The organism is Mesorhizobium sp. LNHC252B00 (assembly GCF_000502955.1).
Classification (GTDB): domain Bacteria; phylum Pseudomonadota; class Alphaproteobacteria; order Rhizobiales; family Rhizobiaceae; genus Mesorhizobium.
In genome coordinates this window covers 1-56,311 of sequence record NZ_AYWO01000027.1, presented here as the reverse complement: position 1 = coordinate 56,311, position 56,311 = coordinate 1, and the positions used below count along the sequence as shown (strand labels likewise).

Below are 56,311 nucleotides of genomic sequence, written 5' to 3'. Positions count from 1 at the left end.
CCGGGTGAATGTCACGCGCCAGCGCGACACCGCGCGCGCGGTATCGCGGTTTCAGATCCCCGAGACGCGCCAAGGCAAACAGCCACATCGCCAGGTAGTGGAAGTACTGACCGTCACGATCAGCCGCTTCCCCGATCCTCAATCCACGCCGACGGCCGAGCACACGCTCTACATCGGCCACCAGCCGCTCAGCCTCATCCAGCCAGCGCGTCTCGCCGGTTTCCGTGTAGAGTGAGACGTAGAGCACGACCCCGAACGCATCGGTCCAGAGATAACGCAAGCCGTTAGGCCAGATGCCTTCGGCGCGCATCCAATCGAGTTTTCGCAGCACGTAGTCGACGTCACGCAACATTGGCACCAAACCCGAACGGATAGGCCATGCGGTTGCGGCATACCGGGCGATATCCGCCTCTGTTTGGGCTGGCTATCGCAATCTGGTCGGCAGCCCGCAGCCAACGCCGCCCTTGTTCGCTGACCTCAATGCAACTGCGAATGCTGTCCGCCATGCCGCGAGATGCCGCTCAATGCCTCACCCGCTTCTGCCGATTCGCCATTCATGGCGAGGTCGCCCAGCGAAACAATGCCGATCAGCCGCTTGTCGCGGTTCAACACCGGCAGGCGCCTTACTTGAAGCTCACCCATTCTGTGAAGGACGTCGTCTGCGTCTTCGTCACCGAAACAATATTCGACGTCAGGGGTCATCACCTCGCGAATTTTGGCGTCGGGTCCTTTGCCTTGGGCGATGCCGCGGATCGCGATATCCCGGTCCGTTATCATGCCGACGAGCCGGTCGTTCTCACCCACCGGCATGACGCCGGCGTCGAGACGGCCCATGGTTCGAGCGGCCTCGCGTATGGTTTGCTCCGGATTGGCGATCTGGACGTCTTTCGTCATACAATCGGCAATTCTCATCGTAACCTCCTCTAGTTCCGCGGCCCCGCGCCAGCTGATGCTTGAATGAGCGCCCTTGGAAAACGTTCCATGGTTTCGGTCTGCACGAGCAAATAGCCTGCCGGCCCCCTTTGGTCCCCTTTTTCATGTGCGAACCACCGTCGGCGACGGTCGAAGGAGAATGCGCCATGCGCGGCAAAATCGCCGAACCCTGAAGAGCGTTATGTAGGCGCAGCACAAGCACCGGCTGCCGACATTGCGGCATGATCCATTCACGACCGAGGCAGCCGCGGCGTCACGCCAGCGCCGTGGAGGTCGCTTGCTGGCTGGAGTATCCAGCCGAGTTCATGCAGCCTGTGCTCGGTTTTCTACGCTGAGCCTCGGCATGGTCGAGTGAAGTCCGCAGGGAGCGAACTTCATGGCCCTTTGCAAATCGGCACCGGTTGTGGCGGCGGTGCCGGGTGATCCTTGCTGTACTGAGCGATGATCGGCTCGAGGGTCTTTCTCGGCCAGAATTTCGGAGTGCCTATTTCCTTCAGGCAGGACGCGTTCCAGTAAGCGCCCGACTGCGAACGGCTGGACGCTACCGCGGCGATGTCACGTGATTCAGGGTAGATGTAGAGCGTCGTCGGGTTGTCCTTGACCATTGGGATGATCTGCTGGGCATCCGCCGGCGACCAGCTGGTGCAGCCATTGCTGCGGCCGCTTGCGTAGTCCACCAGCTTGCCGAACGGCACGTAGCCATCATGGTCGGCGTGCGAGCTTTTGGGATTTTTGCGCAGGCACATGCCGTGCAGCACCTGGGCAGCGTGGCCGCCGATCACCCGTTGCCTGGCGTTCGCGGCTTCGCCCTCGCCGTCGAACTGTATGAAGGTGCGCTGGAAAACCGCGTCCTGTTTCGCGCCGATGCGGTAGTAGCCCTTGAACGAGGTTTTCGCCTCGCTGGTCATATAGGCGCCTCCGGCGGTCAATGATGAATCCATCGCATTGCCGAAGTTCTTCGCGCAGCGTCTGCCGTTGGCGAAGTCGACGACGCCTTTCAAATTCCGGCCGCTGCCATGGCCCGACGAAATCGCGCGAAACGACTGGCTGGCTTCGCAAATGACATAGTAGCGGTGTCCGGGCTTGCCATCGCCCAGATCGCTGGGGCGCGTCGCGTCCATGGCAAAGTAGCAGGGGTTTTTGACCGCACCTTGCGCCACCTTCTTGAGGTAGAGCGCGCGCGCCCGTTCCAGCACCACCTGTGAGATCTGCCCGTCGCTGTCGCCGACATGGGCCTGTAGCCAGGCCGGAACGTCAGATGGTGCGGCAAAGGATCGGGCCGAGACCGCCACTGCGATGACCATGAGAAGAAGGCTGGCGACGACACCCAGATAGACAGATCTCAACCGCACCGGATCAATTCTCCTATCGAAGGGCCTTGCGATTCCTTGCGCCGCCGAGAATCGATCATAAATGGTCCTGCACCAATCGGCGAAACACATCTTGTTTAGCAGGACCCTTTGTTTTTTGCGTGCCCTCCTGCAAGCCCATTCGAAGAGCCGCGAGGGAGTTCGCGCGTTGAAACGGCCTACGCCCACGCGGCGGTTCCAGGTTTACGGTCAACGACTCAGCATCTTTGACTTATCCGCGATTTTCGATCCACAGGGATTGAGCTATCATCTGATTCTGGCGCGCCCACGCCTCCTCCCTCCGCCGGGAAAGCATCGCTCATGCGGGGCTATTCGATCACCGAACCAACTGTTCGAGCCCAGGCATAAGGAGGGATTGCGGAAACTGCTCGCACCAGGAGGTTTGCAATGAAGTTGTCCGCGCCGGTCTATCATCTGAAACGTCAAGCCAGGCTGTTGTCCCGGCAGCGCAAGGTTCCGCTCCATGAAGCGCTCGATCGTGTTGCAGCACGGGAAGGTTTCAGCAGCTGGAGCCTGCTTGCAGCAAAGGCGGCCGAGGCGGCGCCTGCGGGCGTACTGTTTGCGCAACTTTCGCCCGGCGACCTGGTCCTGGTCGGCGCACGACCAGGCCACGGCAAGACGCTGATGTGCCTCGAACTCGCAATAGAAGCCATGAAGTCCGGCCATCGCGGCGTGTTCTTCACGCTGGAATATACGCAAAGGGATGTGCTCGACCGGTTTCGCGCCATCGGGGCGGATCCGGCGCGGTTCAACGACCAATTCGTGTTCGACAATTCCGATGTCATCAGCGCCGACTACATCGTCAGAACGCTGGCGGCGGCGGCGCGAGGTACGCTGGTGGTCATAGACTATCTGCAACTGCTCGATCAGAAGCGGGAAAACCCGAACCTGATGGCGCAAGTCCGCACGCTGAAGGCCTTTGCCCGCGACAGCGGATTGATCCTCGTCTTCATCTCGCAGATCGACCGGTCATACGATCCGTCGAAGAAGCTGGTCCCCGATATCAGCGACGTACGCTTGCCGAACCCGCTGGATCTGTCGCTGTTCAATAAAACCTGCTTTCTGAACGAGGGCGAGATCCGGTTCCAGGCGGCAAGCTGACGATCCGGTCAGGCAACCTTGACTGGGTGATACTGCGCGCGCAGCGCATCGGACGACTGGCGAACCACTTCGGAGATCAGCAGCAGCTGTTTGGCGATCGGGCTTGTCTTGCGCCAGATCATGCCGATGGTCCGCGACGGCTGAGGACTGGCGAAGTGGGCGATGGAAACCGACGCCGAGCGTGTCTCCACCGGCACGGCCATTTCCGGGATCAAAGTGACGCCGACGCCGGCGCCGACCATTTGCACCAAGGTCGACAGCGAGCTGCCGTCCAGCAACTCCCTTGGCCGTGCCGAATGCATATTGCAGAACGACAGCGCCTGATCGCGGAAACAATGGCCCTCCTCCAGCAAAAGCAGCCGCATCTCGCGCAGCATTTCGCGATTGGGCACCGGCTTTCCCTCGTCCTCGCCGGGCCGGACCAGCACGAAGTTCTCGGCAAACAGCACGATTTCGGTCAGCGACGCTTCCGATACCGGCAGCGCGACGATGGCCGCGTCGAGCCGGCCGTCGGCCAGTTCCTGGATCAGCTTCTGCGTCTGCGTCTCGCGCACGTGGATTTCGAGGCCGTCATGCATGCGGGAAAGGTTGCCGATGATGGCAGGCAGAAGGTAGGGCGCGATCGTCGGGATCACGCCGATGCGCAGCCGGCCCACGAGCCGGTCGCGCGAGGCGCGGGCCAGATCCGTCAGTTCATCTACCGAGCGCAGGATGTCGCGGACGCGCAAGGCAAACTCCTCGCCGAAATTGGTCAGCCGGACCTGTCGCGGACCTCGTTCAAAAAGCTCCGTGCCCAGCGTTTCCTCCAATTCCTTGATCTGCACCGAGATGGCGGGCTGGGAGATGGCGCAGGCATCTGCCGCGCGTCCGAAATGGTTGTGTCTGGCCAGCGCTTCGAAATAACGCAGCTGCTTCAGCGTCAGGTTTGTCATAGCGTAATCTTATCGCTGCAATCAGGAAATCCAACTTAAATTAATCACGCGACTTTGCTATAGGAACTGCGAGGAAGATCAGGAGCAGCCGGGACCATCTGGTCCAGGCGCTCGCAGCGATGGACATCCAAGATATTCGGTCGCGTATCGGGGACAGGTCATCGCGCCTGCCATGAAACGGACCACCTCCAGGGGCATCCAGTGTCCTTGCTCACGCAGCCGTTGAAACAGCTCAACACAGCCACGATCGGAGAAAAACATGGACGCCAACACAGACGACAACAGCAAGGGCAAATGCCCGGTTGCGCATGGGTCCTCCCGCAGGAGCAACCGTGACTGGTGGCCAAACCAACTTGACCTCGGCGTTCTGCACCAGCAATCGAACCTTTCGGATCCGATGGGCGAGGAGTTCGACTATGCCGAGGAATTCAAGTCGCTCGATCTCGATGCGGTGATCAAGGATCTGCACCATGTGATGACGGATTCGCAGGATTGGTGGCCCGCCGATTTCGGCCACTACGGACCGCTGTTCATCCGCATGGCCTGGCACAGTGCCGGCACGTATCGCATCGGCGACGGCCGTGGCGGCGCCGGCGCCGGCCAGCAGCGTTTCGCGCCGCTCAACAGCTGGCCGGACAATGCCAATCTCGACAAGGCGCGCCGGCTGCTGTGGCCGGTCAAGCAGAAATATGGCCGGAAAATCTCCTGGGCCGACCTGTTGATCCTCGCTGGCAATGTCGCGCTCGAATCGATGGGCTTCAAGACCTTCGGCTTCGCCGGCGGCCGCGCCGACGTCTGGGAGCCCGAGCAGGACGTGGATTGGGGTTCGGAAACCAAGTGGCTCGACGACGAGCGCTACTCCGGAGACCGCGAACTCCAAGGCAATCTCGGCGCCGTCCAGATGGGCCTGATCTACGTCAATCCGGAAGGGCCGAACGGCAAACCTGATCCGCTGGCCTCGGCACGTGACATCCGCGAAACCTTCAGCCGCATGGCGATGAACGACGAAGAGACCGTGGCGCTGATTGCCGGCGGTCACACCTTCGGCAAGACGCACGGCGCCGGCGATGCCTCGTTGGTGGGGGCCGAACCGGAAGGCGCCGGCATCGAAGCGCAGGGCCTCGGCTGGTCGAGCAAGTACGCCACCGGCATTGCCGGGGACGCGATCACCTCGGGTCTCGAGGTGACCTGGACCACGACGCCGACAAAGTGGAGCAACAACTTCTTCGACAATCTGTTCAACTACGAATGGGAGCTGACGAAAAGCCCGGCGGGCGCTCACCAGTGGACGCCGAAGGGCGGCGCTGGTGCCGGCACCGTGCCGGATGCGCATGATCCGTCAAAGCGCCGCGCGCCTTCCATGCTGACCACCGATCTCGCGCTGAGGGTGGATCCTGCCTATGAAAAGATCTCGCGGCGTTTCCACGAGCATCCAGACCAGTTTGCCGACGCGTTTGCCCGCGCCTGGTACAAGCTGACCCACCGCGACATGGGCCCGGTCGCTCGCTATCTCGGCCCGCTCGTGCCGAAGGAAGTGCTGATCTGGCAGGATCCGATCCCAGCGGTCGATCACGAAATGGTCAGCGAGCAGGATATCGCATCCCTGAAGTCGAATATCCTGGCATCGGGCCTGTCGGTTTCCGAATTGGTCTCGACCGCTTGGGCGTCGGCCTCGACGTTCCGCAATTCCGACAAGCGTGGCGGCGCCAACGGTGCCCGCATCCGGCTCGCGCCGCAGAAGGACTGGGAGGTCAACCAGCCGGCCGAACTGTCGAAGGTGCTTGCCAGGCTTGAAGGCATCCAGAGCGAGTTCAACGCGGTACAGACCGGCGGCAAGAAGGTCTCACTTGCCGACCTCATCGTGCTCGGCGGCGTCGCCGCGATCGAGAAAGCCGCGAAGGATGGGGGCCATGAGGTGAAGGTGCCGTTCACGCCGGGCCGCATGGACGCCTCTCAGGAACAGACGGATGTTCATTCCTTTGCGCCGCTCGAGCCGAAAATCGATGGCTTCCGCAACTATGCCAGGGGCAAGCAGCCGATGTCGACCGAAGCCATGCTGGTCGATCGGGCGCAATTGCTGTCGCTGACGGCGCCGGAGATGACGGTGTTGGTCGGCGGCTTGCGGGTGCTTGGCGCCAACACGGCCAAGTCGAAGCATGGCGTGTTCACCGACCGGCCGGGGACGCTGACCAATGACTTCTTCGTCAACCTGCTCAGCATGAACACGATCTGGGATCCGGCCGCCGGCTCCGACGAAGTCTACGAAGCGCGCGACCGTAAGACCAAGGCGGTCAAGTGGACCGGCACGCGCGCAGACCTGATCTTCGGTTCGCACGCACAATTGCGTGCACTTGCCGAGGTCTATGGCTCCTCGGACGCCGGGCAGAAATTCGCCAGGGATTTCGTGGCGGCATGGACCAAGGTGATGAACGCCGACCGCTTCGACATCGCCTGAGATCGCGAGAGCGGGATGCATTTGAATTGAACCTGGCATCCCGTTCTAACTGTTTGTTTTAGCCGCATTTCTGCGACGCCAAGCGACTCCGCTTGGCTGCAAAATGCTCTAGTGGCGATCCGGTGCGGCCTTGCCGGAGCGCCATCTTCCCACGACTTGGATCAGGGCCGCGTTTTCAGCGATGGGAACGCGGCCCTGTCGCAAGAGGCTGCCCCTTGGTGGATCGTGCCTTGCCGGGCAATGCTGTTATCTTGTCTGCATAGCGTCTCCGCTGGTGCACCATGATCGAAATCGTCAAACCCGCGCTTGAACATTTGCCGTCCTACAAGGCGGCGCTCGAGCGTGGCTGGTCGCCGGACAATGTGCGGCTGATGGAAGCGACGCGCGAGCAGCTTGCGGCAATCGAAAAAGATCCGGTGGCCTTTCTCGCCGACCTCGACGATCCACAGGCCAGGGGCGGTCCGATCACCTTGCCCGATGGCAAGCAAGTGCCGCGCCTGCCGGGCTTCCGCCGCTGGATCTGGGACGGCGAGGCATCGGGCTCGATCGGCTTCCGCTGGCAGCAGGGCACGGCAGAACTGCCGCCACATGTGCTTGGCCATATCGGCTATGCGGTGGTGCCGTGGAAGCGGCGGCGCGGCTACGCCACCGAGGCGCTGCGGCTGATGCTGGACGAGGCGAGGGCGGTCGGCTTACCCTATGTCGAGATCACCGCCAAACCAGGCAATCCAGCCTCGCACAGGGTGATCCTTGCCAATGGCGGCAGGCTGGTCGAGCGCTTCTTCGAAGACGCCGCCTATGGCGGGGTGGAAAGTTTGCGATTCCGGATCGAGTTGTAGGGTGGGGGGCGGCGCGGCCGGAGGGGCGGACGTGGTTGTGCAACGCTGCGGCTCTCTGAGGTCACGGCGCGGAACCCATGCGGCTGCGCCGCGTCGCTCCTTGCTCCGCCTCACCCATGCTCGTCAGTGCACAGCGCGTGGTCGGACAGCGCGCGGATGACGTAGCAGTCGCCGACCGTCTCACCATTGCAGCAGGTGGCGATGCGTTCGAGTTCGGCCTCCAGCCGCTTCAACTGGGCGACCTTGTCCCGCACCGAGATCAGCTGTTCCTCGGCGATCCTGTCGGCGTGGCCGCAGGGCTGCTCGGGGTGGCCGCTCAAGTCGATCAGCGAGCGGATATCCTCGACGGCGAAGCCGAGGTCGCGGGCGTGGCGGATGAAGGCCAGTCGTTCCAGCTCCTGCCTGGAATAGCGGCGCTGGTTGCCTTCCGAACGCTCGGGTGCCGCGACCAGGCCCATCTGCTCGTAGTAGCGGATTGTCGGCACCTTGACCCCGGTGCGGCGCGAGAGATCACCGATCGAAAACATGAATTTTGCCTCTTGAAGCTCTAGTGGCTAGAGCAATTACAGTGCCTCACATCAGCATTCAAGACCAATGCGGCGACGCCGCGCGGGCAAGACAGACAGGCGATGTGATGACGGTGCCTCTCAAGCAGACGCGGTTCAGGATCGGCGGCATGGATTGCGCCTCCTGTGCGGCGAAGATCGACACGGCGGTTCGCCGTCTCGACGGCGTCGCCGATGTCTCGGTTTCGGTGACCAGCGCCAGCATGACGGTCAGTCACGGTGGCGCACTGCCGGAAGGCAAGGTGCTGCGGCAGGTTGCGCGGCTTGGGTATGGCATCATAAAGGCCGAAGCCAGGATCGATGGGCAGGCTTCAACAGTCAAAGCGTATGACCATGCTGATCATGGCGAGCCGGCCAGCAAGCAGGCCGTCGCTTCAACCCATCTCCACATGGGTGGCGAGCCGGGGCAGGCGTGGTGGCGTTCCCGCCGGGCAGTGCTGACGGTGGCTTATGCGGCAGCGCTTCTTGCTGCCTATGCCATCGGCTATCTGTTTCCGGCGGCCGAGCGCTGGGTGTTCTTGGCCACGCTGCTGGTCGGCTTGGTGCCGGTCGCGCGGCGTGCGCTGATGGCGGGACTGGCCGGCACGCCGTTCTCGATCGAGACGCTGATGGCCATCGCGGCGACAGGCGCCGTGATGATCGGCGCGACGGAAGAAGCGACCGCCGTGGTGGTGCTGTTCCTGATCGGCGAACTCCTGGAAGGTGTCGCCGCCGGCCGTGCGCGGGCGAGCATTCAGCGACTTGCCGATCTGGTGCCGAAGACAGCACTGGTCGAGCGCGCAGGCGGCACATCGGAGGTTCCCGCTGAAGACCTTTCGATCGGCGACGTCATCGTGGTGCGGCCGGGCGACCGAATTCCGGCCGATGGCGAGATCGTCGAGGGTTCGAGGTATGTCGACGAGGCGCCGGTGACCGGCGAGAGCACACCGAAGCGCAGGGGTGTCGCGGAAACCGTCTTCGCCGGCACGATCAGCACAGACGGCGTGCTCAAGGTGCGGGTGACGGCAGCCGCGTCGGACAACACCATCGCTCGCGTCGTGCGGCTGGTGGAAGAAGCGCAGGAGGCCAAGGCGCCCACCGAGCGCTTCATCGATCGTTTCTCGCGTTATTATACGCCAGCGGTGCTGGCCGTCGGCGCGCTGGTGGCGCTGCTGCCGCCGCTGCTTGCCGACAGCGACTGGAACGAGTGGATATACAAGGGCCTGGCGATCCTGCTGATCGGCTGCCCCTGCGCGCTGGTCATCTCGACGCCGGCGGCGATCGCCGCAGGTCTTGCGACCGGCGCGCGGCGTGGCTTGTTGATGAAGGGCGGTGCCGTGCTGGAAGGGTTTCGAGGGATCACGGCGGTCGCCTTCGACAAGACCGGCACGCTGACGGCCGGCAGGCCCGTGGTGACCGACATCGTGGCGTATGGCCGCGATGAACGCACCGTGCTGGCGCTGGCGGCGGCCCTCGAGCAGGGCTCCGGCCATCCGCTGGCGACGGCAGTCCTGGACAGGGCCAAGGCAGACAAAGCTCCGGTGCCACCGGCGCTGGCGGCGAAGGCGATTTCCGGCAAGGGCGTCGAGGGCAGCGTCGGCGGCGTCGCTGTCTTCCTGGGCTCCGGCCAGGCGGCAGGAGAACGCGCTAACATGAACGAAGCGCAGCGCCTTGCCGTCGACAGCCTCAACGGCGAGGGCAAGACGGTGTCTGTGCTGGCGGCCGATGGCGTGGTGGCGGGGTTGATCGCCATGCGCGATGAGCCGAGGCCGGATGCGGCGGCGGGTATTGCGGCACTGAAGGCCGAGGGCATTCGGGCGGTGATGCTGACCGGCGACAACCGCCGCACCGCCGAAGCCATCGCCGCTTCGCTCGGCATCGAGGCGCGGGCGGAGCTGCTGCCGCAGGACAAGCAGCGCATCGTCGGCGAGTTGCGGCGCGAAGGGCTCAAGGTGGCCAAGGTCGGCGATGGCATTAACGACGCGCCGGCGCTCGCCGCCGCCAACATCGGCATCGCCATCGGTGGCGGCACCGATGTGGCGCTGGAAACCGCCGACGCTGCGATCCTGCATGGCCGGGTCATGGACGTCGTGCGCATGGTAAAACTGTCGCGGGCGGTGATGGCCAATATCGGCCAGAACATCGGGGTGGCACTCGGGCTGAAGGCGGTGTTCCTGATCACCACCATCGCCGGCATCACCGGCCTGTGGCCGGCGATCCTGGCCGATACCGGCGCCACCGTGCTGGTCACCGCCAACGCCATGCGCCTGCTGCGCTGGCGCGGGTGAGGTCGACAGTCTTACCGGAGGATCGCGGTGACGCCGGTGTTGATGTCGCCGTTGAGCAGCGTGCATTGGCGAACACGCACATCGGGCACATCACTGATCGCATTGTGCGATCCGACCACTAAGAGTGCACCACCAGCGGCACGAGGCCCTCGTGCCGCTCATCGAGATAGCAGACCATGTGGTCGCCGATGCGCTGAAACGTAAGGTCGACCTTCGCCTCACCGACCGCTAAGTGTCGGATCACGATGTTGTCGATGCCTATCGGCAACCGGGGCTGCTGGACATTGATCTCGTGTTTCCAACCGTCGACTCGAATCCCCAGGCAGGCCTGCAGCAACATAAAGGCGGATCCGGCCGACCATGCCTGTGGCAGACAGGCTACGGGGTAGGCTATCGGCGCGTCGCCGATCGCGCGGGTAAAGCCGCAGAATAGTTCCGGCAGCCGCATGTTGAAGCGGACCGCCGCCTCAAACATACTGCTCATCAGCTTTACAACGCTTGTCCGCTCCTGGTAGCGGGCGAGCCCAGCGGCGCAGATCGCCGTGTCATGTGGCCAGATCGAACCGTTGTGATAAGACATCGGGTTGAATGGAAGCTCGTCGTCGGCCAGGGTGCGAACGCCCCAACCGCTGTGGAGGTGAGCTGACAGCAGCTGCGCGGCAATCGACTGCGCCCGTTCCGCTGACGGCAGTCCGACATAAAGCAGGTGACCCGCGTTGGAGGCACGCACGGCGCATTGCTTGCCTTCTCCGTCTATTGCCAAGGCGTAGAAGTTGCTCTCCGGCATCCAAAACCGCGTCTCCACCGCGCTGCGGATCGTTTCTGCCATGGCGCTCCAGCGTGCGGCCTTGGCGTCGTCGCCGCGCTTTGCCGCCAGTGCAGCCATGCCTTGGTAGGCCGCAAAGACATAGCCTTGCACCTCTACCAATGCGATTGGTCCCTTGGGTATCGTGCCATCGGCATGGAAGATCGCGTCGGCGCTGTCCTTCCAGCCTTGGTTGAAAAGCCCCGTATCCGCCCCCCTGTTGTAGGTCACGAAGCCCTCTCCGTTGCGAGCTCCGACCTCCTCCATCCACGCGATCGCCGCACACAGGGAATCCCACATGCGATCGACGAATTCGTGATCGCCCGTGCGATCGGCGTAGGAGCAAGCCAGGTAGACATAGAGCGGAGTGGTGTCGACTCCACCATAGTAGCGGCCGAACGGCAGTTCGCGCAGTACAGCCATTTCCCCCTTGCGCGTTTCATGCATGATCTTGCCGGGCTCGGCATCGTCAAATATCGACGTTTCTGTCGACTGATAGCGGGCAAGGTACGCCAGGACGCCGCGAGCGAGCTCAGGGTTCAGCCACAACATCTGCAAGGCGGAAATGACGCCGTCGCGGCCAAAGGCGGTCGAGAACCAGGGAATCCCCGCGTACGGATATGGCCCAGTTTCCAGATCAGTGGTCAGCAACGCGATGTCGGCGCGCGTGCGCGTGAGCCAGTCATTAAACACGCGACCGGAACTGAACACCGTGGCGCCCTGTCGACGCTTTGAGCGCATGGCAAACCGGGCCCGTGCCGCGGCCGCTCGGAAACGATCACTGGATGGGGCTTCTTCGCTGTGACCGACCTCCAGATACAGCTCTCTTCTGTCGCGCCTTGCCACCAGAATGCGAAACTCGGCGTGATTGGGATGCACCTGATCGGGCCTCATCGAAAACGCGATGACAGATTGGCGCGATACACTGTCGAGGCCTTCGTATCGGAACGTGACGCTCGTCTCGCCGACCAACGCATCATGCGCGCGACCACGGCGGCTTCGGGTAGTGCCTCGCACCTCGAACATATCACGGAAATCGGCGTCAAAGTCGAAACGGACCGGCAGCAGCACCTCGCGCCTGGCGTAGTTCGAGAACGTGATCCGCTCGAACATGCGGTCCTGCCAGATGAACCGGGTCCGATTGATGTGGACGACGCCTGGCAGCGTTTCGCTGCCGTTTGGCCCGATGGTGGCCAGATTGGTGAGATTGGCGTTGAATAGAATGTTGTCCTGCGACAGCGAGGCGCCGAGCAGCGAGGGCATACGGCCGCCAATGAACAGACGGAAGCGCGACAGCACACGCGTATCGTCGCGGAAGAGCCCGTCGCCAGTGCCGCGTATGTCACCATAGCTGTCGGTGACGATGAAGCAGTCCTCATGCTTCAGGGCAAATTGCCTGTGCGGCTCGCGCGGCGCCGATTCGTCCAGTGCCGGGAGAGCCACGGCTGGATCAAGCTTTCGGTCTTCGACTTCGATGGTCATGTCAGCCCTCCTGTTCAGAAGAGACTTGGGCGGCAGAGGCGCGCACATGCTCCCACTCGCTTGCGCCGAACCTCCCTCATCAACAATATTCGCATCAGTCCCGTACTCGGGCGTGCGGTCGCGGATAGCGTGGTTCGAATTCTTGGCGAATGATTGGCAACTTTCGCTCTTTCGGCTCGATCAAACGCGGTTCGAACCATCGGTTCTAGGCGGCCGGCTTGGCCACGACCATCGCAGCCGCATCCGCAGCGCAGCCATTTTGGGGGCCAGGTGCAAGTCGCCTGGTGCCCGCGAGCAAGCGGTAGACCGCCATGTAGTCGCGGCACATGCGTCCAACCGTGAACCGCTTTTCGAAAATTTCCCGCACCCGTGCACGATCGAGATCGCCTACCCGCCGGACGGCCTCGACAGCTTCGCCAACACCTTCCACGATCAGTCCGGACACTCCATCGTCGATGACCTCTGGAACGGCGCCGCGGTTGAAGGCTATCACCGGGGTGCCGCAGGCCATTGCCTCGATGGTTACAAGGCCGAACGGTTCGGGCCAGTCGATCGGAAACAGCAGCGCTGTCGCTCCGCCCAAAAAATCTGCCTTCTGCCGTTCATCGATCTCGCCAACGAACTCGACGTTCGAATGTCGAAGCACCTTGGGTTCGACCTTCTCAGTCCAAAATGATTGGTCCACCGCGTCGATTTTGGCGGCGATCTTCAGCGGCATCCCGGCGCGCGCTGCGATTTCTATCGCGGCTTCCGGCCCCTTTTCCGGTGAGATTCGGCCAAGGAACGCCAGATAACCCGAGGCTTTCGGCCGGAAGGGGAGAATGTCGGGCGGCAGGCCGTGATAAACTGTTCCGAGCCAATCGACCGGTGGCATGGGCCGGCGCTGGTCATTGGAAATCGAGACCAGTGGAAGGTCGTCGAACATCGCGTAAAGTTGCGCCAGGTCCGGAAGGTCGAGCCGGCCATGTAGGGTGGTAACGGTTCGCCGCGCGAACTCACGGATCATTGGAAAGTGGAGAACATCGACGTGAAAATGCAGCACATCGAATTCATTCGCCCGTCTGCGAACCTTTTCAAGCATCATGACGTGATACGGAACATGGTTCTGGGCGCTAGGGTTCAGCCGTAGTGCAACATTGCAACACGCGACCAGTTCGGCCGAGGTGCTTGAATCGCCGCTGGCGAACAACGTCACTTCGTGGCCCTGTCGAACCAGCTCTTCCGTCAAATAGGAAACGATACGCTCAGTTCCTCCATAAAGCCTCGGCGGTACCGACTCGATCAGAGGTGCGATCTGGGCTATCTTCATCTGCGGAATACCTGAAAGCGGAAGTCAGCCTTCAAACCAACCGGCGATGGCACGACCCTCCTTCACCTATTCACATCACCGCCAACTTTCGGATTGCTGATTTGTTCCGGGGAACAATCGCTGCGCCGCGACGCCGCCCCGAACAACGACAAGGGATGCCCATCTCGGCGCGAACCGCCGTCGAAACGGCGGATGCGGCGATCCTGCATGGCCAGGGCATGGACCTCGTGTGCGTGGTAAGACTGTCGCGTGCGATGATGGCCGATATCGGACAGAACATCACCCTGACGCTGGGGCTGAAGGCGGTGTTCCTGGTCACCACCATCGTCGGCGGCCTGTGGGCGGCGATCCTGGCGCGGATCAGGGCTTTGTTCGAGCTCTACTCCGCTGGGGCCGTCAGCGGCGGCGTGGCTTTGCTGCGTCCTTCCCAGACATAAGAGGCGAGCGCCACCGCGACCGCGACCAGCATGGCGACGGCACCGAGCAGCGGCAGGCTGCGATAGCCAAATCCGGCATTGAGCGTGGCGGCGCCCAGCGACGCGGCAAGCGCGATGCCGACATTGAAGCCGGACGGAATGAGCGACGAAGCGAGGTTCGAGGCGTCCGCCGTCCAGGCCAGGATGCGGGTCTGGATCGGTGTGCCGATGGCGAAGTTGAGGCCGCCCCAGACGACGATCGCGACGACCATCGGCAGGGGAAAGGGGCTGACGACATAGATGACGGCTAGCGTCGCCGCCTGCAGGGCCAGCATCGAGATCAGCGACGGCATCAGCTTCCAGTCGGAGAGCTTGCCGCCGAGGAAAACGCCTAGCGTGGCGCCGACGCCATTGAGCAGCAGCACCCACGGCACCCAGCCCTCGTCGAGCCCGGTGACCTCCAGCAGTGTCGGAGTGATGTAGGTGAACAGGCCGAACTGGCCGATCATCAGCATCAACATCAGGATCAGCGAGGTCCAGACCTGCTGGCGGGCCAGCACGCGAACCTCGCGGGCAAAGCCGGCGGGCCTCGCCGACGATCCGGTGGTGCGCGGCAGCAGCGCTGCCATGGCAAGCGTTGCCGCCACGCCCAGCGCGCACATCACCCAGAAGGTGGCGCGCCAGCCCCAGATGTTGCCTATCGCGGTGCCGGCGGGCACGCCGATGACGTTGGAGACAGTAAGGCCGGACAGGATGACGGCAACCGCCATGCCGCGTTGATCCTCGCGCACAAGACCGACGGCGACGACCATGGCGACGCCGAAATAGGCGCCGTGCGCGACCGCGACGGCAATGCGCAACAGCAGCATCGAGGTGAAGTCGGGCGCCAGCGCGCAGGCGGCCTGGCCGATGGTGAAGGCGACGGCGAGGCCAAGCAGCAAGTTCTTGCGCGACAGCAACTTGGTGGCGAGCGCCAGCAGCGGGCCGCCGACGGCGATGCCACAGGCATAGCCGGAGACGAGATAACCGGCGGAGGGAACCGAAACGCCGAGCCCTTGCGCCACTTGCGGCAGCACTCCGGCAATCACGAATTCAGTGGTGCCGAAGGCAAAGGCGGCGATGAACAGGGCGATGAGCGGAAGCGACATGGCCGGAATTGGATCCTCGATTGCAGGCGTCAAACCACGGACGGGCGTCGCGGACAATTCAGAAATTGTTGGCGCCGGTTTAGGTTTTCTTGATCGAGACCCAACGCAACCTGCTGGCGTGACAGCCGGTGAGGGCGCGCCGGGTCGGTCGCGCGAACGCCGCTATGCTACGGTCTAGCGCCCGTAGGGAATTCTCAGCCAGGCGCGTTCATGGGCATAGTAGAGCAAGGATTTGGTGGCGACCTCGGTCAGGCCGATTGTCGCGGCGAGCTTGACGCTTCCCGTCACGACCAGCGAAATGATCATCGTGTCGATGGTGCCGGTCACGCGCCAGGAGAGCGCCTTGGCAAAACTGCGTGAGTGGGTATCCATCGATTTCCTCCGAAAGGCTGGGCTAATGAACCCTTATCCCGACTGGAGGAAACAGAGCAAAGGTATTTTGCCGCAGAAGGGCGCACGGCACCTGATGGTGTCGTGGATCAGCTCGCCTTCAGCCGCGACCCGGTGAGCAGGCCGCGCTCTTCGAGCACCGGATAGGCCATCGAGGCCAGCAGCGAGTTGATCTGCTTCAGGTCGCGGATGGTGTCGAGATGGATCGAACTGGTCTCGACGCTTTTGGCGGTGCCGTCGCGCAGTCGTACGAAATGACTGGCGCTGGTTTCCTTCTCGCGATCGCGCAGCCGGTCCTTTTCCAGCACCAGCTGGCGGGCTGTCTCGGGGTCGCGCGAAACCAGGACGTTGAAGGCCAGCCGTGCATTGGCGAGCACCGAGCTGTGGAAGGCGAACAACTCGCTCCAGCCTTCGTCGGTGAATTCCAGTCCGCGCTCGAACTTCTTCTTCACATGCACCAGCATGTTGCGCACGATGATATCGCCGACCTGCTCCAGCTTGACGCAGGCGCCGATCAGCTCCTGGCAGCGCAACGCCTCGTCCTCGGTCAGCGAATTCCTGGTAAGCTTGGCCAGATAGAGCTTGATCGCGGCGTGCTTTCTGTCGACGCGGTCGTCGAGTGCAGCCAGCGCCTTGATCTTGTCGGCGTCGGTACTTTCATAAAGTTCGATGATGCGCTTCAACATGATCTCGACTGTCTCGCAGACCCGCACCACTTCGCGCGTGGCATTGGCTAGCGCCTGGCTTGGCACGTCGAGAGCGCTCTCGTTAAGCGCGGATAGCTCGACGACATCGAGCGAGGCGGCCGGCACTGGCTTGATGCCAAGCGCGACAATCTTTTCGGAAGCGCGATAGACGAAGCCGGCCAGCGGCAGCCCGGCGAGCAGGATCAGCACATTGAACAGGATGTGGGCGTTGACGATCTGGTCCGCGGCCGTCGAACCAAGAAAGGCGAAGTGCGGCCTGAAGATCATGACCAGGATCAGCATGACCAGAGAGCCAAGCCCGCGCATCAGGAGATTGCCGACCGGCACGACGCGCACTTCGGGGCTCGACGAGCGGGTCAGCATCGGCGCGATGATCGAGGAGCCGAGATTGACGCCGAGGATGAGGACGACGCCGAGTTCCGGCGTGATCAGGCCGCGGCCGGCGAGCGTCGCCATCAACAGAACCGCCGCGATGCTCGACTGGAACAGCCAGGTGATCAGCGCCGCCAACAGGTAGGCGGTGATGGAATCAGTCGAGAAGTAGTTGATGATGACCGGCAGGAGCTGGCTGTTGCGCAACGGCTCCGATGCTTGGCCGATCATTTCCAGCGACAGGATCAGAAGACCGATGCCGACCAGGATGCGGCCGGACTGGCGCCAATCGCGGCGCTCGGTAGCCATGAACATCACCGTGCCGGTGATCAGGCAGAGCGGCACCAGCAGGGTGAGATCGAAGGTCAGCAGCTTGACCACCAGCGCCGAGCCGATCTCGGCGCCGCGCACGGCAAGCTGGCCCGCGGCGCCCGAGACGATGCCGGAGCCGGCGAAGGAGCCGACCAGAAGCGTGACGGCGGTGGAGCTCTGCAACGCGATGGCGAGGCCGGTGCCGGCCAGCACCGCCATGACCGGATTGCGCATGGTGGCGCGCAGACGATGGCGCAGCACGTCGCCATAGGCGCGCTCGACGCCGGTCTTGACCATGCGGGTGGCAAACAGCATCAGCGCCACGGCGCCGGCCAGATGCAGAAGAACGACGGAGCCGCTCATCTTGCCGCACGCATGCGAACAGGGCGCGCAACGCGGCCAGCGTGGCGGGCGGGATGAAAAGCGGGGTTACGAATCATGTTCATGGCAGTCGCCGATAATACTCGAATATTTTAGCCGGATAATAAAATATTGTCGATTTTAATGGCCGTTGCCGCGCGACAGGCCGCGACAGGCGGTGTCGGAAAATGGATTGAGGCGCAAATGGTTGCATTGCCAAGCCGCTGTGGGGCGGCGGATCGGCCAAGTTTGCCGCGCGTTTGGGCTCTTGATTTTGCGAGGATGTCCAACTCTCTCGGATAAATAGATGAATTCATTACACAATTGTAATGCAGGCGTTCAGTTTCGGTTCATCGATGTCCCGCCATTCCTCTGATGTCGAAAACCAAGGAGACTTCTCATGAAACGCATTATCCTTTCGGCCCTCGCTTTCTCGATGCTGGCCGCCACGTCATTCACCGGCCAGGCCGCGTCGCTGAATGCGCCGGTCGCGCCGCAGTCGAACTACAGCCAGGTCGACTGGCAGAAGCCCGGCAAGCATGTCGACGTGCGTAAGCGCGTCGTGGTGAAGAAGAAGGTCGTCGTGAAGCGCAGCCATTGGCGCAATGGCCAGAAATATTCCAGCTGGAAGCGTCACCAACCGATCCGCGATTATGGCCGGTACGGCCTGCATCGTCCCGGTCGCGGTCAGGAATGGATCCGCGTCGGCAACGACTACGTGCTGGTCGGCATCCTCTCCGGCGTCATCTTCGGCGCGCTTGCCGCGCAGTAACCGGCAGCTTACCGGGCATTGAAAGGGAGGCGACCCGCAACGGCCGCCTTTCTTTTTGCCCTGTGGAAACCGGGTACGGCCCGCATTAGGGGTCGTCGGATTTCGCGGGCATGATTATATGGTGGGGAAACGAGTTCCCCGATGCGCTTCCCACCCGCCTTCCTCGACGAGATACGCGACCGCGTGCCGATTTCCCAGCTTATCGGCCAGCGCGTTGCGTGGGACAGGAAGAAGACCAACGCGCCGCGCGGCGACTATTGGGCCTGCTGCCCGTTCCATGGCGAGAAAAGCCCGTCCTTCCACTGCGAGGACAAGAAGGGTCGCTACCATTGTTTCGGCTGCTCGGTGTCGGGCGATCATTTCAAGTTCCTCACCGAACTCGATGGAATGAGCTTTCCCGAAGCGGTCGAGAAGATCGCCGACATGGCTGGCGTGCCGATGCCGGTTCGCGATGCCCAGGAGGAGCGGCGCGAAAAGGAACGCGCCAGCCTGACCGATGTCATGGAGATGGCGACCACCTTCTTCCAGGAGCGGCTGCAGGGGCCGGAAGGCGCAAAAGCCCGTGCCTATCTGCGCGATCGCGGCCTGACACCGGCGACACAGCAATCGTTCCGGCTCGGTTTCGCACCCGACAGCCGCAATGCGCTGAAGGAGCATCTCGCCGCCAAGGGCATTCCCAAGGCCGATATCGAGGCCTGCGGATTGGTGCGCCACGGCGACGACATCCCGGTTTCCTATGACTGGTTCCGCGACCGCATCATGTTCCCGATCCCGGATTCGCGCGGCAAGATCATCGCTTTCGGCGGGCGCGCGCTGCAGCCGGATGCGCTGGCCAAATACATGAACTCGCCCGACACCGAGCTCTTCCACAAGGGCGATGTGCTCTACAATTTCGCCCGCGCCCGCCAAGCGATGGGAAAGGGGGCCCTGGCCAAGGGCGGCACGGTCATCGCCGTCGAAGGTTATATGGACGTCATCGCGCTGGCGCAGGCCGGCTTCGAGAATGTCGTGGCGCCGCTCGGCACCGCGCTCACCGAGAACCAGCTCGAGCTGCTTTGGCGCATGGCGCCGGAGCCGATGCTGTGTTTCGACGGCGACAAGGCCGGGCTCAAGGCAGCGTGGCGGGCCGCCGACATGGCGCTGCCGTCGGTGCAGGCCGGGCGCTCGGCGCGCTTCGCGCTGCTGCCGGAAGGCAAGGATCCCGACGATCTGGTCAAGGCCGACGGACCGGATGCGTTTCGCATCGTGCTGGCCGAGGCGCGACCGCTGGTCGATCTGTTGTGGATGCGTGAGACGGCGGGCGGCGTCTTCGACACGCCGGAGCGGCGGGCCGAACTCGAGAAGACGCTGCGCGAGCTGACCAGCCGCATCCGCGACGAAAGTCTGCGCTACCATTATCAGCAGGAGATGCGCGAACGCGTGCTGAGCTTTTTCGGCTCCCAGCGCAGCACCAGGCAAGGACGCCAGGATGGACGACCGGGCCAGGGCAAGGCCGCCGCGCCCGGCGGTCAGTTCGCCAAGAGCGGTGGCGGCCGCATCGCCATCACCGAAAGCCTTGGCCAGTCGGCACTGGTCAAGCGCGGCAGCGAGGGGATGTCGGTGCGCGAGGCGACGATCATCGTCGCATTGGTCAACCATCCGGCGCTGATCGACGAGAATTTCGCCCATATCGAGTTTCTCGATCTTGGCAACTCGGACCTGAGGCGGCTGCATGGCGCGATCCTCGANCGAGAATTTCGCCCATATCGAGTTTCTCGATCTTGGCAACTCGGACCTGAGGCGGCTGCATGGCGCGATCCTCGATGCAATGGCGCATGACATGGCGAATGACCGTCAGGCCGTTATAGCGACGATCGAACGCGCCGGCTGCGCCGAGATCTGGGAGCGTGCCGTCGGCCTGATCCGGCGAATGCGGCAATGGCCGGCATTGGAGACCGCCGCCCTTGACGATGCCCGCGACGCTTTCAGCCAGGCACTGCACTTGCAGCGCAGCGCGCGCACCTTACATAAGGAGCTGAAACAGGCGGAAGCGGCGCTCGCTACTGATCCCACAGACGAAAATTACCGGCACCTGATCGAAATTCAGGCGCAATTTCAGGATGTACAGGCAACGGAAGCGCTGATCGAAGGATTCGGTGTGTCCTCGGGCAGGGCCGGGCGGGCTTAAGGCATGATCCCGAAAAGCGGGAACCGGTTTTCGGAGAAGATCATGCTTCCACCAAGAATGACAAGGCCTTTCCGATCCAAGGAGCGGAACGGGCCTCGCAAGAGAATGACAGTGAGGCGTTGCGCGTCCAAATGGTGCGCGGCGGGCTAAGTCGGGTAATTGATTCGCTTTTTTAAGGCGAATCATGCGAGAGGCGCTTGACCTTCTGGCAGAATGACGGAATCAGGACGATTCGAAACGTTAACCCGAACCCGCGTCGACGGGAAATAAGCGATGTGGGGGTACTGGTCACTGGACAGGCAGCCTGCCTGCCACAGATACCAGGGTTAATCTGGACTTAATGCGTGTCGCCCAAAAGGAAACCGGTTTTGGGGACAACGACATGCACCAAACGACGAGTTGATGCAGTTACTGGCCCGGTGAACCGCGTTCATAAGCGAGCGCATCCGATTTGACTGGTCCGACAGCTTACGCGGCTTTGATGTTCGGCCGCTAGGAGAAGAAAAAGACTATGGCGACAAAGGAAAAGGAAGAGGTCGAAACCGAACGCGAAGGCGCCACCGATGGCCCTCTGCTCGACCTTTCCGATGATGCTGTCAAGAAGATGATCAAGGCCGCCAAGAAGCGCGGCTATGTCACGATGGACGAGCTGAATTCGGTGCTGCCCTCCGAGGAAGTAACCTCCGAGCAGATCGAGGACACGATGGCGATGCTGTCCGACATGGGCATCAACGTGGTCGAGGACGACGAGCAGGGTGAGGAGCCCGAGGCCGCCGACACCGCGGCCGATGCCGAGGAAGACGCCAACGAGCTGGCCGAGCAGACCGGCACGGCCGTTGCCGCCACCACGACGAAGAAAGAACCGACCGACCGCACCGACGATCCGGTGCGCATGTATCTGCGCGAGATGGGCTCGGTCGAGTTGCTGTCGCGCGAGGGCGAAATCGCCATCGCCAAGCGCATCGAGGCCGGCCGCGAGACGATGATCGCGGGCCTGTGCGAAAGCCCGCTGACCTTCCAGGCCATCATCATCTGGCGTGACGAGCTCAACGAATCGAAGATCCTGCTGCGCGAGATCATCGATCTCGAAGCCACCTATGCCGGACCCGAAGCCAAGCAGGCGCCGGTGGTCGAGCGCATCGAGGAAGCCAAGGTCGAGGACAAGCCGCGCCGTTCGCGCGACGAGGAAGACGACGTCACCAATGTCGCCGCCGATACGCGCGGGCTGGTCGATGACGACGAGGAAGACGAGGACGAAGCGAGCCTTTCGCTGGCGGCCATGGAAGCGGAACTGCGCCCGCAGGTGATGGAGACGCTCGACGTCATCGCCGACACCTACAAGAAGCTGCGCAAGCTGCAGGACCAGCAGGTCGAGAACCGTCTGGCCGCCGCCGGCACTCTGTCGCCCAGCCAGGACCGCCGGCTGAAAGAGCTGAAGGACCAGCTGATCAAGGCGGTGAAGTCGCTGTCGCTCAACACGGCGCGCATCGAGGCGCTGGTCGAGCAGCTCTACGACATCAACAAGCGCCTGGTGCAGAACGAGGGCAAGCTGCTCAGGCTCGCCGAAAGCTACGGCGTGCGCCGCGAGGAGTTCCTGAAGGAATATCAGGGTTCCGAACTCGACCCGAACTGGACGCGCGCGATCGGCAACCTGACCTCGCGCGGCTGGAAGGAATTCACCAAGAACGAGAAGGACGCGATCAGGGACCTGCGCGCCGAGATCCAGAACCTCGCCACCGAAACGGCGATCTCGATCCTGGAATTCCGCAAGATCGTCAACCAGGTGCAGAAGGGCGAGCGCGAAGCCGCGATCGCCAAGAAGGAAATGGTCGAGGCCAATCTGCGCCTCGTCATCTCCATCGCCAAGAAATACACCAATCGCGGCCTGCAGTTCCTCGACCTGATCCAGGAAGGCAATATCGGCCTGATGAAGGCGGTCGACAAATTCGAATACCGCCGCGGCTACAAGTTCTCGACCTACGCGACATGGTGGATCAGGCAGGCGATCACCCGTTCGATCGCCGATCAGGCACGCACCATCCGCATCCCGGTGCACATGATCGAGACGATCAACAAGATCGTGCGCACCTCGCGCCAGATGCTGCACGAGATCGGTCGCGAGCCGACGCCGGAAGAGCTGGCCGAAAAGCTCGCCATGCCGCTCGAAAAAGTGCGCAAGGTGCTGAAGATCGCCAAGGAGCCGATCTCGCTCGAAACGCCGGTCGGCGACGAGGAGGATTCGCATCTGGGCGATTTCATCGAGGATAAGATGGCGATCCTGCCGATCGACGCGGCGATCCAGGCCAATCTGCGCGAGACCACCACGCGCGTGCTGGCCTCGCTGACGCCGCGCGAGGAACGTGTGCTCCGCATGCGCTTCGGCATCGGCATGAACACCGACCATACGCTGGAAGAAGTCGGCCAGCAGTTCTCGGTCACGCGCGAGCGCATCCGCCAGATCGAGGCCAAGGCACTGCGCAAGCTCAAGCACCCGAGCCGCAGCCGCAAGCTGCGCAGCTTCCTGGACAGCTAAAACCTGCCGAGATCAAAGAGTTCAAGGGCGCCACTGGCGCCCTTTTTCGTACAGGGGCGCGTGCTCTTGCGGCTCGCACCCTTCGGGAGGATAATTCGGCGTCGGATGCATTTTTTGGGCGACAACCCGGATGCCCGCCCCGGCCAAGCCGCCGTGCTCCGTGGCGCCGGAGGGAGGTGTGCCATGACAAGTTACATCGTGCTGATGAACTGGACCGAGCAGGGCGCCAGAAACGTTCGCGATTCGCCGAAGCGGCTCGACGCCGCCAGGAAGCAGCTGGGAGACATGGGCGGATCGTTCAAGGCTTTCTACCTGACCATGGGCGAATACGACATGGTGGCGGTGGTCGAAGCCCCCGACGACGCGGTCCTGGCGCGTTTCTCGTTGATGCTGGCGGCGGCCGGCAATGTCAGGACGCGGACGCTGAAGGCCTTTCCCGAATTAGCCTACCGCGAGATCATCACCTCGCTCGGATAGGCTCTGTGGTGAAAGGGCCGGAACCGACTGGTCCGAGGGTAGTCTCGTTCGCACGCAACCGATCGAGCGACGTCTTGACGGCGCCCGATCGTTTGTGGTCCTTCAGGTTGCGTTACCAAACAAATGCCGAGACTATGCTGACCGTCTGGTACAACACGCGCTGTCCGGTTTGCGATACAGGCATCAGCAGGCAGAAGCGGCGGCTGATCGAAGCGGTCAAGGCCGGACGGATCGAATTCCGCGACATCAACCTTGAACCGGCAGCGCTTGCCGCATACGGCGCGTCCCTCGAGGATATCCGCCGCCGGCTGCACGCCACCGACGCTGGTGGCCAACTGCTGGTCGGGGCCGATGTGGCGATCGCCGTGTGGAAGGTCACGCCGGGCGAGGGCTGGCTGGCGACTTTGTTCGGCAATCCCCTCGTTTTGCCGCTGACACGCTTTGCCTATGATCGGTTCGCCGACCTGCTCTATGCCTGGAACCGGCGCAAGGGTCGCTGGTAATCCTTGCTTCGCGGGCAGCATTGCGTTCGCAAAGACCACCGGCGGGGCAGCCAACAATTTCGCGCGTCGCCTCGTCGAGCACTCAACACCCCTGTTGCGTTTTGTTCCATCGACATCAAATCGCTGGCAACGCAGTCAGATACATCGTAAGATATATCTTGACTTCCCTGCAGCATGCGCCTAATTAAGATATATCGTAAGATACAACTCAAGGAGCAATCAATGCACAAGCACAATCATTTCGGCGAGCGCATGTTCATGCACATGGCCGGCAAATTTGGTGGCAGAGGGGGCGGCGGCTTCGGCCCGTTCGGGCACGGTGGTCGTGGCGGTGGACGCGGCGGCCCCGGCGACATATTCCGTGCCGGACGAATGCTGGCCGACGGCGACCTCAAACTGATCACGCTGTCGCTGCTGGCCGAGGCGCCGCGCCACGGCTACGACATCATCAAGGCGCTGGAGGAACGCACCAGCGGCATCTACAGCCCGAGCCCGGGCGTGGTCTACCCGACGCTGACCTTCCTGGAAGAGGCCGGCTACGCCGCCTCCGCCGCCGACGGCAACAAGAAGGTATTCTCGATCACCGAGGCGGGGCAGGCGCATCTTGCCGACAACCGCGAGATGATCGACAGCGTGCTCGACCATCTCGAGCGTTTCGGCCTCAAGATGGCCAAGGCGCGCGAGTGGTTCGGCTGGAACGACGAGAGCGACGAGGGCGGCCGTCGTGGCGGTCGTGGTGGCCGTTCGCAAGCACGCGACGAGTTCCGTGCCGTGCGCCACCGGCTGCGCGCGGCTCTCGGCGACTTCGTCGATGCCCCGGCCGACAAGCAGGCCGAGGCGATCGCCATCCTCGAAGCTGCAGCCGAGGCGCTGGAAGCGCTGTCGCACAAGTAAGGTCCGCCGGCACGGCCGGACGCAGCCCTTGCCCGCTGGGGCAAGGACCGATAGTGAAATTCATCCCGCGCCACGCTACATGGTGTGGGATGAATGCTGTTGGAGGAAGCCCGATGTCTTTTCTGAAGCGTCTTTTCGGCGGTGGTGGCGGCAATGAAGCGGCCGAACCAAAAAACGCGGCACCAGCCAAGCAGGTCGAGCACAAGGGTTTTCTGATCAGCGCCACGCCCTACAAGGCGGACGGCCAGTACCAGACCTGCGGCGTCGTCTCCAAGGAGGTCGACGGTGTGCTGAAGGAACACAAATTCATCCGCGCCGACCGCTTCGCCGGGCTCGACGATGCCGTCGACATCTCGATCAAGAAGGGCATTCAATTGGTCGACGAGCAGGGCGAGCGGATTTTCGGATAGGGACGGGATTGGTCGTGGCGACAAACGTCAGCCCCCGCAGGAGGCGGAAATCCGCCACCAGTTTCTCGAATGACGGCAGTAGGCGGCAAGCAGAGAGTCTCGACAATTGAGCGTAGCATTCGCCAAGGAGGAAAGTGCTGAGGCAGCATCGGAAACGATCCTGCCGGCTCGCCCTGTCTCCGATCGGATCAACCTCGTCACGGAGGCGGGCCTCAAGATGCTGCAGGATGAATTGGCTGGCGCTCAGCAGGCTCTCGAGGCCGCCAGCATGCTGGAGGATGTCAATGAGAGGCGACGGCAGTCGGCGGTTCCGGTTCGAGATATGCGCTATTATGCCGAGCGCGTCCGTACAGCTCAACTTATGTCGGTGCCCACGTCCAATGAAGTGATCGCCTTCGGGCACACGGTCACTTTCAAGCGTGATGATGGCCGCATCCAGACCTTCCGCATCGTCGGCGAGGATGAGGCAAACCCGTCTCAAGCTTCGATTTCGCATGGTTCTCCGGTTGGCATCGCGCTGACCGGCAAAACCGTTGGCGACTTTGTCCAACTGGGGCCGTGCGAACTTGAGATCCTGTCCATTTCCTAGTTGGGCATCGGGTATGGCGCACGACCAGTGCGAGTGCCTGGAACCAATGACGGGTGAGACTGTTCAATTGTAACTTCGACAAAACGCTGACGAGCCCAGCCGTTGGGCAAGCGGCCACCTTGAGGAGTTCCTATCATGATTTCGTCCAGAATTCGTTCACTCGCGGTTGCCGTCATCGCGGCAGGGGCAGTCAGCGTTTCCGGCGCCGCGCATGCCGACAGCGGCACGATCCGCTTTGCCGTCTACAAGGCGGCCTTCTTCGTGGGTGGATCCGGAGGCGAGGGCACGCTGACCTTCCATGGTCGTCGCTACCCCATCTCGGTCGCCGGCGTCTCGGGCGGCCTCGCCTTCGGGGTCTCCAAGACGTATTTCCAAGGCACCGTGCGCCATATCAGGCGCGCCCGGGATGTGACAGGCGTATACGGCGCGGCGGGCGGCGGCGGCACGCTCGGCAAAGGGGCTCAGGTGATCGTCATGACCAATGACAAGGGCGCCCAGCTCGAACTGTCAGGCAAGCAGGTAGGCCTGCAGGTCAACGCCGATCTCAGCGGTATGTCCATCACGGTGAAGTAAGAGGTTGGTCAAGGCCTTAAAATGGACCTGGCCGTGGCGGCGCCGCGTGCCCCGGCTCAAACGCCTGCAATCGCGCCGGACAGGCCAGGCTCATGGCGCGCCTGGCCTGTCCGGTCGGAACTCGATCCGGCCGAAGACTAAGCCGGCTGCAGCTCCCTGCGCGGCAGCGGCGGGAAGGCGATGGCGATGCCGACCGCACCAAGCCCGACGAGGGCCGAGCCGATGAACAGCCAGGAATAGTTGGCGTAGGCATCGAACACCATGCCGCCGGCCAGAGGTCCGAGCGCCATGCCGAGGCTGGACAGCATGGTGGCGGCGCCGAACACGGTGCCGAGGATGTGTTGGCCGAAATATTCGCGCGCCAGCACCGCGTAGAGCGGCATGACGCCGCCATAGGTGGCGCCGAAGATGACGGCCAGCATATAGAACTGCTCGAGCCGGCTGATCGAGAGATAGGCGGCGATGACGATCGCCGGGATCGCGAGGCCCGAGATCAGTACCGGCTTGACGCCCAGGCGATCGGCAAGCACGCCGTAGAAAAGCCGCCCGCCGAGGCCGGCAAGGCCCTCGACACTGTAGATCGAAACGGCCGCCATTGGGGCGACGCCGCATAGCACGGCATAGCTGACCATGTGGAAGATCGGCCCGGAATGCGCGGCGCAGCAGGCGAAGAAGGTCAGCCCCAGCACGATGAACTGCGGCGAGCGCAGCGCCTGGCCGACCGTCAGGCCGGCACCATCGGCAGCCGGCGCGGAACCAGTGTCAGCGACGGCTGGCTTCGGTGGCTGGCGGACCAGCAGCACGGCCGGCAACAGCAGCACCCAAGCCGTGATGCCGATGTCGAACATGGCAGTGCGCCAGTCATAGGCCGAGATCAGCCAGCGGGCGAAGGGCGAGATCGTCATCGGCGCCACGCCCATGCCGGCCGAGACCAGCGATACCGCAAGGCTGCGGTTGGTGTCGAACCAGCCGGTGGTCAATGCGATCATCGGCGCAAAGAAGGCGCTGGCGGCGAGGCCGACCAGCACGCCATAGGTGATCTGGAAGGTGAGGAGCGAGCCGGCGCGGCTGGCCAGCACCAGCGCCAGCCCGAGCAGTACCGCCCCGATCGTCACGACGATGCGGGCCCCAAAACGGTCCGACAGGGCGCCCCAGGCGAAGCCGCCAAGGCCCATCACCAGGAAGTTGAGCGTCATGGCGCTCGAAATGCCGGCGCGCGACCAGTTGGTGTCGATCGCCATCGGCTCAAGGAAGATCGCCAGCGAAAACATTGTTCCGATGGCGACACAGGACATCAGCGCGCCAGCGGCGACGATGACCCAACGATAGGAAAGGCTCATTCAAATCTCCCATGCCAGAGGGCAGCGCTGCACGCTGCTTGCATCCGAAGGACGCTGGCATCGAGGCCGATCCTACAATCCGGTTGCATTTTTTATCCAGTCTGAACGGCGCTGTTTTTCGGTGGTCCTTTTTTGGACGCACGTCATTATCCTGAAACCGCTTCGCACTTTTGGGCGGCATGCGTCAGATCGGCAGTTCCGACGTGTATTTGATCGTCTGGCTGGGAACGTCCGTCTTGACGTTCTGCACGCCCTTGATGCGGCTCAGATGCTCCGACTGGAAGCGGCGATAATCATCGATGCCGGCCGCCACCACGCGCACCATGGCATCGCAGTCGCCGAGCATCAGATAGCACTCCATCACCTGCGGCAGCTTGGCGACTTCGGTGGCGAAATGCTCGATCGTGTCCTCGTCCTGTGCCTTCAGCCAGATCCGGGTGAAGAAGGTCAGGCCCTTGCCGATGCTGGCCGGGTTGAGCACTGCCACATAGCGGTCGATGATGCCGGCTTCCTCCAGCAGCTTCACGCGCCGCAGGCAAGGTGAAGGCGAAAGCCCGACCTCATTGGCCAGATCGTTGTTGGCCATGCGGCCGTCGCGTTGCAGCGCCCGCAGGATCCGTCTGTCGATCTCGTCAAGTTTCATGGCGTTTGATTCCATTTATTCGGTGATTGGTGACACCAAATGCCAAAATTCCGTGAAACACAACGATCTTTGCAACCAAATTGCGGGCCGATATCGGTATGTTTGCCGCGACATCAGTTGATTTCAACCGCAGGGAAGAGGCGGCCGCGAGGCCAGCCGATGGATAACCATGAGCATTACACAGGAAGTCGAGACGGCGGGCGATGGCACCGGATCCGAATTCCGGCGCGGCGTGGCGTCATGCGCGCCGATCCTGTTCGGCACCATCCCCTACGCGCTGGTGCTTGGCGCCCAGGCCGCGCAGAGAGGCTTGAGCGTTGTCGAACTGTCGGCAATGACGGGACTGAATTTTGCCGGCGGTTCGGAATTCGCGGCGATCCAGTTGTGGACCTCGCCGCCGCACGTCGTGCTCATCGTCGCCATCACCTTCCTGGTCAACAGCCGTCATTTGCTGATGGGGGCGGCGCTGGCGCCGTTCCTGCGCTCCCTGCCGCGGCGCAAGGTCTTTCCGGCGCTGTTCTTGATGTGCGACGAAAGCTGGGCGCTGGGCTTGGCCGACTCCAGGCAGCGCAGGGCTGCCGGCATCACGCCGGCCTTCAGCCCGCGCTACTACATGGGCGCGGCATTGGCGATGTATCTCACCTGGGTGGCCTTCACCACGCTGGGTACCTTGCTCGGCCCGATGCTCGGCGACGTCGGGACCTACGGTTTCGAAATGGCGTTCCCGGCCGTCTTCCTGGTGCTGATGCGCGGCATGTGGACGGGCATGGCGGCGGCGCGGCCCTGGCTGGTCAGCCTCGTCGTCGCGGCACTGTTTTATCTCTTCATCCCGGGCGCCTGGTATGTCGCCGCCGGTGCGGTGTCGGGGCTGGTCGCGGCCTGGCTGATGGCAGGTGATGTATGATCGACGCAACGACCGTGCTTGCCATCGTGCTGATGGCCGGCGTTACCTACCTGACGCGGATCGGCGGCTATGTCTTGCTGCGCAACCGCACGCTCAGTGCGCGTGCCACGGCGGTGATGGAGGCAGCGCCCGGTTGCGTGCTGATCTCGGTGATCGCGCCTGCCTTCGTGTCGCGGAATCCGGCCGACCTTCTGGCGCTGGCGATCACTTTGATCGCGGCGACGCGGCTGTCCATGCTGCCGACCGTTCTGATCGGGGTCGCTTCGGCGGGGCTGTTGCGGCATCTGATTGGCTAGAACGAAAAAAGGCAGGCGCGGCGCGCCTGCCTTTTTCAATCCAGATGATCGGTGTGACTTACGCTGCCGCCGCGACATCCCGGGTGGCGGCCACTACGGCGTCGACCTTTGCGGTCGCCTTGGCGAGCGCCGATGCTACCGCGTCAGGCCCCATGCTGACGCCTTCGATGCGAATGACGTCGACATCGGTCATGCCGAGGAAGCCGAGCACGCCGCGCAGGTAGGGAATGGCGTGATCGAACTGCACGGCAGCACCTTCCGAATAGATGCCGCCGGAAGCCAGCACGATATAGACCTTCTTGCCGGTGACGAGGCCCTTGGGGCCGTTCTCGCCATAAGCAAAGCTCTTGCCGGAGCGGGCGATGTGATCGACCCAGGACTTCAGCGTCGAGGAGATGTTGAAATTGATGAAGCCGGTGGCGAGGATCACCGTATCCGCTGCGAACAACTCGTCCAGCACGACATCGGAAACGCCGACCACCTCGGCCTGACGCTCAGAGCGGGCTTCGGCCGGCGTATAGATGCCGGTCGCATAGTCGGCATCGATGTGCGGCAGGGGGTTGGCGACGAGATCACGCACCACGAGCGTGTTGGACGGATCGGCGGCAAGCAGTTTCTCGGCGAATTCGGTGGCGATGCGGGTCGAGTGCGAAGCAGCGCCACGCGGGCTTGAGGTGACAAGAAGAATGGACATGTTGGCTCTCCAGCGGGTTGTGATGAATTGTCCCGGCACATATGGGGCTACCAACCCATTCGATAAACGGATATAATTTCTATACGATCCATCCATAAAGTAGATATAGCGATGCAGCCCAACCCGACGCTCGACCAACTTCAGATACTGGTGACGGTCGCCGAAAGCGGCAGCTTCTCGGCGGCCGGCCGTAAGCTCAACCGATCGCAATCCGTCATCAGCTACGGCATTGCCAATCTTGAGGCGCAGCTCGGCCTGAAGCTGTTCGAGCGCGAGGGTACGCGCGAGCCGCAGCTGACCGATATCGGGCGGGCGATGCTGGAAGATGCGCGTCGTATGATCGGCGTGCTGCAGCGCATGCGCTCGCGCGTCGACAGCCATCACCAGGGGCTTGAGGCTGAAATTGCGCTGTCGGTCGACGCGGCGCTGCCCTCACCGGTGCTGGTTCGAGTGCTGAAGGCATTCGAGGCGCAGTTTCCGACGGTGATGTTACGCGTGCACATTGGTACGCTTGGCTTGATCCCCGATCACGTCGTCAGCGGCCAGGCCGACCTTGGCATTGGCGGCCTGCTGGGCGAGGTCGACGTGCATCTTGTGCGTATCGGCTTCATGTCGATCGTTCTGGCAGCCGCGCCCACCCACCCGCTGGCCTTGCTGCCAAAACCGGTGGCGATCGAGGATGCGCGCGAACACACCCAGCTGGTCGTCACCGACCAGTCGGAGCGCACCAAGGGACGTGACTTTGGCGTCTACGCCTACCGCACCTGGCGGCTGACGGACATGCGCACCAAGCATACGCTGATGCGCGAGGGGTTGGGCTGGGGCGGGCTGCCGCGCTGGCTGATCGCCGACGATCTGGCGAGCGGCCGGCTGGTCGAAATCGATCTCGAGTCCTTCAGGGAGGTGAGTTCTCCCTTGTTTGCCATGCACCGCAACGATCGCAGCCCGAAGCCGGCAGCGGCCTGGCTGATCGATCAGTTCAAGCGCCAACTCGGCTGCTTCAACGAGTTCGAGCCGGGCGAGGTGCCTGAAGACGGGCCGGAGACAGCCCATCGATCAGCGCTATGAGCACGGCGTGATAATCCTGCGCTGATTCGCCGGCTTCGATGGCGAGCGCGGCGCGGTCGAAGGCAGCGGCAAAGAGCGCCGTCAGTGCCTCCGCCGGCAATCTCGTCATCGTCTGCGCCCGCATTGCCGCAACCAGACCTTCGCGCAGCGAGCGGTTGCCGTGACGGTTGTCGATCTCGTCCATGGCGGCGCGGCCAAGCACGGCCGGCCCATCGAGCAACAGCAGCCGTGTGCGGCCGGGCGCACGCATGGCGGCGAGATAGGCACACGAACCGGCAATCAGCGCGTCGCGCGCATTGAGCGAGGGCGGCGAGGCGTGCTCGATCTCCTCGGCGACAGCTGCCGCCTCCTGCTCGACCACGGCGGCAAACAGCGCCTGCTTGTCGGCGAAATGGTGATAGAGCGCGCCGCGCGTGACGCCGGCGGCGGCGACAATCTCGGGCGTGCCGGTCTCTGCATAGGATTTTTCGGTGAACAACTTTCGCGCAGCGGCGATCAGATCGGCGCGCGTCGCCTCGGTGCGGTCGCGGTTGGAGCGACGTGCGGAGTCCTGTTGCATACATGCAGCCTGTATGTTAATTCAATCTACATGCAGACTGTATGTTAATAGACGGGAGAAGGAAAGATGAAGACCACGAGCTATTATCCGGTGCTGATGACCGGCGACGTCGCCGGCACAACGGCTTTTTATGTCGAGCATTTCGGCTTCCAGCCGCTGTTTGAAAGCGGCTGGTACGTGCATCTGCAATCGGTGGAGAGCAAACGTGTCAATCTCGGCATTGTCCAAGGCGACCACGAGACGATCCCTGAGGAGGGGCGGGGCCGCACATCGGGCCTGTTGATCAATTTCGAGGTCCGCGACCCGGACGCGGTCTATGAGCGGATCCTTGCCGCCGGCCTGCCGATCCTGCGCTCTCTGCGCGACGAACCCTTCGGCCAGCGCCACTTCATCACCAGGGATCCCAATGGCGTGCTGATCGACGTCATCAAGCCGATTGCGCCGAGCGAGGAATTTCTGGCGCAATATGCGGAAGGGGCGGCGGGAGCCTGAGCGTCAGCCCTAGCCAGCCCTTGCCACCGGCGTCACCGTCACCTGGCTGACGCCGGTGCGGCGCACGACGGTGCACAGCGTTTCGCGGCCGATGCGATCGGCGTCGAGCATACGCACCAAATCGTCGACCCCGGTGACCGGGCGGCCATCGATGGCGGCGATGATGTCGCCTTCCTTGAAACCCGCTATTGCCGCCGGGCCGTTCTTCTCGACGCTGCGCAGCCGGACCGCCGTCTTGCTCGACACTTGCGACAGAAGCGCGGCGCGGCGTGGCAGACTGGTGGTGTCGGCCGAGACGCCGATGAAGGCGCGGCGCACGCGGCCGAAGCGAATGATCTCCGAAATGACGAAGTTGGCGGTGTTGGAAGCGACGGCGAAGGCGATGCCTTGCGCGCCATGGATCATGGCGGTGTTGACGCCGATGACCTCGCCGGCCGACGAAACCAGCGGTCCGCCGGAATTGCCGGGGTTTAGCGCCGCATCGGTCTGGATGACATCGTCGATCAGCCGGCCGGTGGAGGCGCGCATCGAGCGCCCCAGCGCCGAGACAACGCCGGAGGTGACGGTCCACTCGAAGCCCAGGGGGTTGCCGATGGCAATGGCGATCTGGCCGCGCCGCAGCCGCTTGGAATCGCCCAGCGGCGCGATATCGGCAAAGCTGCCGTCGGCGCGCACCAGTGCTATGTCGGTGTCCGGGTCGCGGCCGAGCACGTGGCCTTCTCGCGAGGCGCCGTCCGGCATCGAGACGCGCACCGTTCTTGCGTCGCCCACGACGTGAAAATTGGTGACGACCAGCCCGTCCTGCGCGATGACGAAGCCCGAGCCATGGCCGCCCTGACCGCTGATGCGCTCGATGCGGCAGACGGCAGGGCCGATGCGGTCGACCGCGTCGGCAACCGTCGTCGAATAGGCGTCGAGCAGCGTGCCGTCGGCTAATCTGTCGTCAGTTTCGAATTTCGGGGCGAGGCGGGCCATCGGCGGGGTTCCATGTTGTCGGGCGCAAGGACGATTTTTTCCTGCGCGCCGTTGTCCCAAAACCGCTGAGCACTTTTGGGCGACACGCACTATATGTGCGGAGCGGCTGGACCGGCCGCGACCTGACCAGATGGCCAGTCAAACCGCCAACTAGCCGTCAGGCGAGTACCTTCGGGCGCGCTGTCGAGCGATATCTGGGGCATGAGAAAACCCAGGAGACCAACATGAGCGATTTCAATCTGAGTGCGTTTTCGGAAGCCATCGCCGATCTCGCCGCCAAGGCGGCACCGGCAACGGCAAGTTTCGCCACGCATCAGCATCGGACGGCAAGCGCCTTCCACTGGCGTGACGGCTACTTCGTCACCGCCGAAGAGGCTGTCGAGGCAGGCGAGGAGATCGAGCTGGTGTTGGCCTCGGGTGAGACGGTGAAGGCCGAGCTCGTCGGCCGCGATCCTTCGACCGGCGTTGCCCTGCTGAAGCCGGCTGCTGCCGTCAACGCAGCGCCGTTGGCCAAGGCCGGTGCGGTGCGGCCCGGCAATGTCGCCATCGCCATCGGCAACAGTGACGGTTCCGCTCTGGCCGTGTCGGGCTCGGTCGGCGAGGTCGGTCCGGCCTGGCGCTCGATGCGCGGCGGCAGCATCGACCGGCGCATCAATCTTGCGGTCGGTGCCGGCGGCCGCTTCGAGGGTGGCCCGGTGCTCGACGCCAAGGGCGCACTGATCGGCATGCTCTTGTTCGGACCGCGTCACCGTGCGCTGGTGATGCCTTACGAGACGATCGAGCGAGCGGTCGCGACGCTGCGCGAAAAGGGCCATGTCGCGCGTGGATATCTGGGCGCCGGCCTGCATCCGGTGCGCGACCGCGACGCGCATGGCGCGATGGTGATGAGCCTCGACGAGGATGGCCCGGCCAAGGCTGCCGGCCTCTCTCTTGGCGATATCATCGTAGCGTGGAACGGCGAGGCCGTGCATGGTCCGCGCGACCTGATCCGCAGGCTCGGGCCCGACAGCGCCGGCGCTTCGGTGACGCTCGGCGTCGTACGCGGCGGCGAACAGCGCGATGTCGCGCTGTCCGTCGGCGAAAAGCCGCTTTCCTGAGAGGAGTGATGGATACGCTCACCAGCGACCGGATCATGACTGACGGTGCCGTCTCGCGGCGGCTGGTGGTGCTGATTGCGCTTGGTGACGCGTCGCGCGCCGAGCGCCTGGCTGCCTCGCTTGCCGCGAGCGAAGACCTGCTGCCGGTCGTGGCCGGTGATGGCAAAGCCGATGTCGCCATCATCGACGACAGGAGCGTGGACGCCGTGCCGGTGTCCACGCCACGGGTGCTGCTGTCGGGACGCGCCAATGGCGGGCGACCCGCTGGCGAGGTATTGGCCGTCATGCCTGTGGACGCGGACGATTTGTTGATCGCTGCCGCGGCGCGACTGGCTGCGGCCGGCTATCGCGTATCGGGCGACGGCAGAAGCGGGCGCCTTGAGGACTTCCATCCGGGCGACGGCGAGCCGTTCGAGGATGAAGCCTCCGACGAGCATGCGATCCGCCCAACACTGTCGCCGCGCGAGGCGGAAGTATTGGCGCTGCTGGCCGAGGGAGCGCCCAACAAGGTTATCGCACGGCGGCTGAACATTTCCGTGCACACGGCGAAGTTTCATGTCGCCGCGATCCTGATCAAACTTGGCGCCGCCAACCGCACAGATGCCATCGCTATCGCGATGCGGCAGGGGCTGGTGCTGGTCTAATTGTACATCACACCGCTTCGATGTCGGTTAGCCGGAAATCATCACCCTTGAACAGCAGCGGCATGGCTTCGAGACGCGCCGTGGCGTAGGCGATGCAGTCGCCAAAATTCAGCGCGGCCGGATGCCGGCCCTTGCCGTAGCGCAGGAAGGCCTGGCGTGCGACCGCGGCATGGTCGGCGGTAAAGGCAACGGTCTCGATCGAGGCGGTGCGCAGGAAGTCGTCTAGGCGATCAAGGATTTCATCCTGCCTGCCGCCGGCGAGCACCATCGTCGTTTCAAGAAACGTTGGCGCCGCCAACAGCCGCCTTTTGGCCTGTGCGATCGCCAACACGAAACGATCGTAACCAGGCTCGGCGCGCAGGATAGCAACCAGGGCCGAGGAATCGATGATCATTTCGTCGGGATCCCGAACTCGTCGTAACCGAGGATTTCGTCCTCGGTCATCGCATTTTCGCGTTTGGGGATTTTTCCGGCACTGTCGGAGATAGCCATCAACCGCTGAAACAGGTCGCTGGTTTCATCGCGCGGCACCAATCGCTCGCGCGCAACTTCGCGCTCGAGACTCTGGCGGATGGCCTCGGTCACCGACACGCGGCGGCGGCGAGCGAGTTCGCGCGCCATTTGCTCGACTTCCATGTTCTTAATCGACAGTGCCATGCTATATTCTACCTATCTGTATAGAATATATACATCGAACGCTCAGCAATTCCAATAGGTTTGGACCGTAGGCCGCAGCGTCACCATGGCATCCCGCCGCAAGCTCTTGTATCCGTGACCGCCACAGGCAAGGATTGCGCAAGGAAAAATACGCAGGCGGAGGAAAAATGTCGCTCAAGGGAAGGACGCTGTTCATCTCCGGCGGGTCGCGTGGCATCGGGCTGGCGATCGCGCTGCGTGCCGCGCGTGACGGCGCCAATGTGACGATCGCCGCCAAGACCGCTGAGCCGCATCCCAAGCTGCCGGGCACGATCTACACGGCGGCTGAAGAGATCGAGCGGGCCGGAGGCAAGGCGCTACCTGTGCTGTGCGATATCCGTGAAGAGGCGCAGGTTGCCGACGCGGTCGCCGGAACCGTCGAAAAGTTCGGCGGCATCGACATCTGCGTCAACAATGCCAGCGCCATCCAGCTCACCGGCACGTTGGAAACCGACATGAAACGCTATGACCTGATGCATCAGATCAACACGCGCGGCACCTTCCTCGTTTCCAAAATGTGCATTCCACACCTGAAGTTAGCCAGCAATCCTCATATCCTGAATCTGGCGCCGCCGCTCGACATGAAGGCCAAATGGTTCAAGAACCACGTCGCCTACACGATGGCCAAGTTCGGCATGTCGATGTGCACGCTGGGGATGAGCGCCGAATTCGCCAGGGATGGCATTGCGATAAATTCGCTGTGGCCGATCTCGACCATCGACACGGCGGCGGTGCGCAATCTGCTCGGCGGCGCGACAGTGGCGGCGATGAGCCGTTTGCCCGACATCATGGCCGATGCCGCGCATGCCGTCTTCATGCGGCCGGCGCGCGAGACCACGGGCAATTTCTACATCGACGAAGAGGTGCTGCGCGCCGAGGGCGTCAGCGATTTCTCGGTCTATTCACCTGACGCGAACGGGCCTCTGGCCGGCGACTTTTTTGTGCCGGACGAGGTGTTTGCTAATTCGAGCACGAAGATAAGAGGGATCTATTAGAGTAATTCCAGGAAAAGCGTGAAACGGTTTTCCCGGGAAAAGCGCATAGCGCTTTCCTTGGGAGTTGCGTCAAAAACAAAGAGTTAGAGCAGTTTTCAGAACTCAGAAGCGCGGAGCCACCAGCGCGTCGATTGACGAGCTGTCAGCTGATCCGTGATGGCGTGTCCGTGGGCTGAGCGAGCTCCGCCTGGTTCCGGTCGGCGCTGCGGGCTGCGGAGCTATTTCGGTCAGGTCGCTCCGGTTTGCAATTTGCAAGACAAAGCCCCGCCGGAGAGGGTCCGGCGGGGCTCAATACGTCCCGCTGGAGTCGGGACGGGGCAGGGAACGCCCAATCCTGAATCTGGGGTAGGTGCGCCTTCTATTCAATGAGCCCGGTTGCATACCGGAACATTTCTTGAACTTGGGACGTCGATCCATCCCCGGTGAAGCCGGGGATGGATGCTTCTCGTGCCGATTCCACAAACCAGGTCATGGCATTGAAATCATGGCTTAATTGTTGCTGGCGACAGGCGCCACCAGCGGGGTGATACGGCGGATCGCAACGCGTCGGTTCTCGCGGTTGGGTCCCGCCGTGTTGACCTTCAGATACTCCTCGCCATAGCCCTGTGTCGTCAGGTTTTCCGGCGGGATGCCGAACGCGTTGGTCAGCGCCTGAGCCACCGCTTCCGCGCGGCGATCGGACAGAGCCAGGTTTGCCTCTGGCGTGCCCACCGCGTCGGTGTGGCCTTCGATCAGGAAGGTCTCGGCCGGGTTCTTCTTCAACAGCTTCTCCATGGCGGTGGCGACGCCCTCGAGCTTCTGCACCTCGGTGTCGGAGATCGAGGCCGAACCGAAATCGAAGTTGAGCGTATCGAGATCGACGCGCCGTGCGATGTCGCGCACACGGGCCGAGCGCTTGACCTCGTCGATTGAGTAGAGGCGTTGCACCCGTTCCACCGGCGGCTGTTCGAGGAAGGTGTAGTAGTCGTCGGGATCCTCTACATTCTCGGAGTCCAGAATGTACTCCTCGCGCGGAATGGTGAGCCGCATCGGCGGCAGGTCGTCGCCCGGATCGCGCCAGTCGCCCTCATCCTCATACTGGCTCTCGTCGACATAGCTCAGCACATACTCGTGCCCATCCGGAGCGATTCGCGAACGCTGGATGATGTCGCCGTAGCGGTTGCGGATGGTGATGATCCGGACACCGTTGTCACGCTCGACAATTTCCCGGGTGCGATCGCCCGACAGGTCCTCATAATACACGTTCCTGGCGCCGCGATGCATACGTGGAGCGTCACTGCTTTCCACGATCGTCTGGTTGTTGAACTGGAGGATGACGCGGTCGCCGAGTTCCCTGACGACGTCGACGCCTTGCGGACGCCGGCGGTCGCGGACGTTCTCATCGGGTGCGCGCTCGACGCGTTTGCCCTTTTCCTCCGTCACGGGAGCGATCTTTTCAGGCTGGATTGCCTGCTGGGCCGCCCTGTCGTCGGTGGGTGGTGGTCCCTGGTCGACCGGAGCAGGCTTTGGAGCCTGCGCCTGCTGACCATTCTGCTGGGTGGGCTGGTTGGCCTGCTCACTCGCATTCTCGCCTCCCTGCCGGCCATTCTTGCCCTTGCGCTTGCGCAGGACATCCTTCTGGCTGTCTAGGATGGGGGCTGCATTCTTGTCGGCCGGGGCCTCAGTCTGGGTCGCATTTTCACCTTGGGCCGGCTGTTCACCTGGGGCCGGCTGTTTGCCAGTCAACGGCTGCCGGCCATTGGCGGGTTGTTCGGCCGTCGACGGTTGTTCTCCGGTGGCCGGCTGCTCTGCCGTTGCCGGCTGTTCGCCGACAGGCTTCTTGCCGCGCTTCTTCTTTTCCTGAGGCTGTTTGCCCTCGGCCGGCGCCGCCTGTTGCTCGGGCTGAAGCGGCTCGGCCTGCGGAACCGGCTCGCCGGCGGGCGCTTGCTTCCTGGCCGGCGCTTGTTCGGCGGGTGCGGCTTCGATCTGCTGGTCCTGCTTGTGCTTCTTGCGCAGGGGCTGTGGATTGTTGTCGTTTGCCGGGGCGGCCTGCTGTGCAGGCTGTTCAGCCGGCGCCTGCTCCGTCTGCTGCTGCTGGTCGCGCTTCTTCCTGCGCGGCTGTGGTTGCTCGGCCGGAGCGGCCTGTTCGGCAGGCGCCTGCTGGGTCTGCTGCTGCTGATCGCGCTTCTTCCTACGCGGCTGCTGTTCTTCGGCCGGAGCGGCCTGTTCGGCCGGCGCCTGCTGGGTCTGCTGCTGCTGATCGCGCCTCTTCCTGCGCGGCTGCTGTTCTTCGGCCGGAGCGGCCTGTTCGGCCGGCGCCTGCTGGGTCTGCTGCTGCAGATCGCGCCTCTTTCTGCGCGGCTGCTGTTCCTCGGCCGGAGCGGCCTGTTCGGTCGGCGCCTGCTGGATCTGCTGCTGCTGATCGCGCTTCTTCCTGCGTGGCTGCTGCTCCTCGGCGGGCTGCTCGCGCTGGGCAGGCGCTGCCTGCTGTTCAGGCTCGGGCCTCTTGCGCTCGGGCTTTTGTTTCGGCTCGGCCTGCTGCTTCTTTGCGCAGGCTTCTGCTGATTCGCCCTCGGCGCATGCTGCTTGCGCCAAATTGAATGGGACCGACGTGCGCTGGGTAGGGCCGAACGCGGCACTTTCCTGAAGCGGGAACGCGCCCAAAGGCGTGGATGCTATCAGCAGGCCAAGTGCGGTGCCGGCCAGAATCCGTGGTTGGCGTTTCATCGAAAACTCTCCTTATGGGGTCCCATCCTTGCCGAAACCTATCTTGCGCCGATTGGTTCCGGTTTGGCGTGAATAGAGGCCGCGCAGGGCGATTGGCCGCCCTTTTTAAGGCAACTTCGTGTCTTTCACCCGCCGCCGGCGCATTCCTCCCGTTGCCATGCTTGACCTTGCCGGCGGCTGGGGCCACATGCCGGGGATGGAAACGCCATTCTGGAAAACCAAATCCCTGGAGGCGATGAGCCCGACCGAGTGGGAATCGCTCTGCGACGGCTGCGGCAAATGCTGCCTGTCGAAGCTTGAGGATGAGGATTCTGGTGAGATTTACTGGACCAGCGTCGGCTGCCGGCTGTTCGACGCCCAGACCTGTCGCTGTTCGGACTACGCCAACCGGCTGGCACGCGTCCCCGACTGCGTCGGGCTGACGCCACAGAATGTCCGCACCATCAGCTGGCTGCCCAGCACTTGCGCATACCGGCTGGTGGCCGAGGGCCGCGATCTCTACTGGTGGCACCGGCTGGTGTCGGGCAGCGCCGAGACCGTGCATGAAGCCGGCATGTCGATGCGCGGCCGGGTCAAGGCGAGCGAAACCGATCTCGCCGAGCCGGAAGACTATTTTGATTACATGCTCGACGAGGAGCCGTAAGGCTCGCGCTGGGCCGACGAGCCAGAGGCTCGCGCTGGGACGACGAACCACAGGGTTCGCGCCGGGGACGCCTGACCCTCAGCCAATCGGTTGGATCGGAAACAGGCGGCGTTCCTATCGTTCACCGGGATGGGGACGAATGGTCGGCAATTTCCTTTTTCCCGCCACATGAACCAGAGATGAACGTCAGGTTCGCAAAGAGTTCAGACAGGCCAGCGCATTCTCCCTCCATCGGTTCACGAGGACGGGCGAAAGCCCGCAATAAAGGAGAGAAGACAATGTTCACCACCATCAAGACGGCAGCCCTTTCGGCTCTGGTCGGTCTCGGCACGCTGACGGCTATTCCCGCTCATGCCGACAGCCTCTATCTTGGCTTCGGCAACAACAACGACCCGCGTTTCGGCGTCTATACCGGCGACGACGGCTATCGCTATCGCCGTGATGAACGCCGCGGCGACTGGCGTGATGAACGCCGCGGCGGCTGGCGTCGTGGCTGTTCGCCGGACCGCGCGCTCGACAAGGCCGAACGCATGGGCCTCTACCGTGCCCGCATCGTCGACGTCAGCCGTCGTACGGTGAAGGTGATGGGCCGCCAGGACGGCGACCGCGTCGTGGTCGTGTTCGCCAACGAGCGCGGTTGCCCGGTTATCTACCGCTAAGGCTGAGGCCGGACTCATCCGTACTCATAGAAGCATGATCTTCTGCGTGGATGGGCCTGCTGCGACAATCAACCCGAGAACATGATCTTCTGCGAAGATCAGTTCGGACGGCATGATCCTCTGCGAGGATCAGCAGGGGGACACGACCTTCTGCGAAGGTCAAGCGGCATGATCCTCTGCGAGTATCAGCCGGAGACACGACCTTCTGCGAAGGTCGGTCTGGACTAACCGGCCCCCTTTCCGCCGGAAGGCGAAAAACCCCGCGGGGGCGATCCCGCGGGGTTTTTCATGCGCGTTGGTGGCTGGTGGTCGGATCCGTGGTCGGACAAGCCTCAGCCATGGATCGTCAGAGCCCGCTTACTTCAGTTCGAAGGTGACCGTGACCTGCACATTGTAGGAATTCTCGCCGGCCTGCACCGGAGCCGCGGCACCCGCGGCGTCGAAGGCCTTGGCGTTGATCGGCATCGGCGTCGGCGCGATGTTCTGGTCGGTGATCTCGAGCACCTTGCCGAGGCTGACGCCGGCGGCCCCGGCCAGCGTCTTGGCCTTGGCCATCGCATTGGCGACCGCCTTCTTGCGCGCTTCGGCGACTGTGGCCGCCGGGTTGTCATTGGTGAAGGCGATGCCGCCGCCCTGGTTGACGCCCAGCGACACCGCCTTGTCGAGGATCTCGCCGGTCTTGTCGACATCGCGCACCCGCACCGAAAGCGTGTTGGTCACCTGATAGGCGACCAGTTCGGCCTCTTGGCTGCCGTCCGGCTTGTTGGTGTAGTTGTAGCGCGGGTTGATCTGGATGCCTGCGGTCTGCAGGTCGCGGTCGTTGATGCCGGCCGATTTCATCGCCGCGATCACGGCGGCCATGGCGTCATTGTTGGCGTCGAGCGCGGCGCGCGCGGTCTTGGCCTCTCGCATGACGCTCAGCGTCAGGACCGCCAGATCGGGGGCTACGGTTGCCTCGCCTTCGCCTGACACGATGATGCGAGGCGGCGTCGGCAAATCGGTGGCTCCAGCCATCGCCGGAAAAGCGATTGCAGCGGTGAGCGCGAGAGGCAAAAGGCGTCTGGTCATGAAAATCTCCTTGGTCTGCGATCTACTCGCAAAGGTTGCGTAGAGCGAGATTATGCGTTGATTTGGGCGATCTGCGGAAGCCCGTCGGGAAAGCCTTGTGCGGCGACAGGAAAAACATTATCCAGCCGGCGTGGGGCCTGTAGCTCAATGGTTAGAGCCGGCGGCTCATAACCGCTTGGTTGGGGGTTCGAGTCCCTCCGGGCCCACCATTATCGTTATTTATCAATGGCTTATTGACCGGCTCGCTACGAAGTTCGCCAACAGGTTCGCCAAGCAGTGGTTTGCGCGTTACCAGCCGTACGACTCGGTCCATGCCTTGTACAGCCAAACGCACCTGCGACGCTTGCCGCGAATAGAGCTCTGCATGGTCGATGTCGTCGTGGCCGAGAACGTCCATCATCTGCCTCGTGGATGCCTCCGCTTCGGCGAGATAGACCCCCAGCGACTTCCTCAAACCGTGCAGCGTAAGGCCCTTCGGCAATCCGGCGAGAGCGCACCAGCGTGCCATGGCACCGGTCAGAGATTTGGGCGAGAAAGGATGGCCATAGCCCGTGACCAGGACTGTTTCGCCGCGCCGGTCCGCGGCGTCCAGGATCTTAGCCAGCATGGGAGTTACTGGAACGAAAAGCCGCTTGCCGCCGGTCCTTCCCGGGTTCTTGGCCTGAACAATATCAAATCCATCGAATTGGCGCTCGACACCATCGATCAGAACGCGGTGGGTTACGCGCTGGTCCCATCGCAAGCCTGCGACATCGCCTCGACGATTGCCAAGCCAAAGAGCAAGCCCGTAGCAAGTGCGCGCGGAAGTGCCGACTGGCAGCGCGCCTGGGAGACCGGTGAGGAAGCACAAGCGATGCCGTTCCCTGAAGCGCTTCACAGTCTTCAACGCCGCGCAGTGCGAAAATCTGCCGGATGGGGTCGCGATCGACGCGCCGCGCCCGGCTCTCCACCTGATCGAGCCGAGGGTCGAGGCCCTGATACGCGCGGCCAGAATCGACTTCCGCATCGGTGGCAACAGCGCTTTCTACATGCCGGCGCTCGATTATGTGCAGGTCCCGTCACCAGAGGATTTTTTCGAGCCTATCAACTGGCACCGCACGGCGCTGCATGAGCTTGGCCACGCTGCCGGCCATATGTCTCGGCTGACCATGTCGAGCACGCGTTCCGAACGCATGGCCAAGTGGAACGATTCTCCGGATAGAGGAGCTGATGTTTCCGCAGCGTTCGCCGCCAATCCAGCGTGGACAGAGCAGGCGGCGTCTTTGCCTGCCGATCCAGTGGTGGCAGGAGGTGGAGTGCCGCGAACTGGAGGGCGCACCCCGTCATCTGGCGGGAAGCGGAGCGGCCGTTCAGGCCTCTACTACTATTGTCGGCGCGCCGGGCCTGGCATGGCCGATGATGCGAGCCGAAGGATAGCCGTCCGCGACGATCCACTCAACGAGCGCCGCTGCGCGGTCGGCCTCGCAAGCAACCAGCAACCCGCCCGAAGTCTGTGGATCCGTGAGAAGATGGCGTCGCCAGTCGGGCATGCCGGGAGGTAAGCTTATCGCGTCGCCATAACTCGCCCAGTTGCGCCGCGATGCGCCGGTAACGTGGCCGTCGACCGTGAGCGAGGCAGCTTCGGAAAAGAGCGGCACGTCGTGGCTGCAAATTATGAGCGTGCACCCGGAACCGCGTGCCATCTCGAGGGCATGTCCGAGCAAGCCAAATCCGGTCACGTCGGTTACGGCGTGGACGCTCGCATCCTGCGCCAGTTCCGATCCGATCCGGTTGAGAAGGGTGGTGGAGGCGATCATTTCGCGATAGCCGCTCTCGGAAAGCGCCTGCTTCTTGATGGCGGCGGAATAGATGCCGACGCCGAGCCCTTTCGTCAGGATCAAGGCGTCGCCCGGTCTGGCGTCAGAATTGCGTCGGATGTCCTCGGGTCGGCAGGTGCCGATGACTGCAAGGCCGTAAATCGGCTCCGGCGAGTCGATTGAGTGGCCGCCGGCAACTGGGATTCCGGCGTCGGCGCAGACAGCTTCGCCACCTCTGAGGATTTCGCGGACCATGACCGTCGGGATCTTGTCGAGAGGCATGCCGAGAATAGCCAACGCCATGATCGGCCGGCCACCCATCGCATAGATATCGGACAGGGCGTTGGTCGCGGCAATCCGACCAAAATCGTAGGGGTCATCTACCATAGGCATGAAGAAGTCGGTGGTCGCAATGACGCAAGTCGCGCTGTCGAGTTGCCAAACTGCCGCATCGTCGCCGGTCTCCGTGCCGACGAGAAGTTGATGATAGGGACTGGCAGCCGCCGGATCGGCGAGAAGCTGCTGCAGCACTGACGGCGCCAGCTTGCAGCCGCAACCGCCGCCATGGGCGAGGCTGGTCAGGCGCACAACGGGCGCTTTGGTGATTTCAGGCGAGAGGGCGATTGCCATGATCGTCTAGCCTCCTCTGCTAGCACGCTTTAGTGGGGATCAAAGTCAACCGGCATGGAAAATAAGATCGCCCAACGCATGGCACGTTTGGAGCACGCTTGCTTTCAGCGGATTTCGTTGAGTTAGAAAAGCCAAGGGCCCTATCCGGCGTGCGAGGCATCGCCGTCATTGGGTATCGATCGAAAGGCGCCCCGACCCGCGGGAGCTGTTTCATCGCCACGCCTTACTCTATGGCAATGCGTTCATTTTCGTCAATCGCAGTCGCGGTCACAATTCCGATTTGCGGGCCACAAACCTGTTGCAGGAAGGCGGTTCGGAGGGGCACTTTTGCTGCACCGTACGCGCCTTGTTCCTTGGCATTGATTTTATTTGGTCCGACACTAGTTAGTCGGATTGACCGTTGGTTCGAGTTGCCTTGTGGGGCATCGGCTTCGGGAGGAACCCATGAACATCAATCTTTCTCGACGCGCGTTCCTGCAAACAGCAGGCGCGGGCGTCGCCGGTACTTCGCTTGGAGCCCTCGGCTTCGGCGATAGCGAGGCCGCACACGCGGCGGCTATACGGCCGTTCAAGCTCGCGAACACCACCGAAACACGCAACACCTGTCCATACTGCTCGGTGGCTTGCGGCATAATCTTGTATTCGAAGGGCGATCTCAGAAAGGGCGAGCCGGCCGACATCACCCATATCGAGGGTGACACTGATCATCCGACCAATCGCGGCACCTTGTGCCCCAAAGGGTCGGCCCTGCTCGGATTTGTCAAGTCGCCGACCCGTCTGCAACATCCGATGATCCGCAGACCGGGCTCGGACAAGTTCGAGCCGATAAGCTGGGAAGATGCGCTCGGCCGCATCGCCCGCCTGATGAAGGACGATCGCGACAAGAACTTCGTCGCGATGAACAATGACGGCGTGACGGTCAACCGGTGGATCACCACCGGCTTCCTCGCCGCCTCGGCTTCGACCAATGAAACCGCGTTCGCGACCTACAAGGTGGTCCGCAGCGCGGGCATGCTGGTGTTCGACAACCAGGCACGTGTCTGACACGGCCCGACGGTGGCGAGTCTCGCCCCAACATTCGGCCGCGGCGCAATGACCAATTCCTGGACCGACATCAAGAACACGGATCTCGTCGTCATCATGGGCGGCAATGCCGCGGAAGCGCATCCTTGCGGCTTCAAATGGGTCACAGAGGCGAAGGCCAACCGCGGCGCCAAGCTCATCGTCGTCGACCCGCGCTTTACGCGCTCGGCTTCGGTGTCGGATGTTTACGCGCCGATCCGCCAGGGAACGGATATCGCCTTCCTGCTCGGGCTGATCAACTACTGCATCCAGAACGATAAGGTGCAATGGGACTATCTGAAGGCCTTCACTAACGCGACGTATGTCGTCAAGGAGGGCTTCACCTATCAGGACGGCCTCTTCTCTGGCTATAACGAGGCGAAGCGAGACTATGACAAGTCCAGTTGGGACTATGACATAGGCCCGGACGGCTTTGCCGTTGTCGACGCGACATTGGCCAATCCCCGCTGCGTCTGGAATCTGCTCAAGAAGCATGTCGCGGTCTACACGCCGAAGATGGTCGAGCGCATCTGCGGCACCCCGAAGGACCGGTTCCTGAAGGTGGCTGCGATGGTCGCCGAGACGTCGTCTCCGACCAAGGCGATGACCTCGATGTACGCGCTCGGCTGGACCCAGCACTCGAAGGGCTCGCAGAACATCCGCGCCATGGCGATGCTGCAGCTTGTTCTCGGCAACATTGGTATACGCGGCGGCGGCATGAACGCGCTTCGCGGTCACTCCAATATCCAGGGGCTGACCGACCTCGGGCTGATGTCGAACCTGCTGCCCGGTTATCTGACGCTGCCGACCGAGAAGGAGGTCGATCTGGCAGCCTACATGTCGACCCGAGGCTTCAAGCCGCTCCGGCCGAACCAGATGAGCTACTGGCAGAACTACAGGAAGTTCTTCGTAAGCTTCCAAAAGTCAATGTGGGGCAACGCGGCAACTCCGGAGAACGGCTTCGCCTATGACTACCTGCCGAAGCTCGACCTGCCGGGCTACGATCTGCTGCGGGCTTTCGAGCTGATGCACCAGGGCAAGATGAACGGCTATTTCTGCCAGGGCTTCAACCCGCTACAGGCAGCTCCGAACAAGAAGAAGGTGATCGAGTCCCTCTCGAAGCTCAAATACCTCGTCATCATGGATCCGTTGGACACCGAGACGGGCCGGTTCTGGGAGAACCACGGGCCGTACAACGATGTCGATCCGTCGCAGATTCAGACGGAAGTCTACCAGCTTCCCTCCACCTGCTTCGCCGAGGACGACGGCTCGCTGGTCAATTCGGGGCGCTGGCTGCAGTGGCATTGGGCCGGCGGCACGCCGCCCGGCGAGGCCAAACGCGATACCTGGATTATGGCGCAGCTCTATCTGCGCCTGAAGGAGCTCTACACCAAGGAAGGCGGCGCCTTCGCGGATCCGATCGTTAAGCTCAACTGGCCTTATGCCGATCCCGGCGATCCGAAGGCCGAGGAGCTTGCCCAGGAGATCAATGGCAGGGCGCTCGCCAGGGTAACCGACACGGCCGACCCGACAAAGGTGCTGGCCGAGGCCGGAAAGCTCTTGCCGGGCTTCGCCGCGCTGCGCGACGACGGCTCCACCTCCTGCGGCTGCTGGATCTATTCCGGCTGCTTCAACGAAAACGGCAACAACATGGCCAGGCGGGACACCACCGATCCTGACGAAACCGGCGCCTATTCCAAATGGGCGTTCTCATGGCCCGCCAACCGCCGCATTCTCTACAACAGGGCGTCGGCTGACCTCACCGGAAAGGCTTGGGATCCAAGCCGCAAGGTGATCGAATGGGACGGCACGAAATGGTCGGGCTACGATGTCCCCGACATCTTGCCAACGGCAAAGCCCGATCAAGTAGGCCCGTTCATCATGAATCCGGAAGGCGTCTCGCGCCTCTTTACCCGGGGCATGATGCGCGACGGACCATTCCCGGCGCACTACGAGCCATTCGAGTCGCCCATCGCGAACCCGATAGCTCCCAAAGTCCGCGGCAACCCCGCAGCGCGGGTGTTCGAAGGCGATATGGCCCAGTTCGCCGAATCGGCTTCGCAGGAGTTTCCCTACGCGGCGACCTCCTACCGACTGACCGAGCATTTCCACTTCTGGACCAAGCACGTCATCACCAATGCGGTGATGCAGCCGGAATTTTTCGTGGAAATTTCGGAACAGCTTGCGGCCGAGAAAGGCATCACCAAAGGCGGCTGGGTGCGCGTCTGGTCGAAGCGCGGTTCCGTTGTGGCGAAGGCCATGGTGACCAAACGGATCAGGCCGCTCACCTGCGATGGCAAGACCGTCCACATAGTCGGAATACCGCTGCACTGGGGCTTCACGGGAGCGGCGAAGAAAGGCTTTGGCCCCAACATGCTCACCCCCTTTGTCGGCGACGCCAACATCGAGACGCCGGAATACAAGGCGTTCCTTGTCAACATCGAGCCCGTCGCCGGGCCGGTAGCGTAGGAGGAGTAAGCGATGTTTCCTCCACTTCCAAATCCTTCGACGACGGATACCGCACCGCGTTTTTCCGACAAGGACCTCATCCGCCGCTCTGCCTCGACGGTTCCCGCGCCCGAGCAGCAATTGACGGAAGTCGCCAAGCTCATCGATGTTTCGAAGTGCATTGGCTGCAAGGCATGCCAGACGGCCTGCATCGGGTGGAACGACACGCATCCGGAGATCGGCCTCAATGCCGGCGTCTATGAGAATCCTGCCGATCTCACGCCGGACATGTTCACGCTGATGCGCTACAGCGAATGGGACAATCCCGAGACCAACGAACTCGAATGGCTGATCCGCAAGGATGGCTGTATGCATTGCGCTGATCCGGGCTGCCTCAAGGCTTGTCCGGCACCAGGCGCCATAGTGCAGTATTCGAACGGCATCGTCGATTTCGTCCATGAGAACTGCATCGGCTGCGGCTATTGCATCAAGGGTTGCCCGTTCAACATTCCGCGCATCTCCAAAGTCGATCACACGGCCTACAAATGCACGCTCTGCTCCGACCGCGTGGCTGTCGGCCAGGGACCAGCCTGCGCCAAGGCGTGCCCGACCCAGGCGATCGTGTTCGGCACGAAAGACGAGATGAAACAGCACGCCGACGGCCGCATCAAGGACCTGAAATCGCGCGGCTATTCGAATGCCGGCCTCTACGATCCGCCCGGCGTCGGAGGGACGCATGTGATGTATGTGCTGCACCATGCCGACCAGCCGGAGCTCTATTCGGGTCTGCCGAAGGAGCCGAAGATCAGTCCGCTGGTGGAGGCGTGGAAGGGCGTGACCAAATATGCCGGCCTCACCATTCTCGGCGTGGCGGCCGGCGTCGGCCTGCTTCACCATCTGGTCATGGGACCGAACCGGGTCTCCGAGACGGATGAGGAGCATGCCGAAGAGCTGACGGAAGGCAAAAACGATGGCCGCGTATGATGTGAAGCCTAACGAGCAGGTACATCCCGGCAAGCCAGTCATCGTGGACCGCTACACGGTGGGCGCGCGGATCAACCATTGGATCACGGCGGCCAGCCTGATCCTGCTCGCCTTGTCCGGCCTTGCCATGTTTCACCCGAGCCTGTTCTTCCTGTCGCGGCTGTTTGGCGGCGGCCAGTTCACGCGCTTCATTCACCCATGGATCGGCGTCTTGCTCTTCGTTAGCTTCCTTGGGCTTTTCCTTCGGTTCTGGAAGGCCAATTTGTGGAGGCCCGAGGACGGAACGTGGCTCGCCCGTTTCCGTGACGTGTTGTCCAATCACGAGGACAACGTCCCCGAAGTCGGCAAGTACAATGCCGGCCAGAAGCTCGTCTTCTGGTCAATGTCGATCCTCATCATCATCCTGATTTCGAGCGGCGTCGTCATCTGGCAACAATATTTCGCCGCTTACACCACGATCGGCCACCAGCGGATAGCGCTGCTTGTTCATTCGATCGCTGCCGTGGCGATCATCGGCGTCTGGATTATTCATTTCTACTCGGCCATCTGGGTACGCGGCACCATTCCCGCCATGACGCGCGGACGGGTGACCGGCGGCTGGGCGTGGCGGCATCATCGCAAATGGCTGCGGGAACTGATCGCAGGCAAGCCGAACGGACGTTCGGGATCGAATCCCGCCGAATGAGCGGGTATTTGTTTTTACGCAATTCCGGACGGAAAACCGTTATACACTTTTGGTGGAATTGCTCTGGAGCAGTGTCAAGCCGACCACGTGGCCCGTGAGGTTCGTGAGGTTGAAATGCCAAGGCAACAAGATCCGTCACGCCCTGACCCGACAGTAATCGGCGAAGTCTCGGCCCCACCCTTTGCGCGCGTGCCTGATCCGCGGACCTTGTTCATTCGCCGCTCCGAGCGATTGATTGTGTTGGCGGATGACCACCAGCTCGGCCCCTATCTCCGCTTCCTGGCTGCACTGACGGATGCGCAGCACCGCATCCAGGACGGCTTGCCGGAGATCGAATTGCCGACCGCGGAGGCGCGCGAGCGCGCACGAATCTTCGGTATGCCGCCGCTCGATCGCAACCAATTCACTTCGGATGCCGCCCTTGGAATGACGCTCGGCCGCCTGTTGGAAGTGGCAGCTACGATCGAAAAACCCGAGGCTGCCGCAGCCGCCTTGGGCAGGCTCACAAACATCGGTGCATCCAGAGTCGATTCCATGGTGCGCAATGTACTCACCGATGCAATCCCAATCAAAGCGCTTGCCGAGCATGTCTATGTCGCGGCCGCGCTGCAGGTTCACTTCGCCCGCCTCGCGGCATGTCTCGACAGCTCGAAGCTCGTTGCGGTTGCCGACGGCGCCTGTCCGGCCTGCGGTGGGCCGCCCGTGTCCTCGATCATCGTAGGTTGGCACGGCGCACACGGGGCGCGGTTCTGCGCCTGCGCGCTGTGTGGAACATTGTGGAACCACGTCCGCATCAAATGTACGCTGTGCGGCTCGACCAAGGGGATAGGCTATCAGGAAATCGAGGGAGGTCCTGGCACGGTCAAGGCCGAGACCTGCGATGCATGCGGCTGCTATGTAAAGATCCTGTACCAATACAAGGATCCGGCTCTCGATCCGGTCGCCGACGACGTGGCGACGCTCGGCCTCGACCTGCTCGTCCGCGAGGGCGGCCATCGCCGCGGATCGTTCAATCCGTTCCTTGTTGGCTATTGAGGATGCGATGACCACTTCATCCGCAAACCCTTTGCGCAATCTTCCGTCGGTCGACCAAGTGCTGAGGACCACGCTGGCGGCGGCCGCAATCGAGCGCTTCGGGCGTCAGGCCGCGACGGAGGCCATTCGCCGGGCCCTCGCCGATGCACGAATGGCCTCCCGCAATGCCGGAGCCGTCGTGCCGGAGGCGAACGATGTTGCCGGCGACGCGCTCATGCAGCTCAGGGACGGCGAACGCTCTTCCCTGCGTCCCGTTTTCAATCTGACCGGAACGCTGCTGCATACCAATCTCGGAAGAGCTCTCCTCGCGAAAGAGGCAGTCGAGGCTGTTCGGCTGGCGATGCGCGAAGCGGTGGCTCNCAATCTCGGAAGAGCTCTCCTCGCGAAAGAGGCAGTCGAGGCTGTTCGGCTGGCGATGCGCGAAGCGGTGGCTCTCGAATTCGATGTCGAGAAAGGCGAGCGCGGCGAACGGGACGATCATCTTCGATCGCTCGTTTGCGAGCTGACCGGAGCCGAGGATGCAACCGTCGTCAACAACAATGCGGCTGCCGTCCTTCTCGTCCTCAACACGCTGGCGCTCGGTCGCGAAGCGATCGTTTCGCGAGGCGAGTTGATCGAGATCGGCGGCTCTTTCCGGATGCCCGAGATCATGACGCGCGCCGGCGCCAGGCTTGTCGAGGTCGGCACCACCAACCGCACGCATCGCAAAGACTATGTCGCGGCGATCGGCCCGGAGACCGGGCTTATCCTCAAGGTGCACACATCGAACTATCGGGTCGAAGGGTTCACGGCCGAGATCCGGGCACCCGAGCTCGCTTCAATCGCCAAGGAGCATGGGATACCGCTGGTCCATGATCTCGGTTCGGGCACGCTGGTCGATCTAGCCCGCTACGGCCTTGGGCGCGAGACGACCGTGCGCGAGGCGGTCGCCGACGGCGCCGATCTCGTCACATTCTCCGGCGACAAGCTGCTTGGCGGTCCTCAGGCGGGTTTCATCGTCGGCAGCAGGGACCTGCTCGCAGCGATCAGCCGCAACCCGATGAAGCGGGCGCTCAGGGTCGACAAGCTTCGTTTGGCCGCGCTCGAGGCGACGTTGAAGCTCTACCGCGACCCCGACCGCCTGGCCGAGCGCCTGCCGACGCTAAGGCTGCTGGCGCGCCCGGTGAGGGAGATTGCAGCGCAGGCAAAGCGCCTTGCTCCCCTGGTTGCTGACGCCGTGGGCGAAGCCTTTGCGGTCGACAAGGTGGAGTGCCGGAGCCAAGTCGGATCCGGCGCGCTGCCGCTCGAAACTGTGCCAAGCGCTGGGCTTGCTCTCAAGCCGCGCTCAGGGAGCAGCCGGGCGCTCGAAGCGCTTGCGGCTGCGCTGCGCGGGCTGGGTGTCCCCGTCATCGGGCGCATCGAAAGCCAGGCGCTCGTGCTCGATTTGCGCTGCCTGGAAGACGAGGCGAACTTCATCGCCAATCTAGCCGGCTTAAATCCGGGAGGAACCGATGCGCTGGCTTGACCGCCTTGCGCGCCGCCCAGCCGAGACGCCTATGGCCGCACGCATGACCGAGGCCCTCGAAGCCGCTCGGCGAGGCGATCATGCCGTGGCTCTGTCCATATGGGAGCCGCTGGCTCACCAGGGCGTTGCCCGCGCTCAGAACAATATCGGCGCCTGCTTCGCCGAAGGGCTCGGCGTCGAGCGTGACGCGGATATGGCCTTTCGCTGGCTGGCGCTCGCCGCCGAGGCAGGAGATCCTGTCGGGCAAAGGAACCTGGCGTCGCTGTATTTCCGCGGCGAAGGCGTTCAGCAGGACTTTCGCCGGGCGGCCGAACTCTATCGGGCCGCAGCGGAAACTGGCGACGGACCGGCGCAGGATATGCTGAGCTGGATGCTGCTGGAGGGCGAAGTGATGGCTCCCGATGCCGGCGAGGCGCGACGCTGGGCGCTTGCCGCGGCCGATCGGGGCATCGCATCCGCGATGACCCGGATTGGGATGCTTTATCACAATGCGCTCGGCGTGCGGCGCGATCCGCACGAGGCTGTACGCTGGTGGCGCCGTGCTGCCATGCGAGGAGACGCCGAGGGGCAGGCAATGCTCGGCGCCGCCTGCCATCTTGGTACGGGCGTGCCGACCGACGCGGTCGAGGCGCTGGCTTGGCTCCTGCGTGCCGAGGCAGGCGGCAGCGCCCTTGCCCACCGCTATCTGGCTGCGGTGCGGGCCGAATTGAGCGCGGGCGATGCCGCTGAAGCCGAGCGTCGCGCCGCCGCGCCGTTGCCGGAGACCGCATCATGATCGTCGGCACGGCGGGACATGTTGATCATGGCAAAACCGCGCTGGTGCATGCGCTGACCGGTATAAACACCGATCGTTTGCAGGACGAAAAGACACGCGGCATGACCATCGATCTCGGCTTCGCCTATTTGCCGGTGCCGGGTGGGGATAGCATCGGTTTCGTCGATGTTCCCGGGCACGAACGTTTCGTACACACGATGCTCGCCGGCGCCAGCGGCATCGACTTCGTGTTGCTCGTGGTGGCTGCCGATGACGGCGTCATGCCGCAAACCCGGGAGCACCTCGCCATCATCGATCTGCTCGGTGTCAAGCGCGGCGCCGTCCTGCTTACGAAATGCGATCTGGCCGGTCCCGAGCATCGCAATGCGGTGGCGAGTGATATCCGCTCGGTGCTTGCCAGGACGATGCTTGCCGAGGCCCACCTGATTCCCGTCTCGGTCGTTACAGGCGAAGGTATCGATGAACTCAGGTATCTCTTGTTCGAGGAGGCGTCGCATCTTGCCCGGCGTGCAGTTTCGGGCCGTTTTCGATTAGCAGTGGACCGCTCGTTCACGCTGCGCGGCGTGGGCACCGTCGTGACCGGCACCGTGCTTTCGGGTTCTCTCGGTGTTGGAGACAACGTGGTCGTAAGCCCGTCGGGATTGCTTGCGCGGGTTCGATCGATCCACGCCCAGAACCGGCCGGCTGAACGTGGTCGGGCCGGAGACCGCTGCGCGCTCAATCTGACCGGCGAAAGGGTTTTCAAGGAGGCGATCCGGCGCGGCGACGTGATCGTCGATCCGAAGCTTCACGCGCCGACGGACCGGATTGATGCACGCCTTCGCGTTCTGCCGGATGAACGCAAGCCGATCGGCCAATGGTTTCCGGTCCGGCTCCACCATGCCGCGACGGACGTTGGGGCACGCATCGTACTCCTCGCAGACGAACCGATCGGGCCTGGCGGCACGGCCAAAGTTCAATTGGTGCTGGACAGTCCGATCGCGGCCGCTGCCGGCGACGTTTACGTGGTGCGCGACACCTCCGCGCAGCGAACCATCGGCGGCGGACATTTTCTCGATCTGCGGGCGCCCAGCCGCAAACGCCGCGCACCGGAACGGCTGATCCAACTCGATGCCCATGCGCTGTTGGCGCCCGAACTGGCCGCCGCCGCACTCCTTGATGCGCCGCCCCACTATTTCGACCTGAAGGGTTTCGCGCGCGACAGGGCGCTTAGTGACCGCGAGACGGAAGGCCTGATCGATCAACTCGGGCTTGTTCGTTTTGCCGTGGGAGAGATGCTTCTCGTGCTGTCGCCGGAGCGCTGGTTGCGATTCAAGCGCGACTTGGCCGCGACCCTGGAGGCCTTCCATGCCGACAATCCGGATTTGCCGGGCGTAGGAATGGAGAGACTGCGTATTGGGCTTGATCCACGTCTGCAGGCGCCCGCTTTCACGGCAGTTCTGCGGAGCCTTTCGCATGCTGGAGAAGTTGCCTTGGATGGCGCCTGGGTGCGGCTGCCCGGTCATGAGGCGCACCTGACGGCAAAGGATGAAACTTTCTGGCTGCAAATCCAGCCTCTCATCGGCGGACCCGAACGGTTCCATCCGCCGAGAGTGTGGGATATTGCCGAGGTGCTGGGCGCGCCGGAGACGGAAATCCGGCGGCTTCTGAAGCTTGCCGGCCGCATGGGGAAGGTCCATGAGGTCGCTCATGACCACTTCTTCCAGCGCGAGGCGTTGGCGCAGATCGTGGAGATCGCGCGCGACCTCGCTGCGTCGATGCCCACAGACGAGTTCACCGCTGCTCAATTTCGCGATCGCGTGGGCAGCGGACGCAAGGTCGCCATCCTTATCCTCGAATTTCTCGATCGGCACGGCGTGACGCTGCGGCGGGGAGACTTGCGCCGCCTGAACAGGCGCAAGCTGGACCTGTTCCGCCTGACAGGCGAGGGTGAGCCGCCGACGGTGCAAATTTCTGGAGGAGCATCGCCCCCGGTGGGGCGTCCGGACTTCAAATCCGGGAGGGGCCGCGAGTCGGTCTCTGGTGGGTTCGACTCCCACTCTCTTCCGCCATCCTGGTGAGCCAAGATGAACCCGACGGCTTCCTATCTGAATGACCTGAAAACGACGGCTGAGACCGCCAGGACAACCGAGGCAAGCTTCAGGCGACAAGCGGCCAATCAGATCGCGGTTCTGGAACAGGAGCGCGCTTTCGCCTTCAGGCGGCTCAACCTCATGCAGGCGATCTCGGACGCCGTGGCCTCGGCCGAAAGTGAGGAGATCGCCGTTGCCAGCGCTTTGGCCGTCCTGCGCTTGCGGCTCGGCTGGAGTGCGGACAGCGAGGCGCGCACGGAAGCGATCACGCATTTTGGCCCAGTTGCGCTTGCGCTGTTCCAGGCCGCGAAGCCGCCCGAGGACGAACCCGCCACCAATATCGGCGTGGCCCTTGCGATTTTTGAGCATTGGTACTCCGAATCCCGGGGATCGCCGTTCTGGCTGCTGTTCGAGCACCAGATCGTGGACACGCCGCTGGTCGATTTTTGACCGCCGGACTTGTCGGCGTACCGGACGTGAAAGCAAAGAGCGGAACGTCGCTTTTTTGCCGACGACACGATGCGGGAACCGGCGCCTCGCTCACCGCCGCAAGCAACTGCTTTGGGCGCGGACGCCGCAAGACGTTCACTCCCATGACATAGGAGCCATATTACGAACTTATGTCGTCGATGTTCACAAATTGACGGGCTACCTGTTGAGGCTCCACACCTACAGCAGGTCGCGATCAACGATGCAGCCCTAGCCACTGTCGTGCGTTCGCCACGGAGACTGGCACTATTGTCGGGACAGCCCTTATGCTCCGCGCTGTTTGCCAGGGGAGATCTTCTGCACGACAGAAGAACCGGCTTTACTCTCAGCGACAAGAAACTTGCACCACATTCGCCAATCGGCCTGTGACATGTGGATTTAGTCGTCGGCGTCGAAGAACTCGATGTCCGCGCCGAGAATCTCGGCGGCGGCACTGGCCTCTGCGGAGCGTCAGCCTTCCTGCTTCCAGGCCCGGGCCCGCCACTTCGAGCGCACACCGAGGATCGCCTTTCGATTCGCGACAGTGGTAGACTGTACCTGGCAGCAGACTGGTTGGAGAAAGCCCCACCGTCATGAAACCGATGACCGAAGAGCACCTTGCGATTTTACGCAGGCACATGGTCGAGATGATTGCGATCCATGCCGACCTTGCAAGCGAAGAACTCGGCAA

The 56,311-nt window shown here is 62.9% G+C and carries 50 protein-coding genes, 2 tRNA genes and 5 pseudogenes (1 of these 57 cut by a window edge); 35 read left to right on the top strand and 22 right to left on the bottom strand.

What is annotated here, in order from left to right; translation table 11 throughout:
* The 3 genes from X744_RS145135 to X744_RS145145 form a co-directional block, all read right to left on the bottom strand.
* Window positions 1-352: the start of a hypothetical protein gene (locus tag X744_RS145135; RefSeq protein ID WP_023761852.1), read on the bottom strand. Its footprint begins 560 nt before the window's first position; 352 of the gene's 912 nt are visible here — the first part of the coding sequence; its start codon is at window positions 350-352; the stop codon falls past the left edge of the window.
* Between the two features lie 125 nt (window positions 353-477).
* Window positions 478-912, bottom strand: a complete 435-nt coding sequence (locus tag X744_RS145140) for a CBS domain-containing protein (RefSeq protein ID WP_023761851.1) — start codon at window positions 910-912, stop codon at window positions 478-480.
* Window positions 913-1,307: 395 nt separating this feature from the next.
* Window positions 1,308-2,285, bottom strand: coding sequence for a hypothetical protein (locus X744_RS145145; RefSeq protein ID WP_023761850.1), 978 nt, complete (start codon window positions 2,283-2,285; stop codon window positions 1,308-1,310).
* Between the two features lie 405 nt (window positions 2,286-2,690).
* Here X744_RS145145 and X744_RS145150 point away from each other — a divergent pair, with 405 nt between their 5' ends.
* Complete coding sequence (locus X744_RS145150; RefSeq protein WP_023761849.1) at window positions 2,691-3,404, top strand: DNA helicase; 714 nt, start codon at window positions 2,691-2,693, stop codon at window positions 3,402-3,404.
* A gap of 8 nt (window positions 3,405-3,412) precedes the next feature.
* Here X744_RS145150 and X744_RS145155 read toward each other — a convergent pair whose 3' ends face one another.
* Window positions 3,413-4,336, bottom strand: coding sequence for a hydrogen peroxide-inducible genes activator (locus X744_RS145155; protein ID WP_023761848.1), 924 nt, complete (start codon window positions 4,334-4,336; stop codon window positions 3,413-3,415).
* A 259-nt stretch (window positions 4,337-4,595) separates the two neighbouring features.
* Between X744_RS145155 and katG the strand changes: the two genes are divergently transcribed.
* Both katG and X744_RS145165 read left to right on the top strand, forming a co-directional pair.
* Window positions 4,596-6,791 (top strand): catalase/peroxidase HPI, encoded by a 2,196-nt coding sequence (katG, locus tag X744_RS145160; RefSeq protein ID WP_023761847.1) that lies wholly within the window; start codon window positions 4,596-4,598, stop codon window positions 6,789-6,791.
* A gap of 281 nt (window positions 6,792-7,072) precedes the next feature.
* Entirely contained in the window at window positions 7,073-7,630 is a 558-nt protein-coding gene (locus tag X744_RS145165) for a GNAT family N-acetyltransferase (RefSeq protein WP_023761846.1), read from the top strand.
* A gap of 110 nt (window positions 7,631-7,740) precedes the next feature.
* Here the strand turns inward: X744_RS145165 and X744_RS145170 are convergent, their stop codons facing one another.
* Entirely contained in the window at window positions 7,741-8,157 is a 417-nt protein-coding gene (locus tag X744_RS145170) for a helix-turn-helix domain-containing protein (RefSeq protein ID WP_023761845.1), read from the bottom strand.
* A 107-nt stretch (window positions 8,158-8,264) separates the two neighbouring features.
* Here X744_RS145170 and X744_RS145175 point away from each other — a divergent pair, with 107 nt between their 5' ends.
* Window positions 8,265-10,463, top strand: coding sequence for a heavy metal translocating P-type ATPase (locus X744_RS145175; RefSeq protein WP_023761844.1), 2,199 nt, complete (start codon window positions 8,265-8,267; stop codon window positions 10,461-10,463).
* Between the two features lie 11 nt (window positions 10,464-10,474).
* Here the strand turns inward: X744_RS145175 and X744_RS1000000174025 are convergent, their stop codons facing one another.
* The 3 genes from X744_RS1000000174025 to X744_RS145185 all read right to left on the bottom strand — a co-directional run bounded on the left by X744_RS1000000174025 (window position 10,475) and on the right by X744_RS145185 (window position 14,059).
* Complete coding sequence (locus X744_RS1000000174025; RefSeq protein ID WP_023761843.1) at window positions 10,475-10,582, bottom strand: P1 family peptidase; 108 nt, start codon at window positions 10,580-10,582, stop codon at window positions 10,475-10,477.
* Window positions 10,582-12,750, bottom strand: a complete 2,169-nt coding sequence (locus X744_RS145180; RefSeq protein WP_023761842.1) for an amylo-alpha-1,6-glucosidase — start codon at window positions 12,748-12,750, stop codon at window positions 10,582-10,584. The genes X744_RS1000000174025 and X744_RS145180 overlap by 1 nt, the downstream gene beginning before the upstream one ends.
* A 205-nt stretch (window positions 12,751-12,955) precedes the next feature.
* Complete coding sequence (locus X744_RS145185) at window positions 12,956-14,059, bottom strand: glycosyltransferase family 4 protein (RefSeq protein WP_023761841.1); 1,104 nt, start codon at window positions 14,057-14,059, stop codon at window positions 12,956-12,958.
* 155 nt (window positions 14,060-14,214) lie between these two features.
* Here X744_RS145185 and X744_RS1000000174600 point away from each other — a divergent pair, with 155 nt between their 5' ends.
* The gene (locus tag X744_RS1000000174600; RefSeq protein WP_023761840.1) at window positions 14,215-14,496 is read left to right on the top strand and encodes a hypothetical protein; all 282 of its coding nucleotides are present in this window, start codon (window positions 14,215-14,217) and stop codon (window positions 14,494-14,496) included.
* On the opposite strand, the gene X744_RS145190 is transcribed toward X744_RS1000000174600, so the two are convergent.
* The 3 genes from X744_RS145190 to X744_RS145200 all read right to left on the bottom strand — a co-directional run bounded on the left by X744_RS145190 (window position 14,439) and on the right by X744_RS145200 (window position 17,767).
* Window positions 14,439-15,623: an MFS transporter gene (locus X744_RS145190; protein WP_023761839.1), complete on the bottom strand. Its 1,185-nt coding sequence runs from the start codon at window positions 15,621-15,623 to the stop codon at window positions 14,439-14,441. The genes X744_RS1000000174600 and X744_RS145190 overlap by 58 nt on opposite strands.
* Before the next feature lie 174 nt (window positions 15,624-15,797).
* Window positions 15,798-15,995 carry a DUF2061 domain-containing protein gene (locus tag X744_RS145195; RefSeq protein ID WP_023761838.1) on the bottom strand — a complete coding sequence of 66 codons (198 nt, stop codon included), beginning with the start codon at window positions 15,993-15,995 and terminating at the stop codon, window positions 15,798-15,800.
* A gap of 107 nt (window positions 15,996-16,102) precedes the next feature.
* A complete protein-coding gene (locus tag X744_RS145200) occupies window positions 16,103-17,767 on the bottom strand; it encodes a Na/Pi cotransporter family protein (protein WP_023761837.1) in 1,665 nt (554 codons plus the stop codon).
* 397 nt (window positions 17,768-18,164) lie between these two features.
* Between X744_RS145200 and X744_RS145205 the strand changes: the two genes are divergently transcribed.
* From X744_RS145205 to X744_RS145240, 9 genes and pseudogenes are all read left to right on the top strand, one after another.
* The gene (locus X744_RS145205) at window positions 18,165-18,536 is read left to right on the top strand and encodes an RcnB family protein (RefSeq protein WP_023761836.1); all 372 of its coding nucleotides are present in this window, start codon (window positions 18,165-18,167) and stop codon (window positions 18,534-18,536) included.
* Window positions 18,537-18,677: 141 nt separating this feature from the next.
* Window positions 18,678-20,703 (top strand): annotated as a pseudogene (gene dnaG / locus X744_RS01000000170200) (DNA primase).
* A gap of 511 nt (window positions 20,704-21,214) precedes the next feature.
* A complete protein-coding gene (gene rpoD / locus X744_RS145210; protein WP_023761835.1) occupies window positions 21,215-23,236 on the top strand; it encodes an RNA polymerase sigma factor RpoD in 2,022 nt (673 codons plus the stop codon).
* A gap of 183 nt (window positions 23,237-23,419) precedes the next feature.
* Complete coding sequence (locus X744_RS145215) at window positions 23,420-23,713, top strand: GYD domain-containing protein (RefSeq protein ID WP_023761834.1); 294 nt, start codon at window positions 23,420-23,422, stop codon at window positions 23,711-23,713.
* A 134-nt stretch (window positions 23,714-23,847) separates the two neighbouring features.
* Complete coding sequence (locus X744_RS145220; protein ID WP_023761833.1) at window positions 23,848-24,216, top strand: DCC1-like thiol-disulfide oxidoreductase family protein; 369 nt, start codon at window positions 23,848-23,850, stop codon at window positions 24,214-24,216.
* Window positions 24,217-24,438: 222 nt separating this feature from the next.
* Window positions 24,439-25,110, top strand: coding sequence for a PadR family transcriptional regulator (locus X744_RS145225; RefSeq protein WP_023761832.1), 672 nt, complete (start codon window positions 24,439-24,441; stop codon window positions 25,108-25,110).
* 113 nt (window positions 25,111-25,223) lie between these two features.
* On the top strand, window positions 25,224-25,520 hold the full coding sequence (locus tag X744_RS145230) for an HlyU family transcriptional regulator (RefSeq protein ID WP_023761831.1): 297 nt from the start codon (window positions 25,224-25,226) through the stop codon (window positions 25,518-25,520).
* A gap of 106 nt (window positions 25,521-25,626) precedes the next feature.
* Window positions 25,627-26,109, top strand: a complete 483-nt coding sequence (gene greA / locus X744_RS145235; RefSeq protein WP_023761830.1) for a transcription elongation factor GreA — start codon at window positions 25,627-25,629, stop codon at window positions 26,107-26,109.
* Window positions 26,110-26,241: 132 nt separating this feature from the next.
* Window positions 26,242-26,682: a hypothetical protein gene (locus X744_RS145240; protein WP_023761829.1), complete on the top strand. Its 441-nt coding sequence runs from the start codon at window positions 26,242-26,244 to the stop codon at window positions 26,680-26,682.
* Window positions 26,683-26,819: 137 nt separating this feature from the next.
* On the opposite strand, the gene X744_RS145245 is transcribed toward X744_RS145240, so the two are convergent.
* Window positions 26,820-28,022 carry an MFS transporter gene (locus X744_RS145245; RefSeq protein WP_023761828.1) on the bottom strand — a complete coding sequence of 401 codons (1,203 nt, stop codon included), beginning with the start codon at window positions 28,020-28,022 and terminating at the stop codon, window positions 26,820-26,822.
* Window positions 28,023-28,206: 184 nt separating this feature from the next.
* Entirely contained in the window at window positions 28,207-28,665 is a 459-nt protein-coding gene (locus tag X744_RS145250; RefSeq protein WP_023761827.1) for an Lrp/AsnC family transcriptional regulator, read from the bottom strand.
* Between the two features lie 169 nt (window positions 28,666-28,834).
* Here X744_RS145250 and X744_RS145255 point away from each other — a divergent pair, with 169 nt between their 5' ends.
* Window positions 28,835-29,569, top strand: a complete 735-nt coding sequence (locus X744_RS145255) for an AzlC family ABC transporter permease (protein ID WP_023761826.1) — start codon at window positions 28,835-28,837, stop codon at window positions 29,567-29,569.
* The gene (locus tag X744_RS145260) at window positions 29,566-29,865 is read left to right on the top strand and encodes an AzlD family protein (RefSeq protein WP_023761825.1); all 300 of its coding nucleotides are present in this window, start codon (window positions 29,566-29,568) and stop codon (window positions 29,863-29,865) included. Before X744_RS145255 ends, X744_RS145260 begins: the two co-directional genes overlap by 4 nt.
* Window positions 29,866-29,923: 58 nt before the next feature.
* Here X744_RS145260 and X744_RS145265 read toward each other — a convergent pair whose 3' ends face one another.
* A complete protein-coding gene (locus tag X744_RS145265; RefSeq protein WP_023761824.1) occupies window positions 29,924-30,559 on the bottom strand; it encodes an FMN-dependent NADH-azoreductase in 636 nt (211 codons plus the stop codon).
* 111 nt (window positions 30,560-30,670) lie between these two features.
* On the opposite strand from X744_RS145265, the gene X744_RS145270 reads away from it, so the two are divergent.
* Window positions 30,671-31,627 carry a LysR family transcriptional regulator gene (locus X744_RS145270; protein ID WP_023761823.1) on the top strand — a complete coding sequence of 319 codons (957 nt, stop codon included), beginning with the start codon at window positions 30,671-30,673 and terminating at the stop codon, window positions 31,625-31,627.
* On the opposite strand, the gene X744_RS145275 is transcribed toward X744_RS145270, so the two are convergent.
* On the bottom strand, window positions 31,560-32,186 hold the full coding sequence (locus X744_RS145275) for a TetR/AcrR family transcriptional regulator (RefSeq protein WP_023761822.1): 627 nt from the start codon (window positions 32,184-32,186) through the stop codon (window positions 31,560-31,562). The two genes, X744_RS145270 and X744_RS145275, sit on opposite strands and share 68 nt — an antisense overlap.
* Window positions 32,187-32,252: 66 nt before the next feature.
* Here X744_RS145275 and X744_RS145280 point away from each other — a divergent pair, with 66 nt between their 5' ends.
* A complete protein-coding gene (locus X744_RS145280) occupies window positions 32,253-32,678 on the top strand; it encodes a VOC family protein (protein ID WP_023761821.1) in 426 nt (141 codons plus the stop codon).
* Window positions 32,679-32,687: 9 nt separating this feature from the next.
* Here the strand turns inward: X744_RS145280 and X744_RS145285 are convergent, their stop codons facing one another.
* On the bottom strand, window positions 32,688-33,653 hold the full coding sequence (locus X744_RS145285) for a trypsin-like peptidase domain-containing protein (protein WP_023761820.1): 966 nt from the start codon (window positions 33,651-33,653) through the stop codon (window positions 32,688-32,690).
* Window positions 33,654-33,877: 224 nt separating this feature from the next.
* Here X744_RS145285 and X744_RS145290 point away from each other — a divergent pair, with 224 nt between their 5' ends.
* Together X744_RS145290 and X744_RS145295 are read left to right on the top strand one after the other, a co-directional pair.
* Window positions 33,878-34,750 (top strand): S1C family serine protease, encoded by an 873-nt coding sequence (locus X744_RS145290; protein ID WP_023761819.1) that lies wholly within the window; start codon window positions 33,878-33,880, stop codon window positions 34,748-34,750.
* A gap of 8 nt (window positions 34,751-34,758) precedes the next feature.
* The gene (locus X744_RS145295; RefSeq protein ID WP_023761818.1) at window positions 34,759-35,394 is read left to right on the top strand and encodes a helix-turn-helix transcriptional regulator; all 636 of its coding nucleotides are present in this window, start codon (window positions 34,759-34,761) and stop codon (window positions 35,392-35,394) included.
* Window positions 35,395-35,401: 7 nt separating this feature from the next.
* Here the strand turns inward: X744_RS145295 and X744_RS145300 are convergent, their stop codons facing one another.
* Window positions 35,402-35,788 (bottom strand): type II toxin-antitoxin system VapC family toxin, encoded by a 387-nt coding sequence (locus X744_RS145300; RefSeq protein ID WP_023761817.1) that lies wholly within the window; start codon window positions 35,786-35,788, stop codon window positions 35,402-35,404.
* Window positions 35,785-36,051, bottom strand: coding sequence for a type II toxin-antitoxin system VapB family antitoxin (locus X744_RS145305; protein WP_023761816.1), 267 nt, complete (start codon window positions 36,049-36,051; stop codon window positions 35,785-35,787). The genes X744_RS145300 and X744_RS145305 overlap by 4 nt, the downstream gene beginning before the upstream one ends.
* 167 nt (window positions 36,052-36,218) lie before the next feature.
* Here X744_RS145305 and X744_RS145310 point away from each other — a divergent pair, with 167 nt between their 5' ends.
* On the top strand, window positions 36,219-37,085 hold the full coding sequence (locus X744_RS145310; protein ID WP_023761815.1) for an NAD(P)-dependent oxidoreductase: 867 nt from the start codon (window positions 36,219-36,221) through the stop codon (window positions 37,083-37,085).
* Between the two features lie 489 nt (window positions 37,086-37,574).
* Here X744_RS145310 and X744_RS0138025 read toward each other — a convergent pair whose 3' ends face one another.
* Window positions 37,575-39,728, bottom strand: a complete 2,154-nt coding sequence (locus tag X744_RS0138025) for an OmpA family protein (RefSeq protein ID WP_245266817.1) — start codon at window positions 39,726-39,728, stop codon at window positions 37,575-37,577.
* 259 nt (window positions 39,729-39,987) lie between these two features.
* Between X744_RS0138025 and X744_RS145315 the strand changes: the two genes are divergently transcribed.
* Window positions 39,988-40,434, top strand: a complete 447-nt coding sequence (locus X744_RS145315) for a YcgN family cysteine cluster protein (RefSeq protein ID WP_023761812.1) — start codon at window positions 39,988-39,990, stop codon at window positions 40,432-40,434.
* A 278-nt stretch (window positions 40,435-40,712) separates the two neighbouring features.
* Window positions 40,713-41,093, top strand: a complete 381-nt coding sequence (locus X744_RS01000000170195; RefSeq protein ID WP_023761811.1) for a hypothetical protein — start codon at window positions 40,713-40,715, stop codon at window positions 41,091-41,093.
* Between the two features lie 357 nt (window positions 41,094-41,450).
* On the opposite strand, the gene X744_RS145320 is transcribed toward X744_RS01000000170195, so the two are convergent.
* The gene (locus tag X744_RS145320) at window positions 41,451-42,161 is read right to left on the bottom strand and encodes an SIMPL domain-containing protein (RefSeq protein WP_023761810.1); all 711 of its coding nucleotides are present in this window, start codon (window positions 42,159-42,161) and stop codon (window positions 41,451-41,453) included.
* 133 nt (window positions 42,162-42,294) lie between these two features.
* Between X744_RS145320 and X744_RS145325 the strand changes: the two genes are divergently transcribed.
* Window positions 42,295-42,370 (top strand) — tRNA-Ile (locus X744_RS145325).
* 83 nt (window positions 42,371-42,453) lie between these two features.
* Here X744_RS145325 and X744_RS1000000171120 read toward each other — a convergent pair.
* A pseudogene (locus X744_RS1000000171120) lies at window positions 42,454-42,981 on the bottom strand (tyrosine-type recombinase/integrase); the annotation flags it as partial.
* On the opposite strand from X744_RS1000000171120, the pseudogene X744_RS1000000172580 reads away from it, so the two are divergent.
* A pseudogene (locus X744_RS1000000172580) lies at window positions 42,982-43,306 on the top strand (zincin-like metallopeptidase domain-containing protein); the annotation flags it as partial.
* Between the two features lie 204 nt (window positions 43,307-43,510).
* Here the strand turns inward: X744_RS1000000172580 and selD are convergent.
* The gene (gene selD, locus X744_RS145330) at window positions 43,511-44,587 is read right to left on the bottom strand and encodes a selenide, water dikinase SelD (protein ID WP_031260916.1); all 1,077 of its coding nucleotides are present in this window, start codon (window positions 44,585-44,587) and stop codon (window positions 43,511-43,513) included.
* Between the two features lie 444 nt (window positions 44,588-45,031).
* On the opposite strand from selD, the gene fdnG reads away from it, so the two are divergent.
* The 10 genes and pseudogenes from fdnG to X744_RS1000000175450 form a co-directional block, all read left to right on the top strand.
* Complete coding sequence (fdnG, locus tag X744_RS145340; protein ID WP_084025639.1) at window positions 45,032-48,118, top strand: formate dehydrogenase-N subunit alpha; 3,087 nt, start codon at window positions 45,032-45,034, stop codon at window positions 48,116-48,118.
* Window positions 48,119-48,130: 12 nt separating this feature from the next.
* A complete protein-coding gene (gene fdxH / locus X744_RS145345) occupies window positions 48,131-49,081 on the top strand; it encodes a formate dehydrogenase subunit beta (protein ID WP_023761805.1) in 951 nt (316 codons plus the stop codon).
* A complete protein-coding gene (locus X744_RS145350) occupies window positions 49,068-49,766 on the top strand; it encodes a formate dehydrogenase subunit gamma (protein WP_023761804.1) in 699 nt (232 codons plus the stop codon). The genes fdxH and X744_RS145350 overlap by 14 nt, the downstream gene beginning before the upstream one ends.
* A gap of 114 nt (window positions 49,767-49,880) precedes the next feature.
* Entirely contained in the window at window positions 49,881-50,801 is a 921-nt protein-coding gene (gene fdhE, locus X744_RS145355) for a formate dehydrogenase accessory protein FdhE (RefSeq protein ID WP_023761803.1), read from the top strand.
* Window positions 50,802-50,808: 7 nt separating this feature from the next.
* On the top strand, window positions 50,809-52,305 hold the full coding sequence (gene selA, locus X744_RS145360; RefSeq protein WP_023761802.1) for an L-seryl-tRNA(Sec) selenium transferase: 1,497 nt from the start codon (window positions 50,809-50,811) through the stop codon (window positions 52,303-52,305).
* The gene (locus tag X744_RS145365; RefSeq protein ID WP_023761801.1) at window positions 52,292-53,080 is read left to right on the top strand and encodes a tetratricopeptide repeat protein; all 789 of its coding nucleotides are present in this window, start codon (window positions 52,292-52,294) and stop codon (window positions 53,078-53,080) included. The genes selA and X744_RS145365 overlap by 14 nt, the downstream gene beginning before the upstream one ends.
* A pseudogene (gene selB, locus X744_RS1000000172575) lies at window positions 53,077-54,912 on the top strand (selenocysteine-specific translation elongation factor); the annotation flags it as partial. The gene X744_RS145365 and the pseudogene selB, both read left to right, overlap by 4 nt.
* A 123-nt stretch (window positions 54,913-55,035) precedes the next feature.
* Window positions 55,036-55,131: transfer RNA gene (locus tag X744_RS145370), tRNA-Sec, on the top strand.
* A 162-nt stretch (window positions 55,132-55,293) separates the two neighbouring features.
* Entirely contained in the window at window positions 55,294-55,602 is a 309-nt protein-coding gene (locus X744_RS145375) for a hypothetical protein (protein WP_156938611.1), read from the top strand.
* A gap of 611 nt (window positions 55,603-56,213) precedes the next feature.
* Window positions 56,214-56,311 (top strand): annotated as a pseudogene (locus X744_RS1000000175450) (protein-L-isoaspartate O-methyltransferase); the annotation flags it as partial.

Excerpts from the sequence above, each read along its gene's own strand:
- X744_RS145190 (WP_023761839.1), bottom strand. The coding sequence starts at position 15,623 with ATGTCGCTTCCGCTCATCGCCCTGTTCATCGCCGCCTTTGCCTTCGGC.
- X744_RS145225 (WP_023761832.1), top strand. The coding sequence starts at position 24,439 with ATGCACAAGCACAATCATTTCGGCGAGCGCATGTTCATGCACATGGCC.
- X744_RS145295 (WP_023761818.1), top strand. The coding sequence starts at position 34,759 with ATGGATACGCTCACCAGCGACCGGATCATGACTGACGGTGCCGTCTCG.
- X744_RS145205 (WP_023761836.1), top strand. The coding sequence starts at position 18,165 with ATGAAACGCATTATCCTTTCGGCCCTCGCTTTCTCGATGCTGGCCGCC.
- X744_RS1000000174600 (WP_023761840.1), top strand. The coding sequence starts at position 14,215 with ATGCCCATCTCGGCGCGAACCGCCGTCGAAACGGCGGATGCGGCGATC.
- X744_RS145150 (WP_023761849.1), top strand. The coding sequence starts at position 2,691 with ATGAAGTTGTCCGCGCCGGTCTATCATCTGAAACGTCAAGCCAGGCTG.
- X744_RS01000000170195 (WP_023761811.1), top strand. The coding sequence starts at position 40,713 with ATGTTCACCACCATCAAGACGGCAGCCCTTTCGGCTCTGGTCGGTCTC.
- X744_RS145220 (WP_023761833.1), top strand. The coding sequence starts at position 23,848 with ATGCTGACCGTCTGGTACAACACGCGCTGTCCGGTTTGCGATACAGGC.
- X744_RS145170 (WP_023761845.1), bottom strand. The coding sequence starts at position 8,157 with ATGTTTTCGATCGGTGATCTCTCGCGCCGCACCGGGGTCAAGGTGCCG.
- X744_RS145215 (WP_023761834.1), top strand. The coding sequence starts at position 23,420 with ATGACAAGTTACATCGTGCTGATGAACTGGACCGAGCAGGGCGCCAGA.
- X744_RS145270 (WP_023761823.1), top strand. The coding sequence starts at position 30,671 with ATGCAGCCCAACCCGACGCTCGACCAACTTCAGATACTGGTGACGGTC.
- katG (WP_023761847.1), top strand. The coding sequence starts at position 4,596 with ATGGACGCCAACACAGACGACAACAGCAAGGGCAAATGCCCGGTTGCG.
- X744_RS145365 (WP_023761801.1), top strand. The coding sequence starts at position 52,292 with ATGCGCTGGCTTGACCGCCTTGCGCGCCGCCCAGCCGAGACGCCTATG.
- X744_RS145265 (WP_023761824.1), bottom strand. The coding sequence starts at position 30,559 with ATGTCCATTCTTCTTGTCACCTCAAGCCCGCGTGGCGCTGCTTCGCAC.
- X744_RS145260 (WP_023761825.1), top strand. The coding sequence starts at position 29,566 with ATGATCGACGCAACGACCGTGCTTGCCATCGTGCTGATGGCCGGCGTT.
- X744_RS145320 (WP_023761810.1), bottom strand. The coding sequence starts at position 42,161 with ATGACCAGACGCCTTTTGCCTCTCGCGCTCACCGCTGCAATCGCTTTT.
- X744_RS145175 (WP_023761844.1), top strand. The coding sequence starts at position 8,265 with ATGACGGTGCCTCTCAAGCAGACGCGGTTCAGGATCGGCGGCATGGAT.
- rpoD (WP_023761835.1), top strand. The coding sequence starts at position 21,215 with ATGGCGACAAAGGAAAAGGAAGAGGTCGAAACCGAACGCGAAGGCGCC.
- X744_RS145195 (WP_023761838.1), bottom strand. The coding sequence starts at position 15,995 with ATGGATACCCACTCACGCAGTTTTGCCAAGGCGCTCTCCTGGCGCGTG.
- X744_RS145285 (WP_023761820.1), bottom strand. The coding sequence starts at position 33,653 with ATGGCCCGCCTCGCCCCGAAATTCGAAACTGACGACAGATTAGCCGAC.
- X744_RS145140 (WP_023761851.1), bottom strand. The coding sequence starts at position 912 with ATGAGAATTGCCGATTGTATGACGAAAGACGTCCAGATCGCCAATCCG.
- X744_RS145255 (WP_023761826.1), top strand. The coding sequence starts at position 28,835 with ATGAGCATTACACAGGAAGTCGAGACGGCGGGCGATGGCACCGGATCC.
- X744_RS145280 (WP_023761821.1), top strand. The coding sequence starts at position 32,253 with ATGAAGACCACGAGCTATTATCCGGTGCTGATGACCGGCGACGTCGCC.
- X744_RS145230 (WP_023761831.1), top strand. The coding sequence starts at position 25,224 with ATGTCTTTTCTGAAGCGTCTTTTCGGCGGTGGTGGCGGCAATGAAGCG.
- X744_RS145185 (WP_023761841.1), bottom strand. The coding sequence starts at position 14,059 with ATGAAGATAGCCCAGATCGCACCTCTGATCGAGTCGGTACCGCCGAGG.
- X744_RS145375 (WP_156938611.1), top strand. The coding sequence starts at position 55,294 with ATGCAGGCGATCTCGGACGCCGTGGCCTCGGCCGAAAGTGAGGAGATC.
- X744_RS145250 (WP_023761827.1), bottom strand. The coding sequence starts at position 28,665 with ATGAAACTTGACGAGATCGACAGACGGATCCTGCGGGCGCTGCAACGC.
- X744_RS145310 (WP_023761815.1), top strand. The coding sequence starts at position 36,219 with ATGTCGCTCAAGGGAAGGACGCTGTTCATCTCCGGCGGGTCGCGTGGC.
- X744_RS145300 (WP_023761817.1), bottom strand. The coding sequence starts at position 35,788 with ATGATCATCGATTCCTCGGCCCTGGTTGCTATCCTGCGCGCCGAGCCT.
- X744_RS145165 (WP_023761846.1), top strand. The coding sequence starts at position 7,073 with ATGATCGAAATCGTCAAACCCGCGCTTGAACATTTGCCGTCCTACAAG.
- X744_RS145290 (WP_023761819.1), top strand. The coding sequence starts at position 33,878 with ATGAGCGATTTCAATCTGAGTGCGTTTTCGGAAGCCATCGCCGATCTC.
- X744_RS145305 (WP_023761816.1), bottom strand. The coding sequence starts at position 36,051 with ATGGCACTGTCGATTAAGAACATGGAAGTCGAGCAAATGGCGCGCGAA.
- X744_RS145245 (WP_023761828.1), bottom strand. The coding sequence starts at position 28,022 with ATGAGCCTTTCCTATCGTTGGGTCATCGTCGCCGCTGGCGCGCTGATG.
- selD (WP_031260916.1), bottom strand. The coding sequence starts at position 44,587 with ATGGCAATCGCCCTCTCGCCTGAAATCACCAAAGCGCCCGTTGTGCGC.
- X744_RS145315 (WP_023761812.1), top strand. The coding sequence starts at position 39,988 with ATGGAAACGCCATTCTGGAAAACCAAATCCCTGGAGGCGATGAGCCCG.
- X744_RS145200 (WP_023761837.1), bottom strand. The coding sequence starts at position 17,767 with ATGAGCGGCTCCGTCGTTCTTCTGCATCTGGCCGGCGCCGTGGCGCTG.
- X744_RS145180 (WP_023761842.1), bottom strand. The coding sequence starts at position 12,750 with ATGACCATCGAAGTCGAAGACCGAAAGCTTGATCCAGCCGTGGCTCTC.
- X744_RS145275 (WP_023761822.1), bottom strand. The coding sequence starts at position 32,186 with ATGCAACAGGACTCCGCACGTCGCTCCAACCGCGACCGCACCGAGGCG.
- fdxH (WP_023761805.1), top strand. The coding sequence starts at position 48,131 with ATGTTTCCTCCACTTCCAAATCCTTCGACGACGGATACCGCACCGCGT.
- X744_RS145350 (WP_023761804.1), top strand. The coding sequence starts at position 49,068 with ATGGCCGCGTATGATGTGAAGCCTAACGAGCAGGTACATCCCGGCAAG.
- X744_RS145155 (WP_023761848.1), bottom strand. The coding sequence starts at position 4,336 with ATGACAAACCTGACGCTGAAGCAGCTGCGTTATTTCGAAGCGCTGGCC.
- fdhE (WP_023761803.1), top strand. The coding sequence starts at position 49,881 with ATGCCAAGGCAACAAGATCCGTCACGCCCTGACCCGACAGTAATCGGC.